This is a genomic window from Serratia symbiotica, assembly GCF_000821185.2.
GTDB lineage: Bacteria > Pseudomonadota > Gammaproteobacteria > Enterobacterales > Enterobacteriaceae > Serratia > Serratia symbiotica.
In genome coordinates this window covers 1089680-1147350 of sequence record NZ_CP050855.1, presented here as the reverse complement: position 1 = coordinate 1147350, position 57671 = coordinate 1089680, and the positions used below count along the sequence as shown (strand labels likewise).

Below are 57671 nucleotides of genomic sequence, written 5' to 3'. Positions count from 1 at the left end.
TGGCGCTATGCACACTGCGATAGTCGGACGGCACACTGTTGACTGGCAGCCCTAGCTCTTTCACTACCTGGCGCAACTGGGTGTATATATCTTGCCACTCGCGCACCCGTAGGTAATTGAGGAAATCATCACGGCACAGCCGGCGGAATTGGCTGGAGGAGTGCACTTTTTGCTGTTCCTTCAGGTAATCCCACAGGTTGACGAACGCCAGAAAATCCGAATCCTTGTCGGCAAAGCGGCGGTGTTTTTCGTCTGATGCCTGCTGTTTATCCATCGGCCGTTCGCGCGGATCTTGGATCGACAATGCAGCTGCAATGATCATTACCTCTCGCAAGCTACCGCTCTTTGGGGCTTCCAGCACCATGCGCGCCAGGCGTGGGTCGATCGGTAACTGCGCCAACTGGTGACCCTGCGGCGTCAACTGATAATGGCCGTTGTCGGCGGTTTTGATGGCACCCAGCTCTTCCAGCAACCGCACACCGTCTTGAATATTGCGTTTATCTGGCGCTTCTACAAACGGGAAAGCGGCGATATCACCCAGCCCTAGCGATGTCATCTGTAAGATAACCGACGCCAGGTTGGTACGCAGGATCTCTGGATCGGTAAATGCTGGCCGCGACAGGAAGTCCTGCTCCGAATACAGACGGATACACACGCCTTCTGAGACACGACCACAGCGTCCTTTACGTTGGTTGGCTGAAGCCTGTGATACCGGTTCAAGCGGCAGGCGTTGCACCTTGGTGCGCGAGCTGTAACGGCTGATGCGCGCTGTGCCTGGGTCGATAACATATTTGATGCCCGGCACCGTCAACGAGGTTTCCGCCACGTTGGTCGCCAGTACAATGCGGCGGCCATGATGCGACTGGAATACCCGATTTTGTTCGCTGTTAGACAGGCGTGCATACAACGGCACCACCTCGGTATGCGGCAGGTTAAGCCGATTTAGCGCCTCAGCGGTGTCGCGGATTTCCCGTTCGCCACTCATAAAAATCAAGATATCGCCCGGCCCCTCACGCCCCAGTTCGTCCACCGCATCGAAAATTGCCTGCAACTGATCACGATCGGCATCGTCCGCATCGCTAACCACTGGCCGGTAACGCACTGCCACCGGGTAGGTGCGACCAGAAACTTCGATGATTGGCGCATAGTTGAAGTGGCGTGAAAAACGTTGCGGATCGAGGGTAGCCGAGGTGATGATCACCTTCAAATCTGGGCGTTTCGGCAGTAACTCACGCAAATAGCCGAGGATAAAGTCAATATTCAGGCTGCGCTCATGCGCTTCATCGATAATTAGCGTGTCGTATTGCATCAGCAGCCGATCTTGCTGGATCTCTGCTAACAAAATGCCGTCGGTCATCAACTTGACCAGGGTGTGGTCACTGACTTGATCGTTAAAACGCACCTTATAGCCAATGCTGCCACCAAGTGGCGTTTCCAACTCGTCGGCGATGCGTTGAGCCACTGAACGTGCCGCCAGACGCCGGGGTTGGCTATGACCAATCAGCCCCTTCACTCCACGCCCTAGCTCCAGACAGATTTTTGGCAACTGGGTGGTTTTCCCCGATCCGGTTTCACCGGCGACGATCACTACCTGGTTTTCGCTGATGGCATGCAGAATGTCCTGTTTTTTTTGGCTGACCGGCAGGTTCTCCGGGTAGGTGATGTCTGGGCAAGCCGCAGCACGCGCCTGCGCTTTTTGCCGGGCCGCCGCAATGTCACTTTCCAGCTCAGCGGCTACCGCCAACTGCGCACTGGAATTTTTGATTTTTCTTGCTCCCTGCAAACGGCGCAGTAGGCGTTGTTGATCGCGCAGCATCAGTTCGCCCAGTTGGGCCGACAATGCGTCGAGCGGAAATTTTACGTGTGCTATATCTTGTTTCATTGCTGCTGTAGTCACCTACATAATTCATTTTTAGTCAAAATCCCATTCTCATATTTCACGAATGGCATATTAGCCCCTGATATTCATTGAAATGAATATCGTTCTCATATAAGTTTTCACCTCTAAACATTCCTTAATTTACACGCCTGTGACGGTAAGAGCGACATGTCATCTCCTAGTTTTGGTTCAACTGAAAACATGGTGCTAATCTTCTCAGAGCATCACAACTGGTTGCAAAAGTTGCTCCGACGACGCCTGGGGAATGCCACCGATGCCGCCGATCTGGCGCAGGATGTGTTCCTACGATTGCTGATAAAACCCCGCTATTTTGACAGCCTGGCTGGTGCGCGTGCCTATCTTGGCGCGATGGCACAAGGAATGTGTATTGATCTGTATCGCAGAAAAGAAATCGAACGCGTCTGGCTGGAAACGTTAACCGCTCAGCCCATGCCCGTGGCGGTCTCGGCAGAACATTGCGCGATCGTACTCGAAACCTTATTTCAGGTGGATGCCATGCTGCGGGCGCTGCCGGAGAAAGTCCGCGCAGCGTTTGTAATGTCTCAGATCCGCAGGCTGACTTACGCGGAAATCGCCACCGAACTCGCCGTCTCCGAGCGCATGGTGAAGAAATATATGGCGCGAGCCATGCTCCACTGCCTGATCCTTAAAGTTGAGCATCTCGATGCCTTTAATTCCGCCTCTGCCTGACACTATGACGAGTAAACCCGGCTTTGCCGCGCTGCAACAGGCCGCAAACTGGTACGCTAAAATTCAAGGCGTCGCGTCCCTGCAAACGTATCCCGCAGCTTTGCAACACTGGCTCGAAGAAAGTCAGGAGAACCAGCAGGCGTGGCAATACGTGCTGAACATCAGCCAGCATTTTACGCCGCTGCGGGAAAATGATGCGCGACAAACTGCGGCGCTGACGGTGTTGACCCGAACACCACACAACGCCGGACGCCGTCAGGTGCTAAAAATGGCCACGTGGATCTCCGTCGGCTCCCTACTCGGCTGGGGCTACTGGCGTCATACCCCGCTGCGCAATCAGGTGCTTGCGTGGTGCGCAGATTATCACAGCCCCCACGGCAAGATCACGCAATTCACACTGAGTGACGGTTCGCGCATTTGGCTCGACACCGACAGTGCGATGAATGTCGATGACTCCCAGACGCAACGTGCGCTGCTGCTTCTGAACGGCCGCATGATGATCGAAACCACCGCCGATCCGCAACGCTCGCTGACCGTCTCCACTTCGCAGGGCAAAATGCGTGCACTCGGCACGCGTTTCAGCGTGCAGACGCCAAATGGTGCCACGGTGTTACAGGTATATCAGGGTGCCGTGGAAGTCTCACCAACAGCCATCAGCGACAAGATGATCATCAAAGCGGGTCAGGCCATTACCTTCCGTCAGGATGCGTTTGGCACTGTCGCGCCACTGCGCCACACCGAACCGGCCTGGCCGAGCGGATTATTGCAGGCTGACAATCTTCCGCTCAGTGAATTCATCGAAAAGCTGTCCGCGTATCATAGTGGCTATCTGGGATGCGATCCTGCCGTGGCGTCGCTGACCGTCACCGGGACTTTCCCACTACATGACACCGATATGGCGCTAGAGATGCTGACCAACGTGTTGCCGGTGCAACTTAACCACCAGTTGTTATGGGGGCTGATGGTCGCGCCGCGCGATGGATAACGTGATCGCCAAAAATAAATTCGCTTCACCGTTTCCCCTTTTCGTCCCTCATCCGATTAACCCTGTGCAGCACTTCTACTTTTGGTAATTATCAGGGGAATCAATGTCACCATCACCACAAAATGGCCAACCGCACAGGTTCCAATACAAAGTGGCTACCACACTCATGCGCATGATGTTTTACGTACCGGCACTCTCCTGCACCATGGCCATCGTACCTTCTGTTCAGGCCACTGAAACGGCGGCGGGCAGGAACACTTATGCGATCCCGGTCGCGCCGCTGGCTTCTCAGCTTAATCAGTTTTCCGCGCAGTCTGGCATTTATCTAGCGAGCGATGCACAACTAACCGAAGGAAAATCCGGTCCGGCGCTCAATGGCATTTACACCCTTGCCGAAGGGTTTTCCCGCCTTCTGACCGCGCAGGGTTTACAGGCAGAACGTCAACCTAATGGCAGCTACACCCTAAAAAAGATCCCCGAAGGGGATGAACTGGTGGTGGTCGGCGACATTAATCATGGCTCGATGACCGAAGATACCGACTCTTACACTACCCACAGCATGTCGGCGGCGAGCCGTCTGAATCTCTCTGCTCGCGAAACGCCACAGTCGGTCAGTGTGGTAACCCGCCAGCGCATCAACGATCAGAGTATGACTTCGCTGGACGACGCAATGCGTCAGGTCACCGGTGTGAACGTGATCAACGAGAATTCGTATCAAACCCGTTACCTGTCGCGTGGCTTCACCATGGACAATCTTCAGGAAGACGGGATAAGCTCCTCGTTTCAGAACAGCGTTGCCGGAATGGGGTCTGCCGAAGCCTCCACCGAGTCGCCGGATCTGGCGATTTACGATCATCTGGAAGTGCTGCGCGGCGCATCTGGCCTGACACAGGGTAGCGGCGAGCCGGGAGGTACGGTCAATATGGTGCGCAAGCGCTCTACTTACGATTTTCGATCTTCAATTAGCGCCAGCGCCGGGAGTTGGGATAACTATCGTAGCGAAGTGGATGTCTCCGGGCCACTGAATGACGAGCCTCCCCTGCGTGGCCGCATCATCGGCGTGCTGCAAAAGAAAGATAGTTTTACCGATTACATCAACTGCGATCGTCAGGTGCTGTTCGGAACGCTGGCCTACGATTTCACGCCGCAGACCACACTGACTAGCGGCGTTATGTGGCAAAAAACCGACACGGTAGCCAATCTTTACGGCGTGCCAATGTCAACCAACTACGCCAGCCTGGAACTGCCACGTTCGACTTTTCTGGGTGCCAGTTGGAATAACATTACCTTCGATAAAACCAACGCCTTCGCCGAGTTCGAGCATTATTTCGATAACGAATGGGTCGCCAAAAGCTCGATAAACTACACCTCCGCCAGCGCGCGGGGAAAATTCATCGGTGTTTACGGCAACGGCACACAGGGCGTGGATGATTCGGGCGATGCGAGACTCAACAACTACTTGCAACGGCACAACCGCAGCAGCCAATACGGCGTCAATCTTAACCTGAGCGGGCCATTTGCGTTTTTGAACCGTGATCACGAATTAGTGCTCGGCGGCGATTATCAAAAAGAGAATTTCAGCAATTTATTCGGCGTACTGAGCAACACCAGCAAGGTCAATATCTACAGTTGGGATCGAGAAAGCCTGCCCGAACCCGACGGGGATTACACCCGCCGTTATCAGTACGCTGTGTATCAGCGCGGCCTGTACACCACAACTCGCCTGAGTTTGGCAAACGACTGGAAGCTGATCCTCGGCAGCCGTTACAGCAGCTTTACCTACGATTCTTATTTCACCAACCTGACCACCGGCGCGATGACGAGACACAGAAATTACAAGGTGAGAGGCAAAACTATCCCATACAGCGGGCTGCTGTGGGATTTCGCGAAAGATTACACCTGGTATCTGAGCTACGCCGAAATCTATAAACCGCAAAGCACGAAGGACGCCAGCGGCAACTTCCTGCCATCGGTCACCGGCAGCAATTACGAGACCGGCGTAAAAGGGGAATTCTTTGACGGTGCGCTGAACATCTCCGTCGCCCTGTTCCGCATCATTCAGGAAAATAACGCCATGAGCAGCGTCGGTTGCGATGACTGCTACGTCGCCGACGGCAAAGTGCAAAGTCAAGGTGTCGAGATGGAAGTTTCCGGCCAGCTGGCGGAAGGCTGGCAGGTTTACGCCGGGTATACGCTCAATAACAGCAAATACCTCGAAGCGGCCAATACGCAAAAAGGCACCAACTACAGCAAACACACTCCGCAGCACCTTTTTCGCTTGTACAACAGCTACCGCTTGCCAGGGCAATGGGATAAATGGTCGGTCGGGGCAGGTCTGACAGCGCAAACAGATACCACCACCAACTACAACGTTTCGCAGGGTGGATACGCGTTGTTCAATGCCAATATCGGTTATCGGTACAACAAACAGATAAGCCTCAGTCTAAACGGTAACAACCTGACGGATAAGGAATATTATCTCGGCGTTTCCAACCGTCATCGTGGCGGCAATAACTTCTACGGCGATCCGCGTAACTTCATGCTTAACGTGAAATGGAATTATTAAGCTGATCAGGCTTTTAATCTGATCGATAGCCATCCGTGAGGGTGGCTATCACACTTTTCTTCAACATGCCCTGTACAATACTCTTTATGCGACATTCTCTATGCAAAGTCTAAAACAGTTTTACCAGTTGATTGCGCCCTATTGGTTGCGTCCCCGTGAATGGTTTTCGTGGCTTTTACTGCTGACGCTAACTGGCCTCACTTTAGGCGTGGTATGGATAAGCGTTCAGTACAACAACTGGAGCCGCGAATTTTATGACGCCCTGACCGACTACTTTCAGCATACGTCTGTCACCAGGCTGGCGTTCTCTTACGCCGGATACACCGCGCTGTTTGTGTTATTCGTCATCAGCACAAACTGGCTGAAAAAATTACTGATCATCCGTTGGCGGCAGAAGATGGCCCTGAGATTTCACGCCTCGTGGCTCCGGCGGCACAATCACTACCGTCTGAGTTTCAACGCTGAGCCGGATAACCCCGATCAACGTATCGCCGAAGATATCCAATTGCTGATTGAACAAAGCCTCAAACTGTTTTTATCGCTGTTAAAAAATACTACCGGGCTTTTCTCATTCATTTTCATTCTGTGGCAGTTATCGGGTACGCTTAGTCTTACCATCGCCGGGCATGCCTTTCCAGTGCATGGCTATTTAGTTTGGGTGGCGCTGGGGTATGCCACTGTCAATAGCGTGCTCGCCCACCGGATCGGCCGCCCTTTGCACCAGCTCAATATGGATAAGCAGAAAGCCGAAGCCGACTACCGAGCCGGTATGCTACGCATACGTGATAATACCGAGCAGATCGCGTTTTATGGTGGCGAGCGCACCGAGTTGCGCCGCATGCATCATCATTTTTCGGCGATTGCACGCAACTGGCAGCAGTTGATGTCCCGCGAGTTCCGCTTGGATACCTTCACTACATCATACTTCCGTCTTAGTCTGATGATCCCGATTTTTGCTGTGTTGCCACTTTATATCGCGAAAAAAATATCGCTCGGCGGTGTGATGCAGGCGCGCGCAGCTTTCGGTTACGTACTTGATGCCTTCGGCTGGTTCATCGATTCCTATCGGCAGATAGTCGCATGGTCTGCAACAGTAGAGAGGCTATGGAAATTTGAGCAAAGTTTGATAGAACTACCTGTGAAAGTGAAATATTCTCGCCTTCCTAATAAATTGCAATGCCATAATCTAGTTGCCCACCATTCTCATGGCACCCCCCTTTTTAAACCTATCAATCTCCGTTTGCATGACGGTGATTCTATCGCAATAACCGGCGCTAGCGGCTGTGGTAAAACAACTTTGTTAAGAACTCTGTCCGGGCTGTGGCCCTATAGCAGTGGAACCTGGAACTTACCCGACGGAAAAAGCCTATTTGTGCCACAAAAACCTTATTTACCCTATGATTTCCTCACCCAAGTTTTGATATATCCAGGGTTAAGCGATGTAAGAGATGAGCAGATCAAAACGTGTATGGCGCAGGTTGGACTGCATCATTTGTGCCCACAACTGGGTGAAAGAAAGCTCTGGAGTAAAGTGCTTTCCGGTGGAGAGCAGCAGCGTCTTTCGTTTGCAAGAATACTACTGAACCAACCGAAACTTATATGTCTTGATGAATCAACGAGTCACTTAGAGGATACAACTGCTTTAAAGCTAATTGGACTTGTTAGAAGTGCACTGCCTAAGAGCATAATCATCGTGGTAAGCCATCAAACGTCCATTATAGAATCATTCACCATGCAGTATAATATTGAATTACATCGGTTGGATTGTTCACAAAACGGGGTAGAGAGACCACAATGAAATTGGCGATACATAGCACTAAACACTATGACCGCAAATACCTGGCTATGTCGATTTGAAAACGCTGTACGCCCAGTCTGACGTGATCACCCTGCACTGCCCGATGGTGCCAGAAAACCACCACCTGTTGGATACCGCTGGCTTCGCGATGATGAAAAACGGCGTGATGGTGATCAACACCAGCCGTAGCGTACTGATCGACCCTGTTGCCGCCATCGATGCACTCAAACAGCAGAAAATTGGCGCGCTGGGCATGGACGTCTATGAGAATGAACGCGACTTGTTCTTCGAAGATAAGTCTAACGACGTTATTTAAGATGGTATATTCCGCCGCCTATCAGCCTGCCATAACGTGCTGTTTACCGGCCACCAGGCTTTCTTGACCGAAGAAACGCTCACCAGCATCTCGCAGACCACATTGCAAAACGTCAACCAATTGGATCGTGGCGAACGCTGCCTTAACCAGTTGAACACCTGATAGCGCCAAGGGCGTATTGACTACGCCCTGCCCGCCAGGCCGCAACACAGCTCATCCTGCGCTGGCACAAGTTCCCTGGCTGAGCATCCACGTTCCACATCGTTTGCCACCTAACATTTGCATGCTTACAATTTCAATTTGTTTGGTGTACTAGAAGGATTTGTTACAAATCGTGGCTATAGCTGCGCATTATGTCGTACATTATTTATAACGGCGTGACATCAGGTCTCGCCGATCTTTTCACCCTTAGTGTACCGATGCCTTCGACAATAAATTAATCACCAGTACCCCGGCGATAATTAATCCCATACCGATCATCGCTGGCCAGTCCAATTTTTGCTGATAAACAAACACAGCGGCGATCGAAACTAGCACAATGCCCATACCTGACCAGATTGCATAAACAATGCCCAGCGGCATACTCTTGACCACCATCGACAACCCCCAAAAAGACACGCCGTAACCAACGACCACCAGCAGCGACGGCCACAGGCGAGTAAAGCCTTCAGAGGCTTTCAACATGGTAGTGGCGATCACTTCTGCGACTATTGCCATCATCAAATACATCAATGTGTTCATGGTTTCTCTTTGGTCAGTTCATCTTTTTATCAGTATGACGTGTGGGAAATTAATTGTCGCTAAATAATGGTGACCATGCCCTATTTTAGCACCACCTTGTAGGCGGCTCCCTTCGCTGTACAAGCTCGGCTGATCCAGCAGCGTTGGTAGGCAATCATGCGAGCATCGGCTGTGCAACCCACTCTCGCTTATGCTGCATGGAAGTACGATGATGAATAATGATCAAATCAGCCTGTTGAATGTTAAACTCGCTATCTAAAGCACTAAGCCCCATCCCGATTAAAGGACGAGCAAGATTTAAATGTCAGAAAAGCCAACTATTAACCCAAAAGAACACTACAACCTGAACAAACTGCAAAAACGCCTACGCCGCAACGTGGGCGAAGCAATTGCTGATTTCAACATGATTGAGGAAGGCGATCGCATTATGGTTTGCCTGTCTGGCGGCAAAGACAGCTACACCCTGCTGGAGATCCTGCGTAACCTACAGCGGAACGCACCGGTGAACTTCTCCTTGGTGGCGGTAAACCTCGACCAGAAACAACCGGGCTTCCCAGCGCATATTCTGCCCGCTTACCTGAAACACCTAGGAGTTGAGTACCAGATCGTTGAGGAAAACACCTACAGTATCGTCAAGGACAAGATCCCAGCGGGTAAAACCACTTGTTCCCTGTGCTCACGTCTGCGCCGTGGCATCCTCTACCGTACTGCCACTGAACTGGGTGCCAGCAAGATTGCCTTAGGCCACCACCGCGACGATATTCTGCAAACGTTATTGCTTAATATGTTCTACGGCGGAAAGCTGAAAGGCATGCCGCCCAAATTGATGAGCGACGATGGCAAGCATGTCGTGATCCGCCCGCTGGCTTACTGCCGCGAGAAAGATATTGAGCGCTTCGCGATCGCTAAAGCCTTCCCCATCATTCCATGCAACCTCTGTGGATCGCAGCCTAACTTGCAACGCCAGGTGATTGGCGACATGCTACGCGACTGGGATAAGCGTCATCCTGGACGACTGGAAACCATGTTCAGCGCGGTGCAAAATGTAGTTCCTTCGCACCTTAGCGACATAAATTTATTTGATTTTAAAGGGATCCATCATGGCAGTGGCGTGGTGGATGGCGGTGATTTGGCGTTTGATCGCCCAGATATCCCGATGCAGCCGGTTGGTTGGCAACCAAAAGATACGGACGATATCGTGGCACCTGGAGTAGAACGTTTAAACGTGCTTGAAATCAAGTAAGGGTTGCCATAACGCATTCCAGAGCGCAGTTTGAGAAATGACTGACAAAAAAATGCCGATGATTAATCACCAGCGGCTACGTTTCAGATACCAGACTGCACTAAGCGCCACGTTACCCTACTGTTGGGCTGTGCGCTGGGAAGAGCCTTGCAGGTGAAACTCCCGTCCCAGAAGGTGCCGAACACCAGGCCTGAAAGTGACCTTCTGGAAGTCGAAGTCAGTCATAGTAGCGATGAAACGAGTAATGCCCTTAGCGGGAGAATATCAGCGGTACAAAACTCGACCGACCGGATCTGAGACGTTTACTGATGGACAGTCACCACAATGATATTTTGCTGGTCGAGCAGATAGACCGCCTGACCCGACTAAGTAACAGCGACTGGATGACACTAAAGAAACAGATCGAACAACATGAACTGCGAGTTATCAGTCTGGATGTCCCCACCTCGTGGCTGGCTCTGTCAGAGAAAGTCCCTTCGCCAACTGACCCTATAACCTGCGCAGTGATAACCGCCATCAATAGCATGCTTATCGACTTGATGGCCGCGATGTCTCATAAGGACTGGCTGAGCCGCCGACAGCGGCAAAAACAGGGAATTGAACGGGCGCCCTCGCTGGGTAAATACCGGGATAAACAGGCCGATCATGAACGGCATCAGAAAGTCCTGTACTAACGGCAGGTTATGAAACTGAGTATCCGGGAAACGGCTGAGGCCACCGGGTACAGCTGTTCTCAGATACGCCGCATACAGACCTTGTACAAACAAAAAGTCATCGACAAAACACATAGCTTATTTTTCCACAATGCTCTCAGATCAGACGTTTTAGTTTTTGGGGGCATGCGGGATAAATTTGTGAATACTTGCCTTCGTAAGTTTTAGATCCTCAGGTTGGTCTTTCTCTACATCACCTATGACTGATTTGATGATGCTGGTTTCCTTATTGAAATGATTCTTTAAGTTACCACTAGTTGAAATGGCATTTCCATCGCCATATCCTATAACTTCTCTTCTCAATTCATCTGAAAATGCCTGATATACACCATTACTAACACCAAAACAAGACATGACGTGTAATGGACCTTTGTTCTTTTCACTTATATCAACATTATGTACCTTTTTGATATGACTTATAAAATCTTTAACTGTAAATTCTTTCCTGTTGTTAACAAAATGAGAATATAATGCGACTCGTCCATTTTTAGTTCCGTGTATTAAAATTGCCTCTTCGCCAGAATTTCTAAAATTACTTATATATCCCATGATTGCGTTAACGCTACCAATGGTTTCTTTACTGAATGCCTGATATTTTTCATATCCTTTCCCAAGGCCTTTTGGATGTAGATTGATTGACGAATTACAAACAATTTTTATTTTTCGGTGAAAAAAAACGTTCGAGATTGTTTTCTTTTTAGGGGTGATTGCAACTTCTATGTTTTTTGTTACGTTTTCATTTATTTTATTTATCATATTCGGTTACCATAAGGCTTTCTCTTATTGTATATTGAATTTTACTTTTGTCTTTTATAAAGCGATTCTATCGTCCACATGGGATACAAAATATATCAACCATTATGGTGAGCGGGATCGTAAAGGCATCATAATCTATGGTTTTCGAAACGAGATTCTCAGTATGTGGCAATACACGTTTTTCAACCTAAAATGGTCAAATATTAGCCTTAACGAATGGAAGGGACTTCCCCTGGATATGCGCCTGATTAACTCTTGTGCAATCATGGGGTAAACATAGCCCCAGAGGGATTCGTTATGACCATTACCACTGTCGGTATCGATCTTGCTAAAAATGTGTTCGCTGTCCACTGCGTTGACCAGAATGGAAAAACTGTTCTGGTAAAACCCAGGGTATCGCGTGCAGCACTTCCTGAACTGATTGCTGGTTTGCCACCCTATGTTATCGGGATGGAAGCATGCTCCGGGGCGCATTACTGGGCAAGACTGTTTCGGCAGTATGGCCATTAACCCCGTCTGATGGCTGCAAAGCAACATATAACCGATTAAGAGGCTTGATATCTGAATTCGGCGTCATTGCCCCACAAAGTACAGATGCCCTACGCCACATGGTTGCTGAACAGAAGAATTCTTTGCCACTTCAGGTTCAGCAATGTGTTGATGATTTGCTGGAACACATTGATCGCATTGATGATAGCATTACTGAATATGACCGAATTCTGTCCCGTATGGCAAAATCCGATCACCGCAGCCAGCCACTGATGGAACTGAAAGGGATTGGTCCCACAACGGCCTGTGCGCTGGTCGCCAGTATCGGTATGCGCATGATTTTAAAAATGGGCGTCAACTGGCCGCCTGGCTGGGGCTTACACCATCGCAGTACAGTAGTGGCCGAAAATCAAAGCTTGGCGGGATAACGAAAGCGGGCGATTCATATCTGCGAACGCTTCTGGTTCAGTGGCCATTGCCGCCAAAAATGCGAGGCTTAGACCCCGTGAGGTATATCTGAATATTGTACAGGATATACGTATCCGTTTAACGAACAAAAGCCTCACGCGCGTCTTTCATCAGGGCCAGAATCGATAACGATTCATCATGGCCGTTTATAGTACCGCAGTCTCTCCCCTTTATTTTTACTGAAGTGCAGACAAGAAACCGTAAACACCGGCGTTGACATGCCGGGAAAGCCCTTATAGTACAATAATTTTCGATATCCAAACTGACCCCATCAATAACATGCTTATCGACCTGATGGCCGCGATGTCGCATAAAGACTGGCTGAGCCGCCGCCAGCGGCAAAAATAGGGAATTGAACGGGCGCATACGCTGGGAAATACCGGGGTAAACTGGCCGATCATGAACGGCATCAGAAAGTCCTGTACTACCGGCAGGTTAAGAAACTGAGTATCCGGGAAACGGCTGATGCCACGGGATACAGTCCTTCGCAGATTTGCCGCATCCAGGAACTTTACAGAGAAAAGATGTTTTCCTGATAGAAAAAGATAGAAAAACTATTCTGGTTTGATAAAAGAAGGTAATAATCGGCCATATTTAGGTAAAAATTATGTTACATGCTAATTCAATCGCTGGCTTCCCATCGGCCAGCAGAACGTTGGTATCCCAGGGTAGTTCAAATCAGGAAGACCAGGATATCTGGTTTGACGCCATCGACCACGTTGAAATGGAAGAGACCTGGTTTGACGCCATTGAAAACCATGAGGCCTCTCCAACTGATGCCGGAGAAGCGGCAGAATTCCGTGTCCCGTTGACGGAAGACTGCCGTCGTGGTGTTCAACAGCTGGTCCGTACCCTGGGGGGATACGGGGAGAGCAGAATACTTTCTGCCTGCCTTTCTAAAATACTTCCCGGCACCCCGACCAGTCTCGTAATCGCGGCAAACAGCCTTTATACCGCAGTTACTGATCGACGGAATATTGATGCCGCAACACTGCATGTTCTCGGACTGGCATCATGGTGCCTTCCTGAGAATATTAATGTTGTTTCCCGGCTGGCAGCCTTTATCCGGGATACCGTTACCGGCTGGACGGATGATACTTTCCTACAGCAGTTTCTGGGCGAAGATGAAAATCACACTTCCATCCACCTGTTTACAGCCCTGGCGGTTACGGCCATTGTGGCCGGGCGCTGGATGAAAGACGAAGGCTCACCGCAGCGTGGGCCGCTGAAGGTTCCGGCCTTTATGGCTTATATTTTTATCCGCGCCAGTCATTACTGGATTGCGCTGGGAAATATGGCGAGCAGTCTCCCGTCCAGCGCGGAAATGCTGGAAAATAACGAGCCATCCCGACGCGTTCCCGCTTTTGAGGTCGATACCCAGGTGGAAATGACCGGAGATGTATGCGATGCCGCAGTTCCTTGCTCTTCCTCAGCACCACGGCTCACCGCGTTTTCGTCAAATTCAACGGCCACCCCCGGGTCTTACATCCGGGCGATGGTGCAGAACAGGCCCGCATCAGCGCCGGGGAAAAACGCCCCTCTCTCTGTCCCTGAGCAGGCGCATTTGCTGGCGGTGGAACGACTCAGGGAAAAAAGCGGACTTTCAGCGCTGCCGTACTGTACCACCCTCAAAACTGAGACCCGCCAGCAAACAAACGAAAAGGTCGTTACTGCCACGCATTTCAATACGAAATGTGACGCCATTACTTATCCTGAGCCACTCAGGAAAGCTACTGAGAGCACTCCTGTACACACCGACATACCAGAAACACGGGTATCCTCCTCAGCAACAAGCAGGAGTGGCGGAGATGTTTTACTCCCCCTAGTGATGACGGCAGCAGCAGCACCCGTGGCCACGTCATATATGCAGGCCCTGAAAAGTAAACCTGTCATTGCAGCTGGAGCCGCTACGGCCCTGACCGGACTTATCGTGGGAAGAAAATTGCTGCGGGATAGCTTAAGGACGACTCAGACGAAGCTCACTGAGGCAGGTGGAGGTTATGACAAAATTACAGATTCTGAAACGATCCGCATCAGGGAAAAACAAAATGAGTTGATAGACAAATTATTAACCGAGTATTATAAAAATGATCTGCCAGATAAGAATTCCAGAATAAATAATATAGTTGAATATGTTACATCAGATAACCGTGATGAGAAAGTTGCAGAAGTTGCCAGGGCGTTGCTCACACCGGCAGGATTGTATGGTTCAGGAAATGAAGACGACTTCACATATAATAAAAATGCGATAGTAATTGCAGAATACCTAGCTGATTTAATATTAGGGACATCAGTAGATAAATGGATTATAGAAGATTCTATGCGCTTACTTAAGAATGGAAATAACGTCATTCACGGTAATTTAGTAAGAAATTACTTTAATAAAATTAACGATAACAGTATAAATATATCAAAAAAAGCAAGAATTTTCATTCAGGAAAATTTACTTAAAAGAAAATTCCCTATTTTTTTATCAAATATTCAAGGAGATGAGCTGAATACGCTTAATAAAATAAGTGCTTTTTCTCCCCGGTGGGGAATGATACATGCAGGGGCTATGTTTCTGAGTGAGATTGATGCTACTCTTGATGACCATAGCCTGGAAGCAATTCAGGATGTTGGTGTTGTTTTATTCAATCTCATGCAGGAGGGGGGATTACCTTTAGAGTTCTTTTCATATTTCAGGCTGCCTGCATTAATTTATTATTTTCATAGCATGAATAATATTTCGTTTGATGACATGGGGGATGGCAGTGATGTTTTTATAAATTACACCAACATGGTAAAAGAATGGTACGAAAGTAACGACCCCTTTTTCCTTTTATCAAAGTCTGTTAAGGACTGGAAAACAAGAACACAACTAGCACAGAATTTATTAAACTCGAAAAATATAACGAAATACAGTGTGACTGATTATTTAAACAGTCATGGTGAAGTAGATATTGAGGGATCTGATGGAAATGTATATACATTTCCCGACATAGATATTAAGTTTGAACAGCAAAATAAAAAAATCGGAAAGCTATTCTCTGTGGTGCAAAAAATAAACATCATCGGGGTTTATAATAAATTATCTGAGGATGAACAAGATTTTATAGTTAATTCCGAAGCGCGCAGGATTAAGTTTGAGTTTAATGGCCAGTCTATGGTTAGAGGAAAATTACCTTTTGGTAAGTCTGGTATTGCCTATAACAAAGTATTTCGTTATTTTCTACCTGATGATAGAGATTTCATACAATACATAAATGGTGAAGAGGAAAGAATTTACTCACTGGAAGTATTGCAAGGAACCGGGCATTATGCCATGATACGTGTCGATCGCGATAGGGATTTATTATTGTCTTATTTAGATGACGTTCTCCCGGGAGGGAGTGAAAATTACGAACTTAGATTATTAAATAAACAGATTTTGAAAGAAAAAGACGAACCGGTGGAAATGTTAATAAACAACATTGTAAACCTTCACAAAAAAAAATTAACATCATATCTTTATAATAAAGGTTATGATAAAACGTCAAAAGAAAAAATAAGTGATTTTCTTCTTAGCTTAGTTCCCTTTTATACTTGTGTTACAGAAAGTATTAACGGTAATTTTGAGACATCCGTTCCTTCATGTATTATTGATGTTGCCAGTCTGACACCTTTCCTTTATTCAGCAGCGAAGGTAGGAATGAGATTTAATATCTCACTGGGTAATGCTTCTATTCAGGCAATGAAATATGGGCTTCTTAAGTCTACTTTGAAAGCTTCTGCAAATGAAGCAGGAAAAGTTATGGCTAAAGAATTTCCATCTATAGCTCACGCTATTTCTCCTGATGTTATTCGAGCCCTAAGTATAAACTTAGCCCGCTGTATTGATCCTGGATTTGGACTTATTTTTTTTGCAGGAAAAAAAGGGTTGCTGAAAATCAAAAATCGCTTTAAAACTTTAGAAAATAAAAAAATACTTCTGGAAGGCTTAGTCTCCTCTCTTGATAAAAAAATTTCTTCTATTACCACAAAGGCAGTATCAAATACGCCGGAAACTTTTTGGTGTCCCGTTTATAACGAAAAAATTGTAGTTTATCGTGTAGAAATGGTAGGCAACAGGGAAGTGTGGGCACAATTCAATAAGGAAACTCAAGTTTTTTTCGGTGAAAAATTTGTAAGAGAGCCAGGGAAAGAAATAAGACCGCTATCACATCTGGCAAGGGAAAATGTTTCGATAAAAACTGAATTTAACTCTCTTGAGGAAATAAATGAAGAACTATTGTTCAGAAGGACGAGCGAAGGTTATATGTTATCATGCGAACTGGCAGACAGAATAATCAATGATGCAGAATCCGTTTTAGCACCAGTCCCTTCCCTTTCAAATGCAGAACAAGAACAGAATCTGGTTATCAACCTTGAAGGCAGGGCTTTTCATGCCATTCCTGTGGATGAACAAATTTATAAGCTTAGCAACAGATTAAAAGGTGAGGAAAATATACTTATCTATAAATATGATGAGCTAATATTTGAGTTGAAGCCGGGTACGGATACTATTACAGGAAAATGTAGAGCAAAAAGGTCTCCGTCAGATACCCCAGGACCTTCCGTAACGGATGTATGTGATGCTACTGTTACTGATTATGTAAGAGGGCGTTTAAATCCTCTGTATAAAATTTATGTCGATGAAAGAAATATTTTAGTTAACGCTGATTTCCCCAACACATTCATAAATAAAGAAAACAACAAACTATATTTTAAATATAATGGTAATTATTATAAATGTAAGCTTATACCTAAAAGTGTATCCAGATTACAACAAGACATGCTTACCATTTACCATACGGATAAAACATCTTGTTTTCTCAAGAACAAAACGTTAGTTAAAGTCGTTGCGCTTGATGTCGACGGTTCTGCTGTCATAACATCTGACGTTGAATTAATAAGCGGCAGAACGGGTATTGCAATCCGTAGAACAAAGGGCATGACAGCTTTTTCCGTACGCTGGCAAAAATTGAAAGAAATCATGCATATTATAGCTAAGAGTAATGATTTACTGGAAGTTCCCTACCGTAATGTAAATTCTCGTGTTTTGAATTATGAATATATATCGAGTGAAATAACAAAAAAATTTTTCAATGGAAACCCACAGTGGACAACAACAGACATATCTCATGCTCTCGGTAGCGGCCTTTTTCACGTCAGAAGTTCCGCCGTTGTGTTAAGAAATCACCGTGACTTTGCTATTGATAATTTACGGATAGCAATCGATTACCTTTCTGCCAAAGATAAATCAACACAGCTTAATTTATATTTGTCTTCAATTCTTAATACTGATAACAAAGAAATTATTGAAAAATTTGCAGATCAGCTTTCTTCCAGATATAGAGAAATAAAAAAAAACCTGCAGAATGCTCAACTGGTTCTTTGCTATTCAGCTAAGGAATTAATCTCAAATGTAAAGCCAGAGGTAGATTTTGTCCGTGATAATAATCTGTTACCACAAGAACAGGATACCCCATGGGAAAATGTGTACTGGCGTCCTAACCTGAATCAAGCAGAGATTGCTAGAGGTTCTTTTGCTTTTACGTTTCCTTCAGGGGATGTTTATAACAGAATCTGGATTAACCTGGATAGATTGTATTTTTCTGACCCAACACACCCGATAAATTTTCTGCGAAAACCCCCTGTAATAAAACAATTTTTGGTTTTGATTCATGAGGCTTCACATCAGAAAAACCTTGCAAAAGATATTATATATGTTCCAATTGAGAATGAGGTTTACATACCAATCCTTGATGCGTTAGATGTTTTTTCCTCATATATAAAATCAATCAATAAGGACAGGAAGTTTGTATTAAAACAGTTGGCGGTTTCTTATTTCTCCAAAAGAAAAGAATACAAAAAAATGCCACTTAAATACTTATTGTTCCCGTCCACGCTTCAATATATATTTGAACATGACCCTAATTTTAGAGCCTTAATCCTTAAGGGTATCCCAGATTTTTTAGCTCTGATGGTTAAAGATATAAATAACATATACAACTTAAAATTGGCTGATTAAAATCCAGAATCAGGCATAATAATCGCATATTTTGCAAATAGTCGTTGATGGTAAGCAGGATGCTCCCTTTACTGAAAGAGCCGCAGTGACTCCAATAAAAGGGCGATTAGGGGGACTGGGGCCAATGATGTAAAAACCAGGTTAAGGAGATAATTAATTGTTTAAATTGAAATTTATGGAGTGTTAGAAATTCGGCACTGCGGCAAAGATCGCCGCGCTGATAGACTTTGTACCGTAAGTGTCTGTTCAAATGCTCCCGCTGGTTCGGTATACCGTACTATTTCCCTCAATAGAAATCACGCTCTGTAAATTTCGAATGAAAGGGACATCCTCATTCAGGAATCACCTTCTGACAGGTGTTCGAGGATAGTTAAAATGGCAGGATAAGATAAGCAAAAGCTGGCGTACGCACTGGGAAAATCTCAATACGTTCTTCGGCTATCCACCCGATATACGCAAGGCAATCTACACGACCAACGCTATCGAGTCGCTGAACAGCGTGATCCGTGCAGCCATCAAGAAGCGCAAAGTTGTTCCCGACAGACGACTCGGTGCGAAAAGTGATTTATCTGGCGATCAAGGATGCATCAAAAAAATGGAGTATGCCGATCAAGAACTGGCGGCTGGCAATGAGTCGTTTTATTATCGAGTTCGGTGACCGCCTGAGCGATCACCTTTAATACGGTGGCAGTTACACAGAATTACTGACAGGGTCAAAACTGATACCTCAAGCCCAAGGTACCTTCAGTATCATTGTAGCCTTTACCACTCAGTTGTTGGGTCACACTTGCCCATACACTCAAGTTGCGGTTTAGTTTTCCTTCTACACCCGCTTTCATCTCAAGCGTATTGTGTCCGCCATCCACACCAACCTGCTCATCGTTCATCCGCACCCCGTCATTTTTACTGTTATAAACCCAGTTTGCTTCAATGAAAGGCCGGAAATTCGCCTTATCGTTGTCTTTTAGGCTTCTGTTATCCAGATACGCCCGCAGGCCCAGCCTCGTTAGCACGTTGTCTGAGCCGGTACCCTGGACATCTGTACCGTTCTGCTCGGTGTGGTCATTCGCTTTGACGCCCGCCCAGATAACCTGCGCATGCGGCTGCAACCAGATGCTGTTTTCTCTTTCCTTTTGGGTCAAAAAGGTAGCCAGATGCTGGCTGTAGCCGATCTCAAGTGAGGCGCTCAGACCGCGACTTTTGTAAGTCTCCGGTGATAAATCCTCCCCTTTCACCTCATTGTTGAACCAGCCATGCTGTAGCCAACTGTCTATGAACAAACCGGATTTGTCAGACCAGTTCTGATACCAGGTCCCGTAAAGCCCAGTACTGTAACCACTCACACTGTTCTTTGCGCCATGATCGGTAAGGTGGTTGTGCGTGCTACCATGTTGGACGGCATAGCCACCCATGACGCCCAGCACGGCCTTACCGCCCTTCCCTGACTCCCACGTCAAAACGTCGCCACCGATCTGCATGACATAGCGTTTGGCTGTTGTCGTATTCTGTCCATCAGACAGTTCGGTCTTATTTCGTCCACCTTCGTTACGTATCCACATTGAGGTTGTGTGGATCCCCGCAGATCTGTCGTGCAGTGAGACATTAAAGAGTGAGCGGGATGCCTTCAAGTTATCCGTATAGGCACCTGTTTCCGGACGTACCATTAGCGCTGGTTCCGCATCCTCCGGTAAATCTGGCGTTAACGGCACGACAACAGTGGGTTCGTTCGGAACAGTGGGATTGGGCTGTGGGATGGCGCTAGTCAGATACCAGCCCTTGTCGTCAGCCGGGTCGGCCAGGCTGCCTTTATGCAAACTATAGTCATAGGCGCCGGCCACTACGCGGTTGCCCAGGATGAAAATACCATCGGATTTGCCCCCTACGGATACCACTTGAATACCTCTCAGCGTCTGTGCCCCTGAACCATTCTCATTGAAAATGTTTAGGATACTGCTGCCCGTAGTGTCACCGGTGATGACCAGTTTGTCGGTCAGGGAGTCATCATCGGCCAGCACGCTGCCTAACGAGATGACGCTACCTTCAGTCCCAGTATAGTTTCCATTGATGGTGAGAGTATTACCGGCACTATAGCTGGTAGGGTTAAGTACAATTTTCCCGCTATTCACCATATCCCCGGAAAGAGTTGCACTCAGGTATTGCTGGTCACCCATTATCAGGGTGCCACTATTGGTTAGATTACCGCTCAGGATACTGTCGCTGTTCATCACCAGGGTGCCCGCGTTACTGAAAGCATCGTCCTGCGTAGCCAGCGCATGCCAATCGGCCTCTTGCGATACGATGAGTTTGCTGCCTGATGCCACAGCAATATTCTCTGCGTATACCGAACCATCCGCTGTGTATGACGCTGATTCAGTGTTATCACCCACGGCCACCTTACTGCCATGACCAACACTGACATCCTTATCACCATTCCAGGAAATAACCCCACCAACTTTTGCACTGTCACCCGCGAAAATCAGCTTGGCACTACCAAGCGCAACATTACCGGTAATGGTGCCATAGTTGATGATACCGCCAGTCATTGTTCCTGTATTGGTCAGGCTATCCAACCGTCCTTGGTTTACCACCGCGTATTGACCACCGGATAGCGTGCCATTATTCGTCAAACTCCTAATATATCCGTCGCTCAGATTGATGATAGCGGCCGTTTTACCTTCTATCATACCGGTAGCAGCGTTTGAGATTATATTGAGTGTTCCAGAGTTCCAAATCTCAGCGACAGCCCCCTCGGCGCTGCCTTCATTTTGCAGGGTGCCACTTATCGTGCCTTCGTTATACAACATAGCGGCATCGCCGGAAAAATGGCCCATCTGGTTATAAAAGTCGGTTAAGCCACCAGTATTGCTAATGTGGTAGAACACCGCGCCATGTGACACCAGATTCTGTGGCGGACCTGCTTGCATCCCACAGGCAGGACAAGAAGTGGTTGTATAACTTTTGTAGCTCGACTCGCGACGAGCGAGTATATTGAAACCTGAAGTACCATTTAGGCTCACAGCGGGTAGGCTCACAGCGGGTTCACCTGTATTGCTAGTTGTTATAAACGGCAAGCCGTACCCACTTCTTACAGTCATAAGGAACTTTATATCCTCCTTATTTATAGTGAGTTTCGGAGTAATGTATGCCACCCCTCCTGCTGTGTAGTAATAAGCACTTGCAGGTAATTCTGGTGGGGGATAATAATTCACGCAGCACCTCTAAATTAAACATAATTTTTTAGGTAAAAGCACCTATGACTGACTCTGTCATGATAATGCATCATAGGTGATGGAACGTAGATGTAACTAACAGTCATACTCGAAGAAATTGATAAAACTGTTCGAGGTAGAAAGACTAAAGCCTAAATTTTATACATGCTGGACAAGATAAGTACTATCAATCAATGCCAGAGAGCAGGGTTTGCATCCGTATGAAATTTTTGAATCCCAGCATTGGGTATATGCCGTTTGAATTGCATGTCATTATCGTCAAAATATTGAAAGCATAAAAAACTGAACATGTTCCTTCATACCCTCTCAAAATCTGGTGAGAATATATAACCCGTCATACTTCAAATTGCCTAAGCGTTAGCTTTACCCGCTCACCCCAGCCACCTACGGGGTAAGCGCCTGGGGTGCCGCCTTGCTGCAACGCGAATTATTTAGGATATAAAGGACCCTGTTAAAAAATCATTAAGATTTAACACATATCCAAGTGCCGTCAACCTCCTGCGCAACTTCATCACCGGCGCAAAAGATAGGTACAGCTTCTTCTTCAGCATATGCAGCAGCAGAAATTGCGCTACCAACAAGCAATGTGACTGCAATTAATTTATTGAATTTATTGAATTTATTCATAATTAACCCGCTTAGTTTATGTTGATGCTATAATGAACACGTGAATATAATTATTCAGCATATCTATTATAGCATAATAATTTAATACGCAAATATATTTTTGCCATTGCCAGATTTTGATGTGTTCAATCCTACATCAAAAGCACGGGAACATATGGACGAAAACAGTTGCAGGCTTTGACCAACAAACTGGCTAAAAATCTTAAAACTCCTGAAGATCTTAAACCAGCTCGATCGCTTACTTTAAGCCTGCACCCCATATATCTCCATCATTATCGTCTTGTTCAGGTAAAAGGCCCACACTGCGCGGCAGTTCAGTATCTGCATAAATCTCGTCACTACACTCATCATCAGAATAGAGTTCATTGAGTACATCAATTATGTGATTGATATTATCACCCTTAAGCTCAAACATGCTTGAATCAATATATGTGACTCTTACCTCTGGCTTCATTTCCCCAAACCACTGTACATATTGAGTAATAGTTAACCCTTTAACCTTAATTGAGTTGTCCACCATGTAGTGAATAATTTCCTTTGGTAATACAGTTCTCCTATTCGTTCTCTTAAGTTGATCCAAATTTTGAAGATGTTGACGATGCTGCTATAAGTCTATTGTCTTAATTTTTTTTCGGTGACTTTTTATTTTAAGACGGTTAATGGTCTTCCGCATCAGGCCAATTCATTGCCTCTTTGAGTTTTTTCTAATGCACCAGCAATTTTTATTTTCGATTACATCCTCGCCCCATATTCTAACCGTTTTTACGTCATCATTATCTCTTAACTTTCTGAACCTGGCGTATTTATTAAGGTTTAATTTATTTACAAAATTATTATGAAGCCTTGAAATAACTTTCCTACTAATTTCGGTGCCACACTCAACAGTTGCTCCAACAGCAATTGCCCCAGATATTATGCTCTCGCTTGTAACGCTCATTTTTTCTCAGGATCTTCCTCTAATATTGCTTCACCTACTGACAACCCAACCTTTACAGGTGATGCCGCCAATTAGTTTATCTGGTGTATAATGCGGACTTTTAAGTATCCCTGTGGCCAGCGTTACTGCTCCCTCACTGCCAGTCTGATGATGTCTGCCGCTATGGGCGCACCCCGTCAGGGCATCAGAGATTTCTCTGCAAATCATGTCGCCGCGCTTTTCAGCTTTCTTTTATCTATGAAGCCTCTAAGCCCGGCACGCAGGGCAACATCGTAATGGTGCCAGTGTCCGTGATACCGCCAAAACGCTGAAAATCGGTATCAACACGGTCATTCGCATTTTAAAAACTCTCGCCGTGTCGGGTAATCCCCTCTCCGGTCGCTTATGCTGATATAGCACTCATCTGCGCACTGGATGAACAATGGAGCTTTGTCCGCAGCAAGGCCCGACAACACAGGATATGGTATGGCGATAACACAAAATTGGCGGCGTTCTGGCTAATACCTGTTCAACTCATTGGAGGCATCACCGGTATGGTTATTTTCCAGGGCAATCCGCATCCGGCGATTTCAGCGCCGTCAGTCGCGCCTCTTTTCAAGTGACGGTGATGATGTTATTTGTGCTGCATCTTTAACCATCGTGTCCAGGATTTTCATCTCCGTCTTTGTGAAAACCAACTTTTGAAATAATTAACCCTTCCATCGCTGGCTTTACCAGTCCAGTTTTTCCGTCGCCTCCGCCAGAACCGTTACCGGCAAAACAGTCAGTATTCCATGCATCAGGGATTTAAAGCAGCTGGCGTGTCGGCGATCACTAAAAGTAGATAAATCAATTTCCTCATCAATCCATGCAAGTAGGGAAGCCGAAATCGGTACTGAATTAATCATATACCCCTGTCCCTGGATAATAACGCCGCCTGATTAGGTTAATGATAACATTAATATAAATGTGGCTAGTTGCAAGGTTACAACCACGCTTACCATTAACCTACACATGGTGTGCAGGCCCTGCGCGTGGCAGCAAGAGGAAAGAGCGCAGAACTCAGTTGGCGGGTGGCCGACAAGGCGAAATCATAAACTTTGCGTATCCAATCCAACCTGGTTGACATAAACTGACGCCAGGGGATGAACCTAATGTTATACACGGCCAACCGGCCATTTGGGTTCATGGCCTTGGTATACACACCTGTAAAAGGAAGCTAACGATGACTCAAACCGTACATTTTCAAGGCAATCCGCTCAGCGTGGCAGGCAAACTGCCGCAGCCGGGCGAACAAGCCAAAGCCTTCTCGCTGGTTGCCAAAGACCTGTCAGACGTAGCGCTGAGCAGCTTTGTAGGTAAACGCAAAGTCCTTAACATTTTCCCTAGCGTTGACACCGGCGTTTGCGCGAGTTCAGTACGTAAATTTAACCAGTTGGCCAGCGACATGGACAATACCGTGGTGTTGTGCATTTCTTCTGATCTGCCATTCGCCCAATCCCGTTTTTGCGGCGCAGAGGGCCTGAACAACGTGATGACGCTGTCCACCCTGCGGGGCGCAGCGTTCAAACAGAGCTATGGTGTTGACATCACTGATGGGCCGTTGGCGGGCCTGGCCGCCCGTGCCGTGGTGGTGCTAGATAGCCAAGATAACGTTTTGTACAGCGAGCTTGTGGATGAAATCACCAGCGAACCGAATTACGATGCAGCGTTGGCGGCGTTGAAATAAAAACAACCCGCCCCCGGTAAACCCAAAGGCATTGCCAGGCTCTTTTTACTCTTTGCCTACTTTGCGGCTGCTTAACCCGTACTCACGCAACTTATTGGCGATGGCAGTATGGGATACGCCCAACCGCCTCGCCAGCTTGCGGGTGCTGGGATAAGTGCGGTACAACCGTGTCAGCACCGAGCGTTCAAAACGCTTGCTGATATTGTCCAATGATCCCTCCAACACGTCATCCCCCAGTGGCAGATCTCCGTTGAACTCTGGCAGCACAATATCCTGCGGACGCAGCTCGTAACCCTCGGCCTGAGTCAGAGCACGATAGATGGCGTTTTTCAATTGCCTCACGTTGCCCGGCCAGGCGTACTGACGGAGGAAACTACCCAAATCGTTGGCCAACCTAGGCCGCGCCACGCCTTGCTCATCGGCGAAACGTGCTACAAACAATTCGGTCAACGGCATGATGTCTTGCGGACGCGCGCGCAGCGGCGGAATGGTAATGTTGAGTACGTTGAGGCGATAATAGAGATCTTCACGGAACTCGTTGCGCTGCACCAGTTCAGTCAGGTTCTTCTGAGTCGCACAGATTACCCGTACATCGACATGTACTTCATGCTCCTCACCCACGCGGCGGAAAGTGCCGTCATTGAGAAAGCGCAGTAACTTGGTTTGCATGCGCGGCGACATCTCACCGATTTCGTCCAGTAGCACCGACCCCCCGTTGGCTTGCTCGAAAAAGCCCTTCTTACCTTCCAATGCGTTAGGATAAGCGCCCGGCGCATGGCCGAACAGTTCACTTTCCATCACATCATCCGGCAATGCAGCGCAGTTCAACGCCAGAAATGGCTGTTTACCGCGCGGGCTGCGTAGGTGGCAGGCGTGCGCCAGAATATCTTTGCCGGTGCCAGTGTCGCCGACGATCAGTAGCGGCGCATCGAACATCGCCAGCTTGCGCGCCTGTTCCAGCACATGACACATCGGTGCGCTGACGGCAACGATATGATCGAATTCGGTATCGTCATTGACCGAAAGATCCTGCAACTGACGCCCCATCCGCGCGGTTGATCTCAGCATTACTACCGCCCCCACGGCGTTGTTGTGCTGATCCTCGTCTTCCAGATAAATCGGCGTGATATCCATCAGGAAGTCCTGGCTGCGGATCACCACCCGCGCGGAATGTGGCGCGGTGTGTTCGCTCTCTAGCCAGCAGTTGAAGTTGTAGCCGCCGATCAGCGCGCTGGCCGTCTGGTGGCGGATTTTGTCCTCGCTTAAGCTAAACAGCACCTGAGCTGCCGGGTTGGCCAGTTCGACCTTGCCTTTCATGTCGATCGACAACACCGGTTCCGGCATTGATTCCAGTAACGCACGCAACGCACGATGTTCACGTTCGGACGGCATGAAATTGACGGTGCGCACATCAGTCACGCCGTCAATATGGCGGATCTCCGCCATCAACACGCGGAAAGTGTCAAATTCAAGCTGGGAGAAGTTGAGGTAAATACGGCCAATGGGAGCGATTTCGATGCCACGTAAATCAATGCAGCGCGATACCAAAAGATCGAGTAATTCTCGAGTGAGACCGAGCCGGTCTTCACAAAATACTTCCAAACGCATCAGTATTGGCCTTATCTCTACAACGGCGGAAATGACTGGTGATAATGATACTCCCTCACCCCAAGCAGTAGAAGCAATCTGTCAGCAAAAGTTGATATACCCGACATACTCCAAGTTGCCTGTGCGTTAGCCTTCCTCGCTACCCCCCGTCACTGAATGGGGGTAGTGCCTGGGGTGCCGCCTTATCGCTACTTGAATTATTAAGAACCTATCCCATTAAGTTCTTAGGGTATAGAACGTTGATTTATTGGCGTCGTCGCTGATTTTAAACGCCAGTAAATACCCTTCTGGCGTCATGTTAACGCGTGATCATAACCAGCCTACATTTACTGGCGATAGCCGGGAGGATCGACTTTCGTCAAGTAGCGGTAGTTGCCAGCGAATTATTTTGCTTTGCCATCGCGCTTTTTCAGCCTGTCTTTCAACTGACCAATCAGTTGGCTGCGGAAGTCTCCAAGCTTTGGCTTTTCTCCTTCTAGCCAGGGCAGCGGTCGGCACAGCTCCATCGCATTGATACCCAGCCGTGCGGTCAATAAGCCTGCACCAATGCCCTGCGCTGCACGTGCTGACAGCCTTGCAGCCAGATCTTGCGACATCCAGTCCATTCCCACCTCACGTACCAGTTCGGATGCCCCCGCAAAGGCAATGTTCAGCAGCACCAATCGAAATAGCCGAATGCGGCTAAAATAGCCCAGTTCAATACCATATAACGCGGCGATGCGATTAATCAGGCGAATGTTGCGCCAAGCGATAAACGCCATGTCAACCAGCGCTAACGGGCTGATGGCGATCATCAACGTTGACTCGGCAGCCGAATGGCTGATTTCCCGACGCGCCTGGTTATCCAGCACTGGCTGCACCAGCTTGGCGTACAGTTCCACCACCTCGCGATCGTTCTGGGTTTCATGTAATGAAGCCTGCCAGCGCTGCAGCGCTGGATGCCCCTGCTCCAACCCAGCCTGACGTGCCAGCGTCTCACAGAATGCACGGCCTTTGCCCAGGCCGTGGCTGTGCAGCAGTTCGCGCGCCAGGTCGCGCTCTTGCGCCCGTTGACGCAAACGATACAGGCGGTACCATTCGGTGATCAGCGAGCCAATGCCAGCAAAGAGGATCAGGCCACCGGCCACACTGCTGCCGATGGCAATCCAATCCTGCTGCCCCCAAGCGGTATGCAGCCATTGCACGCTCTGCGCCACTAGGCTGGCAGCGAACAGTACCAACCCGACGGTGACCATGGTGCGCCATAGGCTACGTCTCGGCCTCAGTACTGCCATAATGATGCCTTCGGCATGTTCTTCTTCCTGTTGCAGCTCAGGTGCCGTCGGATAAAAGCGCTCGGCCTGGTCAGGATCAAAGGTGATGCCAGCGCGCAACTCCAGGGCCTGGGATGGCGATAGCGGTTGTTCAAAATCGATACGGGGTTTGATCGACTCATTCATCGCAATGTCTCTCCCAGTAAAAACTCCATCGCCGCATCCAGGCGGATGTGCGGCAAAGGGCTGTCCACGTTCATGGTACGCGGACGGAATGGGTCAAAATGGAACCCTTGATGTTGCCAGAACGCTGGCCCTGGCAGACGCGCAGGCACTTCGCCAGGAAACACCGTCAGTGGTGCGCCATCATCCAGCCGATTGCCCTTCAGCGCCGGTATAGACTGCCCCTGGTGTTCAACAATGCCGCTTTCAGTGGCCTGCACCGCTGCCAGAGCGACACAATCCATGCTGATGCCCTCAAATGCGGCGTTTTGCCAGGCTTCCTGTACTAACTGCTGCAACAGCGAGACCAGATTGGCGTGCTGATCGGCAGTGATATGATCCCCCTTAGTCGCGGCAAACATCAGTTTGTCGATGGTGGGCGAAAACAGCCGACGCAACAACGTGCGTTTGCCATAATGGAAACTCTGCATCAATTGGCTAAGCGCCAAGCGCATCTCGTTGAATGCTTGTGGCCCACTGTTAAGCGCTTGTAGGCAATCGACCAGCACGATCTGCCGATCGATGCGGGCAAAATGTTGCTGATAGAAGTTTTTGACAATCGATTGACAATAGTAATTAAAACGTGCGCGCAGCATGCCGATGTAGGTGTGCTTGTCAGCCTGTGCCAACCTTGGTTCGCCGAGGGTGTCAACATTCGGCCACGGAAAGAATTGCAGTGCGGGCGTGCCTGCCAGATCACCCGGCAGCACGAAGCGCCCCGGCTGAATAAAGTGCAGCCCTTCATGTTTGCAGCGCAGCAGGTAGTCGGTGTAACTCTGGGCGATCGCCGCCAGCCTGTTCTCATCGGCGGGTGCCAGTGGGTCACAGCTTTTGCACAGATCCAACCACGGTTTGGCCCACTGAGCGCGATTACCTTGCAGTAGCCCCACCATCTGGCGCGACCAGACCAGGTAATCCTGTTCGAGCATCGGCAAATCCAGCAGCCATTCACCGGGATAATCGATAATTTCCAGATATAACGTGGAGGTCTCTTTGAAATGACGTAGCAGCGAACTGTTGGAACGGTAACGCAACGTCAGGCAGATCTCGCTGACGCCGCGTGTCGGGGTCGGCCAGCTTGGCGGTGTACCGTATAACTGCGCCAACCCTTGATCATAGGTAAAGCGCTGGATGCCCAGGTTACGCTGCGCAATGCGTTTGACACCCAGCAGACGCCCCTCGCGCACTGGCGAAAATAACGGCAGGCGCGCCCCACTCTGTACGTGCAGTAATTGGTTGACAAAAGCAGTGATAAAAGCCGTTTTACCGCTACGGCTCAGGCCCGTTACTGCCAGACACAAATGGCGATCCATTCCACGGTTGACCAGTGAAGTTAACTCATTTTGCAATCGTTTCATTAGTTGCCCTTTGCATCACGCCCCAACACCTTGCTTAGCCCCTTGTGGAACAACAGTTCCAGCACCAACGCCAATACAACGCGGATCGGTTTGCGGCCCACAGCCTTCAACAGCCAGTGAGCCGCACCCGCCGGACCGTAATTCAGTAACGCTATGAGCATAACTTTAGACAAGGTCTTCAACATAGCTCCCGATCCCGGTTTAAATCCACCCGCTTTGTCGATATTCACGGTAGAGTTTTTATTCATTGGCGATACCCTCCGGTATGTTGCGTAGCAACAGGTTTAAAGCTTGCCGAAGCGGCTTTGCACGCTGAAGGTATCGGAGGTCACGTAGCGTTCAACCTGTCGCAGTTGCTGTTCGCCGCTGCCTAGCTGATACGCCAGTTGATCGAGCAACTGACGTGGCGATTTTTGCTGTTCTTCGTCAAAATGACTGGCTGGGGCTTCATCCAATACCCATACCAACGTGATATAGGCCGCCAGAGTGAATAAAAATAGGCCGAAAAAAAGCGACAATACAGCCATGACGCGGATCAACCGCACCGGCACATCAAAATAGTGCGCCAGACCGGCACACACGCCTTTCACTCTGCCTTCTTCTGGCACACGATACAGTTTTTTACTACCCAGAATGTTGCTCATCATGATCCTCTCCAGTTCGGGTGTTCGGCATCAAGGATCTTTTCCAGCACCTGAATACGTTCACGCATGCGTTTGGCATCTTCAGTCAACTGCGATAAACGCTGCATCTCCTGATGGCTCAGTTGAATGCCAGATTGCCGATGGCTGTAATGCAACCAAAGCCAAATCGGCAAGACAAACAACACAAAGAGTGTCAACGGAATGGCAAGTAATAATGCACTCATTTCTATTCCTTTTTAGGGTCTTTGGATGGCGGCCGCTTGCGCCATGGCCGCTGCCGCCTTACTCGGAGCGGTTCATTTTGGCTTTCAGCGCTGCCAGTTGCTCGCTGATAGCGTCATCGGCTTTCAGTTCGGCAAACGCGTGATCCAAAGCGTTCTTTTTACCGATGCTGATGCTTTCCGCTTCCGCTTCCATGTGGTCGATCCGGCGTTCGAACTGCTCGAAACGCGCCAGGGTTTCATCCAGCTTGCCACTGTCGAGTTGGCGGCGCACTTCGCGAGAAGAGGAAGCCGCCTGGTGGCGCAGCGTCAATGTGTGTTGGCGCGCCCGGGTTTCGGTCAGCTTGTTTTCCAACTCGCCGATTTCGCTCTTCATACGTGCCAGCGTTTCCTCCACGATGGATAGCTCATACGTCAGCGTGGCGATCAGATCAGCGCCCCTTTGCTTTTCAATCAGTGCTGCGCGAGCCAAATCTTCTTTATCTTTGCGCAGCGCCAACTCGGCTTTGTGCTGCCAGTCGTTCAGTTGGTTTTCACCCTGTTCGATACGACGTAGTAGCTGCTTCTTCTGCGCCAGCGCACGGGCCGAGGCGGAGCGTACTTCAACCAGTGTGTCTTCCATTTCCTGAATCATCAAGCGTACCAATTTCTGCGGATCCTCTGCTTTGTCCAGCAGGGTGTTGATATTGGCGTTCACGATGTCGGCAAAACGAGAAAAAATACCCATAATTCACATCCTCTTGGTTTTTAATGGCGTCTGAAACGCCGTGTAAAGTTCTATCAGAGACCATCAAAATCCATGCCAACATTTAATTTATTGAATTATAAATACTATTTATTTTTGACTCTCAATAAGGCTAGTGTAAAGTAGTTTTTATCACTAAATATTGGCGAATTTCATCATGATCGGGCAGTTAGACAACCTACTGGGCGAGGCAAACGTCTTTATCGAAGTATTGGAGCAAGTCTCTCAACTGGCGAAACTGAACAAACCGGTGCTGGTGATCGGCGAACGTGGCACCGGCAAAGAGCTGATCGCCCACCGCCTGCACTATCTGTCAAACCGTTGGCAGGGTCCCTTTATCTCGATCAACTGCGCCGCGCTGAACGACAATCTGCTGGACTCTGAGCTGTTCGGCCACGAAGCTGGTGCCTTTACCGGTGCGCAGAAACGTCATCTGGGGCGCTTTGAACGCGCCGATGGCGGCACGCTGTTTCTTGATGAGCTAGCTACCGCGCCGATGTTGGTGCAGGAAAAGCTGCTGCGGGTGATCGAATATGGTCAGTTGGAACGCGTCGGCGGTAGCCAGCCACTACAGGTGGATGTCCGCTTGGTGTGCGCCACCAATGCCGATCTGCCCGCATTGGCGGCTGCGGGCAAATTCCGCGCTGACCTGCTGGATCGGTTGGCATTTGACGTGGTGCAGTTACCGCCGCTGCGTCAGCGTCAGCAAGACATCATGCTACTGGCCGAACACTTCGCCATCCACATGTGCCGCGAGCTGTCGTTGCCGCTGTTCCCCGGTTTCACCAAAGGTGCCAGAGATACCCTGCTGGGTTATCACTGGCCAGGCAACGTGCGTGAGTTGAAAAACGTGGTGGAACGTTCGATATACCGTCACGGCACCAGTAGCAGCAAGTTGGATGAGATCGTCATCAATCCGTTTGCCTATCGCGAACTGCCACAAGTAGGCTACTGCGATGCGCAGCCCTCTCTGCCGCTGGATTTAAAGGCTTGGCAAGAGGGGCAGGAGAAATCGCTGATCGAAGCGGCGCTGCACCAAGCAAAATTTAACCAGCGTAAGGCGGCGCAACTGCTGGGGCTAACCTATCACCAGTTGCGCGGCATGCTGAAAAAGCATGCGCTATTGCGACTTTGAGGAATTTGTTGCACTGATGGTTACCACGCTATACTTTGCCGAGGTTAACGGCACAGGCTTACCCCTTAATGATTTGATCGCGCCAGCCGCTGCAAAGTGACGGTTTGATTAGGCGTGTGTAAAAAATTTTAATGATAAAAATCATAAAATTAACAATCGTTGATGCGACGATGAACGCAAAGGATGCTTTTCAAGATGCAAAAGATGACTAACTCGGTGCAGAACTATGCCTGGGGCAGCTATGACGCGCTAACTCAACTCTTCGGTATCACCAATACCAACCAAAAACCCATGGCCGAGCTATGGATGGGGGCTCACCCTAAAAGCCCTTCCTATGTGGCGGACGGTAATGGTGGGCTGCGCTCACTGCGCGAACTGATCGATGAAGATCCGTCAAAGCAGTTGGGAGCCGACATCGCCAACCGCTTTGGCGAGTTGCCGTTCCTGTTCAAGGTGCTGTGCGCCGATCAGCCACTGTCGATTCAAGTGCACCCCAGCAAAACCGCCGCCGAAGCCGGCTACGCCAAAGAAAATGCCGCCGGTATTCCGTTGGATGCCGCAGAACGCAGCTTTAAAGATCCGAACCACAAGCCAGAACTGGTGTTCGCACTGACGCCGTTCCTGGCAATGAACGGCTTTCGCACTCTGGACGATATCGTTTCTTTGCTGCAACCGATCGCCGACGCACACCAGGATATCCCTACTTTCTTGGATCAGCCGGATATCGCACATTTGTCCAGCCTATTCGCTAGCCTATTGGCGATCAGTGGTACACAGAAATCGCGGGCGCTTGACGTGTTAAAAGTCGCACTAAATAACCAACAGGGTGAACCCTGGGATACCCTGCGCTTTATCGCTGGTTTTTACCCGCAAGACAGTGGTTTATTCTCCCCCCTACTGCTGAACCTCGTGCAGCTTGAACCAGGTGAGGCGATGTTCCTACATGCCGAAACGCCGCACGCTTACCTGAAAGGCGTAGCACTGGAAGTGATGGCCAACTCGGATAACGTGCTGCGTGCTGGCCTGACGCCAAAGTTCATCGATATTCCTCAGTTGCTGGCCAACCTGCAATTCCGTCCACAGCCTGCGTCTGCTTTACTGGTTCAGCCTGAACAGCGGGGTAACGAACTGTTTTTCCCCATCCCGGTAGAGGATTTCGCCTTCTCGTTGCATGAACTGACTGCTACGCCACAGGCATTGGTGCAAAACAGCGCAGCCATCGTATTTTGCGTTAACGGTGAGGCAGTGCTGGAAAAGCAAGGACAACAATGGGTATTAAAGCCGGGTAGATCCTGCTTTATCGGCGCGTTTGAATCGCCAGTCAACGCTAGCGGTAACGGGCGTATCGCCCGCGTTTACAACCTGCTACCGTGATTTCTTGGCATAATTGTAGGGTTGCCCGCACAATTAAACGTAGAGGGCGTTTTTATGTTGCGCCTATTTTGCCTATTCATCTAGGCGAGACAGACGGGTTTATAAAGGATGATCACAACTTATGAAAAAATCGTTAGTCACAGTTAGCGTCATTGTTGCTGCTGGCGCAGCATGGACTGGAGCTTCCTGGTTCACTGGCAAACTGATCGAGCAACGGATGGACGAAGTGGTTAATAACGCCAATCGTCAGTTGCAGGATTTCCTGCCCAAGACTGGGGCTAAACTGGGCTATGAGCATGTTCAGCGCGGCATTTTTAGCAGCAAAATCCGCTATGTGCTGCGCTCTGATGGTAGCGCGCCCCCCGATGCCATAGCGCTGAAGCCCAGCGATGAAGTGGCCTTCCTTGCAACCATTGAGCACGGCCCATTTCCATTTGCTCAGTTGAAAAGGTTCAACCTGCTGCCAAGCATGGCATCGGCGCATCTCGAGTTGGAGAACACCACAGCGGTAAGAAACCTGTTTGATATCACCAAGGGGAAATCACCGTTCAACGCCATCTCTCGTATCTCCTACAGCGGTGACACGTCTTCCGCCATCAACATCACCCCGTTGGAATACCCAATAGGGAACTCCTCGCTGAAATTCAGTGGCGGTACCCTCAATGCCGACGTATCGCGTGACATGACCGCCATTGTGCTTGATGCCAACAACGCTAGCGCCGTGTTCAGCGGCCCGAATGGGTTCGGCCAGACCGAGCAAATCAGCGTTCATGGTGTTAGCCTCAAGCGTGCCAGTCATGCTAGCCAGTTCGATATAGACCTCAGCGATCAGACCATAACCATGAAGCACTTCAAACTGGCCGTCGATGGCAGGGACACCGTAGCGTTAGACGGCTTTAACCTGGTGAGCAAATTTGGTGAGCAAGGTAACAACATTGGTGGACAGATCGATTACACCCTGGACGCGCTGAAGATCCAGGGCAACGATTTCGGAGCCGGTAAACTGACGTTGAAAATCGACAAGATTGAAGGTAACTCGTTGAAAGAATTTACCAATCACTACAATCAGCAGGCTCTGGCTCTGTTGCAGCATGGTCAGGGCGTGGGGCTTGCCACTTATGAGCGGCAAACCACCGATATTCTGCTACAACACTTGCCGCTGCTGCTGAAGAACAATCCGACCATCAGCGTAGCACCGCTAAGCTGGAAAAACAGCCAAGGCGAGAGCCACTTCACGCTGGATCTGGCATTGACTGCTCCGTCGCAAGCTGAGTCGTTAGATCAACTGATCACCCGTTCGATTAAAAAATTGGACGCCCACCTGACTATTCCGCTCACCATGGCGACCGAAACCACGACGCAGGCCGCGCGGTTACAGGGCTACAACGCAGAAGATGCACGTAAGCTCGCACAGCAGCAAGTGCAGGGGCTAGCGACAATGAGCCAGATGTTTAAACTTGCCACCCAGAAAGACAATGTGATCAGCAGCAACTTACACTACGCAGACAGTCAGTTTGACTTGAACGGTAGCAAGATGTCGCTACAAGAGTTCATGAGCATGTTCGGCCTACCCGTCCCTAAAGACAGTGACCCAACGCAAGGTGCCGTTCCAGCCGCAGCACCCTAGGTTCTCCTCAGGGGCCAGTACTACTGCCCCTGTTTTATCCCACCTATATTTATCCATTACGTTAGCAGGAATAACCATGTCGAAGATTATCTTTTTATGGGGGCCGGCTCGTTCATTGTCCACAGCAATGCTGAAATCATTTCAGATGCGCGACGACACCACTGGCTTATTTGAATCTACTACTTTTCCAAAGACAGAATGACCGATATGTACGGGGATCGCAGAGCTTTGGGAGCAAACTGGCGAAGTGGTTGATCGACAATTGTTGTCCATCGACACCCCGGCGCTGTTCCTGAAAGAGATGGCCTATTTGGGCCTCTCTTATGTTGGCGATAATATTTTCAACCAGGGTATCGCAAGCCCAAGGCATGCTTGCGCTCGCGCAAAACCGAGCGTTCAGAATTCTGTGTCACATTAAAAGTTCTACAACGTAATCACTTTATCGAGGCGGCCTTCAAAATAGATCGCTAACTGGGACAATGTCAAATTCCAGCTCTGGATAGGCATTGTCCGTTTTTTCTGCGCGTTCATTAACCCCAGACAAAGAAACTTCAATAGACTGTTTTTATTAGGATTTTTCGCCAGTTTTTTGAACTGGCGGTGAACGGATCCAATGGCGTTCGTGGTGTAAATGACTTTACGGATCGTCGCCGGATACCGGAAGTAATGCGACAGATTATCCCATCTCCTTCACCACGACTGGAGCACCACCGGGTACTGCTGGCCCCATTTCTCTTCCAACTCATTCGGCGCCGTTTCTGCCGCCTCTTTTGATACCGCTCGATACACTGGCTTCAGGTCGGCCATAAACGCTTTATGATGCTTTGAGGCGACGTATTTTATCGAGTTACGGATCTGATGGATAACACAGAGCTGGACTTCGCTATCCGGGTAAAGGCTGTTTATCGCTTCAGGGGATCCGGTCAGGCCATTCACACAGGCGATCAGAATATCATCCACACCACGGTTTTGCAGATCGGTCAGTACCGACAGCCAGAAGTTAGCGCCTTCTTTTTCAGACAGATACAGGCCCAGGATCTCTTTCATGCCTTCCAGCTCCAGCGCGAGAACCCTGTACACAGCTTTGCTTTGATAACGTCCGTCGCGGATCGCATCCAGACAGACAAAGGGATACACCGCCTCCAGTGGGCGCTGTTGCCACTGTTTTAACTCAGGTATCACCTTATCGCTGACGGCGCTGATCGTGGCGCTGGATATTCTAAACGCGTATAAATCTTCGATTTCTTGACTGATATCTTTGTAACTCATGCCGAGGGCAAACATCCGAATGATTTTACGCTCGATCTCGTCGGAAAGCGTGGTCTGTTTTTTTTCACCCATTGCGGTTCGAAAGAGCCGTTACGAGCGTGGGGCGTGGCCAATTCAAAAACGCCCGTGGGTATTTTGACTGTTTTTTTAGTTGAGCCGGTTTTACATTTTGCTTCAATGACTTGAGCCATACAGGAGTCAAGCTCAGCAGCCAAAGCAGCCTCCGTCAGCGGCTTGATTAACGGAGTTAGCCATCTTTGCCTGTCAAGGCTTGACCATCCTGAAGTGCTTTCAGGGCTTTATCGAAATCGAAGGATTGGGACATGTGTCATTTCTTTTTCTAGAGATATTACTGGAATGACACAGAATTTCTAACACTCCCTATTAAACCACTTTTTCTCATTTTTCTTCCTTAATGCCACCAGTAGTGTATCACCGGTGGCAGGTTTGATTTACAGATTTATGGCATACGATTTGATTTTTTCATAAATCTCTGTGGCTCGGTTTACCATGTTCCATTCTGCTTCATTGAACTGAAAATTATCATCATAGTTCATGTTCTTTTCAGGGATAAAACCGTTAAAGGATTCCAAGATCTTATGGAAACGCGCATGAGCCTCTGCGCTGTGTGTTCAACCTGATTGGTGCCGGTTATACCACTCATTCTGCGTAACAGTGTTCCGGCGCCGGGAAAATACCGTCTTTCACTGCTGCAATATAACTTTTTATCGCACCCTGAATGTCTTCCTGACCTTTCATAAAGTTCCTCACAAATTTAGGTATCCGGCCGGTCATGCTCAGGCCGAGCATATCGTGCAGAACCAGAACCTGACCGTCAGTATCAGGACCCGCACCAATACCAATCACAGGTATTGTTACCGCCTCGCTCAGCGCTTTGCCCAGGGATGGGGGTACGGCTTCAACCAGCAACATGGCGGCACCCGCTCCTTCAAATTTCTTCGCGGTTTCGATCAAAGCCTCCGCCTGTTTCTGCTCCCGTCCCTGTACCTTAAATCCGCCAAAAACGTTCACGGACTGAGGCGTCAACCCAATGTGTGGGCAAACAGGAACACCGTTACGCGTTAACTGACGCACCGTCTCACAGAGCCATTCTCCCCCTTCCAGCTTGACCATCTGAGCACCGGCCTGCATCAGTTGCGCCGAACTGTGCAGAGCCTGTTCGGGTGAAGAAAAGGTCATGAAAGAAAGATCGGCGATAATAAAGCCGCCGTTGTTCCCGCGTCTGACGCAGGCGGTGTGATAAACCATGTCAGCCAGCGTTACCGGCAGGGTGCTGTCATGCCCCTGTAGGATCATTCCCAGAGTATCGCCGATAAGCAGCATTTCCACACCTGCGGAGCTTAGTTCATGCGCAAAGATGGCATCGTAGCAGGTGAGCATCGTAATTTTCTCGCCGCGATGTTTAAGATTTTTGAGGTGAGTGAGTGTAATTGATGGCATGGTGTTCTCATATAAACTGTTCAGTTAATAAATGTATGGCAGGTGCGATAATACCTGCTCTGGATCAGAAAGACAGTTGTCGTCCGTAAAGAATCATTTTTTCTGATCACTGAAGATATTTCTCTATATTCCAGACGCCATCAAGGCACCACAATGTAGATGCGCTGAAGCTCAGTAGCAGCACCGTTTGGACACGGACAGCACGCAACAACTGGCGCGTACCAGGGAGTCCGTGAGGAGGGTGAGCACTGCCCTTGACCAAAATGGCAAATAAAATAACCTTATGGTTATGTTATAAGTTACTGATATAAATAGTAAAAATGGCACACAGGCAACTTGAAGTATGGCGGGTATAAGCACCTTTATTTTTTATTATTATTATAGGCAAATACTCCACCTTAATAATCGGCTCCCCGGCTCACCAAGCTAACCCACCATTTGTTAAGTGTTTGTTGTAGAACAATGTCCGGCAAAACCATTAACAAATAAGCAACACATTGATTGACATAAGAAAAAAGTAAACAATTATAAACAAAATAAGCGGTTGAGTAGCCCCGCCAAAAACCATATATTGTACGCGCTTTTCGCAGGCCAATGGCTTTTTGAACCAATTAATTCAACCAGGATGTATTAATACCCCCGGTTGTGGGAGAGATATGATGACGGATAAAGTCCGTATTGATAATTTAGTTGCGAATCCATTTACTTTCGTTGTGAATTCATTAAATGGAAACAATGACGCCTATCTGGCTAGACAGGCCGAATTTGAGTCGAATGTTAGGAGTTATCCACGAAAACTACCTTTGGCGATTGCCAAAGCCCAAGGTGTTTGGATCACTGACGTGGAAAATAATCATTATCTTGATTGTCTTGCTGGCGCGGGAACGCTGGCGCTTGGACATAACCACCCTGACGTACTGCAAAGCATCAAAAATGTCATTACCAGCGGCTTGCCGTTACATACTTTGGATCTCACTACCCCGTTAAAAGATAAGTTCTCCGCTTACCTGCTTTCCCTGTTACCAGGCCAAGGCAAAGAATATTGCTTGCAGTTCTGTGGCCCTTCCGGCGCAGATGCGGTTGAAGCCGCCCTAAAACTGGCGAAAAAACACACGGGCCGTACCGGTGTGATCAGCTTTTCCGGCGGTTATCACGGCATGACCCATGGTGCCTTGGCGGTTACCGGCAACCTGTCGCCGAAAGAAGCGATCAACGGCATGATGCCGGAAGTGCAGTTTATGCCATACCCACACCTGTATCGTTGCCCGCTGGGCATTGGCGGCAAGGCGGGTGTCAAAGCATTGACCTATTATTTTGAAAACCTGATTAACGATGTCGAAAGCGGCGTGCGCAAACCGGCTGCGGTGATTCTGGAAGCTGTACAAGGTGAAGGCGGCGTAAACCCCGCCCCTGTCGAGTGGTTACAGCGCATTCGCAAAATCACGCAAGAACACGGAATTTTGTTGATTATCGACGAAGTTCAGGCTGGTTTTGCCCGCACGGGTAAGCTGTTTGCCTTCGAACACGCTGGCATAGAACCGGATATCATCGTCATGTCTAAAGCGGTTGGCGGTGGCATGCCACTGGCGGTATTGGGTATCAAGAAACAGTTTGATGCCTGGGAACCTGGTCACCATACGGGTACCTTCCGTGGCAATCAGTTGGCAATGGCCACTGGCCTGGCTACTTTGCAATACCTCAAAGTGCATCAGGTTGCCGACAAAGTAGCCACTCAGGGAGAGTGGCTGAAAGCCAAGCTGGTCGAGCTGCAAAAACGCTATCCAATGATAGGTCACGTACGCGGTCTGGGGCTGATGATCGGCATTGAAATCGTGAAACCTAACGAAGCACAGGATCATATGGGTTGCTACCCTGCGGATAGCCAGCTCAGTGCATTGCTGCAAAAAAAATGCTTTGAAGCCGGGCTGATCCTGGAGCGTGGCGGGCGCAATGGCTGCGTTCTGCGCTTACTGCCTTCTTTGCTGATCACCAACGACGAATTGGCTATATTCTTGGATAAATTCGAGCACGCCCTGATAGCCGCAGGCGCTAAGTCGGCCTGAATGGAGCAGTAATGAGCAAATCAAACCCTATTTTGTCCGCCTCACTGCCAAGCATCGAGGCCTATCGACAGGCAATCGAGCAAAGCAGCCAAGCGGTTGTGCAGTGGCTGCAACAACCCGAAATGTATCAAGGGAAAACTATCGCCGAACTGCGTGAGTGTATTACGCTGGATTTCACTGTGCAGGGATTGGGCAACCAAGCGGCAATCGCCCGTGCGGTCGAGTACTTTTTAAAGGATAGCTTGTCGGTGCATCACCCGCAGTGCGTGGCGCATTTACATTGCCCAAGCCTGGTGGTTAGCCAGGCCGCTGAAGTGATGATCAATGCCACCAACCAGAGTATGGACTCTTGGGATCAAAGCCCTTCGGCCACCCTCATCGAGATAAAGTTGATCGAATGGCTACGCGCCCAGGTAGGTTACCCATCTGGCGATGCGGGGGTATTTACCAGCGGTGGAACCCAGAGCAACCTAATGGGGCTGATGTTGGCACGCGATGCTTTCTTCGCACGGCAGGGGCACGCTGTCCAGCAGGATGGTTTGGTGGGTAACTTGAGCAAGATTAAAGTGTTATGCTCTGAAAATGCCCACTTCTCGGTGCGCAAAAATATGGCCTTGCTGGGGTTAGGTTACCAATCCGTCACCCTGGTAAAAACCGATCAATTCGCGCGTATGGATCTGAATGACTTAACCGAAAAGGTGGCGCAGGCAAAAGCCAAGGACGAGCAGATCCTGGCGATTGTCGCCACAGCGGGCACTACCGATGCTGGGGCAATCGATCCACTGCGTGCCATTGCGGCTCTGGCGGCGCAACATCAGATCTGGGTGCATGTAGATGCCGCCTGGGGCGGCGCGCTGCTGTTGTCTGAGAAGTACCGTGATTACCTGGATGGCATTGAATCGGCGGATTCCATTACGCTGGACTTCCACAAGCAATTCTTCCAGCCCATCAGTTGCGGTGCCTTCTTGCTGAAAGAAGCCAGGCACTATGAACTGATGCGCTATCAGGCAGCCTACCTGAATTCCGAATTCGACGAAGCTCAGGGTGTACCCAATCTGGTTGCCAAATCTTTGCAAACCACCCGCCGTTTTGATGCGTTAAAACTGTGGATGGGGTTGGAAGCCTTGGGTCAAAAGCAATACGCTGAGATCATCGATCATGGTATCACTCTGGCACAGCAGGCCGCACGTTATATTGTCGATCAGTCGTCATTGGCATTGATGATGCAGCCACAATTGGCCAGCGTGTTGTTCCGCTATTGCCCGCCGACGCTGGCAGCGAGCGGAGACACCGCCGTGGCACTGCTTAACCAACGTATTGGCGATGCCTTGTTGGCATCTGGGCATGCTAACGTCGGTGTTACCGAGTTTAACGGTGTTACCTGCCTCAAGATGACGCTATTAAACCCGACCGTTCGTTTGGAAGACATCAAAGCGCTGCTGGCGCTGGTTGTCGATACCGCAGAGCAATTGCTAGCCGCTTAGCCCTACCCTGTAGAAAAAAGCCGATAATGATTATCGGCTTTTCTTGCTTTATGAAATCAGGCATTGCGCTTCCTCAGCCTGATACCACCAGGGATCAAGTCGACGTGGATCATCAAAAGCGTTGGCGATCTTCTTCGCCAGCGATGCGTTGTGTGCGGCACTTTCCAGCAACTGCATCACATGTGTTTGCGGTGGTTGCAGCAGGTTGTTAGTCCAGCGTACTACGTGCTGCATGTAACCCCAGTATTGTTCAAAGGTCTCTTCCATCCAGGACTTATCAAAAGCACCATCGCCATGTGTCAGAATACGCTGTAGATAAATTTCGGCGCATTTGGCGGCACTGTTGCTGCCCTGGCCGGCGATTGGATCGTTTAACACGACTGCATCTGCCATACCCAACACCTGCCGCCCCGAGGGCAGCGTCAGCACCGGCTGACGTACGCAGGGGGTAAGGCAACCCGCCATGATGCCCATGGCGTCAGTCAATTCAACACCAACGCAGCGATCTGCTTCCCAGGGTAGCCAACGGCGGAGGATAGACAAACTTTGTTGCAAATGTTGCCCTGCGCTGTAGACCTCCTGCCAACAATCCATTTCTCCACCGGGTAGCCCTTCAAACCCCATAATATTGCAGGGGCCGCTCAGCGTGAAAGCTGGAAAGGTATAGTATTCTCCTACGCCGGGGATAAAGTTGAAATTGATCTGGCCTCCGTTCTCCATCGGCTGCATACCATGCACGTAGGTCAGCGCCAATACACGCTGCGGTCGGTCAAATTGAGTGCGCACGGAATCGATGGCAAAGTGATTAACAATCTCCCCTTTGCCCCCGGCCAACAGCACCAAGTCATGGTCAGCACTCAAGTGTTCCAATTCCGCAATGCCTACATCGGCGATCACTAATCGGCCACCGCAGTTTTCGAACTCCGCCATCCAGCCCGGCATTTTCAGCCGTTGATCGACGGACTGCGCATCCTGTTCAAGTGCAGCATGCCAACTAAAGGCTACCTCAGGGGTTCCCTGCGGATTAGCCATAGTTAGTCTGATGCCTTTAATTGGCGGTGTGTCTTCTTCCCAAAAGTTGAGCTTAGCGCGCCGTTCGGTTTCTAGCGCCTGATGAAACATACATTGACTGGACATCACGCGGCCACGATGCAGGCTCAGTGCATCGCGGTTGGTCATCAACGTCACCCGATAGCCAGCAGCCAGCAAACTCAATGCCAGTTGTAACCCGGACTGACCTGCACCTACAATGGCAATATTGCTCATGACGACCCCCTTGTCGGTGATAAAACAATTATTAGCCGCTATTTCAATAACCGGGGGATAGACGTTACAGCAGCAACATCGACCCAGTGCACATGTTGCACCGGCATTACCCGGGTAATATTAATTCCATCCTGATTATTAGATGCACCACTTCCTCCTCATTATGATAAATATGTATCAGGCTTATTAAAGAACATTTTTCCGCCAATGGTATTATTTCCACATTAAATCTTAAAATACTATTGGCACCGATCAGCTTTTCTGCCGATAATTGCGAATCTCGTATAAAGAAACGCATTTCAAAACCATATTTTTTTTTAAGTAATTCACCGACAACCTGAACTGCTGTTTGCGAAATAATAGCTACTGGCCAGCATGGGTACCCGTAAAAATGTCCGGCACATTGTTGAGGAGAAAGGGGACCTGCAAAGGCATCCAGCTTTTCCTTGTGAAACGTCAGGCTGTGTAAGGGGATAGGATATTGATAAGGAGAGTCATCAGGTACAGACAGATCGTCGCTAGCATAGTGCCGGAATCTACGTTGAAATAATGCAGGAGATAAAATGGCATATTCGCATAGTAGTTCTGCCACCGGTTCTGTGTTCCATGCCTGAGCGGAGATTTTCAGGGAGCGTTTATCGATGCTCAGAACTTGAGCACCAGCATATAATATATCATTAACCGACGTCTGTTTATGAGGTTTATTGATAAAATCAGCTTTCAATGCGAGATAATAGCCTTCTGATCCATTGCATATTACGACCGCAGCACAACTTCCTAGAATGGCTAGGTGTCTACCCAACTCACCTGCTGTAATAATACCCGTTTCGTAGTCCAGAGACTGTTCAGCAGCAAAGCTCCCAACCAGTGAGTTTCCATCCTGCCAGATCTGTTGAAAAGCAAAATAAGGTTTTTGCACCTTAATACATTGGGATACTTGATTGACATCAAAGAAATGGTCTTGCGCTTTTATGCTCATGCGATCCAACCTATATTCCTATTATTGCATAGTGTGAATAATTAGCTTGATCTAAATTTTGTCATGGCCAATTTTGAGAGAATTAACTTTTTTGCCAAAAATAATTACCAGATCACCATTATCAATGAAAAATTATTTAATAGTGACAGATGCAATGGTTAATAAAATATAAAATTAGCTCGCTATTAATTTAATGATGTCTTTCGCCTTTAAATCCCAGATGATTTTTGATTTATTTAGCCTGTTAGCTGCTCGGCTTAAGCCGTTATTATCCTCAATGATAAATCGATACTATAGAAAATTAAAAAAAACACAAGGTTATTTTTAAATATAATTAATTAATTATATTCATGTATATTACCTTGCTAGTAATGAAAGGTGAAAGTGATGTCTGCTACGTTGTCCATGGTAATAGCGCGAACCACGCTGACCACTAAAATAGGCGTTCCGAATAGCAGATTACCTAAAGTGCTATGCTGATACTGCACCGGGGAGGACCGTCTCAGCGACCTTAGCAGAACACTCTGCTGTGCCCATTCCTCGCTGGGACAGTGGATAAGTTGATTCATGCTGGAGTACGAAGCTACTGACGATAGAATTAAGGGGGGTTAGGCTATCATAAAGATAGGATCACAGCGGATGGCATCGATCATATCCTCTCTAGCGTTAGCGGGAAATGCCTTGCAACACTTCCCACTAATTTTTGCATTTTTACTTCATCCTTTCCGAAATACGGTAGCATGTTTATGCGTAGAACAACTTTTCATTTATTTTTCTGAGCGGCCAACGATTTTCAACCGCCCTTTCATGTGGGTGAAACCCCCATCCTTGCTGGCAATGTTGGTGTAGACTTCACCACGCAGGTAGTCCTCGATATGGACAACGTTATCCCCCGATTTAGGTTCGTGCCAATAAACCATGTAGACCTGTGGTCGAATTTTAATAGCAGTATACTCTACGGTATCAGTATCATCCTGAGAGTCTGCGCCGATACCGGTAAAGGTCATAGTTTTGTTATCAGAAAAATCGAGTTTGTACTCAATGTCGCCAACATTAACCTGAACGACTTTGCCTAGCGCAATAAACTGCGAATTATCTGCCTGTATTGTATTTTCCGGGATATTTTCTGCCGCCATGGTAGCAGGCAACATCGGGGTAGCTATCAGAGCTACAGCCAGCCCTATTCCCATTCGCTTTGATTTTCTCATGGTTCATTTTCCCTTCTGTGTTTGAAAATATTAGGATTATTATCCTTTTGCTGTCCGGCAAAAAAACAATCTATTCAAAAATCCAGCAGGAAGTAAAGAAATAACACATGTAATACATGGGTATTTACGTAATAACAGGAATGACTATCACTAAATCAGGAAATAATCACAGAAGGCTTTAAGCTAATACTAATTTAGTATAAGGCCAATTTCTGCCATGCAGAAGTTGAACATCGCCTTTAGCACATAGCCCTATGAGATATGCCGCCTTCTTAAATCCTTATGGGATAGGTTATTAGTGAGTTGTGGCGACTTGATACACCACCCTACCATCAACATAGGTGCGATAAATGTTGCGGTCATCTCCCAATATCATCAGCATAAACAGTTGGTCTGCCAATGAGTTGCTGTTATCACAGCGCAGCTTCTGTAGCGGCGATACCGCCTGATTCAGCACCACAAAATCCGCTTCTTTGCCGACATTAAAGTTACCAATCTTGTCATCCAGAGACAACGCATGCGCGCCACCTAGAGTAGCGTGATAAAATGCCTCACCAGCGGAGAGCCGGTAGCGCTGCAACTGGCTGACCTTATAGGCCGCTCCTAGCGTTTGCAGCATATTGAAGGTGGTGCCAGCGCCCACATCGGTACCAATACCTAACTTCACCTGTTTCTGCCAAGCTTTTTGCAGGTTGAATAACCCGCTGCCGAGGAACAGGTTGGAGGTTGGGCAAAACGCGATTGCCGACTGCGTCTGGCTCAGGCAATCCCACTCCTGTTCCTCCAGATGTAGGCAATGGGCAAATACGCTTTTGCTGCCGGTCAATCCGTAGCTATGGTAAACATCCAGATAGTCGCGGCTATCCGGGAACAATGCCTTCACCCAGTTCACCTCTTCCAGATCCTCGCTTAGATGAGTTTGCAGATAGACATCAGGAAACTCCTTGAGCAGCCGTTGTACCTGCGCCAATAATTCCGGTGTGCTAGTGGGCGCAAAGCGTGGTGTAATGGCGTAGCTCAGACGCTGTTTGCCGTGCCAGCGTTCAATGAGCGTGCGCGTTTGACGATAACTTTGCTCGGGTGTCTCCAGCAGTTCAGGCGGCGCATGGCGATCCATCATCACTTTGCCAGCGATCAGGCGCATATTCAGCGCCGCCGCTTGCGTAAACAGCACATCCACCGATTGCGGGTGCACGGTACCGAATACCAGCGCCGTGGTAGTTCCGTTGCTCAATAACTGTTGTAGGAAGAATGCCGATATCTTGCTGGCATGTTGTTGGCAGCTAAATCGGCTTTCAGTGGGGAAAGTATAGTTGTCCAGCCACTCCAGCAGTTGTTCACCATAGGCAGCGATCATTTCAGTTTGTGGATAATGGATATGCATATCGATAAAGCCGGGCACGATCAACTTGCCGCGATAGTCGGTCACAGCAAACCCCGGTGGTAGTAGTGTTTTACCTTGCCGCCAACTACCGTGCCAGACAATGCGTCCCTCGTTCAATAGCATCAGGCCATCGGGTATATGCCGCAGTTGTTCAGCAATCTGTTGTGGATGATCCACGCAGGCAGCGATATCGAAAAAGTCGCCACGAATAGCTGTGGTGAATTGTCTACTCATTTGCCGTTCCTTTTCTTTTACCTATCGTTTAAGAATAGCAGGCGCAGTGTCGATGAAGACTTTATTCGTTCATTTTTATTTAAAAAATAAGATATTAATCAAACATAAAGTATTATTCTGCGGAATATTTCGCTGTTAGCCACTATACCCTCTGCCTATCAATTATTGAACCCAATCTGGTGGGCGGCACCGAGTTCTCTAAATTAAACAAAACAGCGCTTAGCGGGGTCAGCCTAAAACTTCAATGGTCTATTTGCGCTACGCCTGTGGGCTGGTAACATTGGTTTTGCCACCCTACGGCCACACTCACTCATAAGGATGAAACAATGAAAACACTCACCACCCAACGGCGCTTGCACGGAATACTGGCAGTCGCCATGCTGGTTCTGATGGGAACTTGGCAAACAACCGCGCTGGCCGCCAGTTGCACACAGAGCAGCACCTGTATCACTATTGATGGCAAAGGCAGCGGCGCGATGAGCGCGGAGGAGGCACGCCAGAGCAAAGAACAGTGGAATGAGACTCAAACCCTTCGTCACAAGGTGAACACCCGCGCTGAGAAAGAGTTCGACAAGGCCGATCGCGCAGTAGATGATGAAGATCGCTGCAACGGCAGTACCAACGTTAACACATACTGGGAACCGGAAACCCGCAAATGTCTGGATCGCCAGACCGGGCATCGGATTAATCCTTAAGCGGGCGGCTTGCTGGAAAGTGACAAAGGTTAAATTCCGTTGCTGCTGATGCTATTGTGCTCAAGGTAGTTCATATCAAATAAGGACTAAATGATGAAGAAAACGCTTGTATTAGCTGCACTACTGCTAGCTAGCACGCCGCTGGTAGCTATGGCTTCCTGCGAAAGCTTAAAAGCGAAGATTTCGCAGAAAATCGTTAATAACGGCGTACCTGAGTCCGGCTTCAAACTGGACATCGTGCCTAACGACCAAGTCAGTCAAGCCAGCGGGCAAGTGGTTGGTCACTGCGAAAATGACACGCAAAAAATTGTTTATATCCGCCTGAATAATGGCGATGACAGTAGTGAAGTGCCGCAGGCGGGTGCCAGCCAAAATACCAAGCACACACAGTAATCAGTATGCCAGAACGCAATGGTTTCCTCTGCTTTCTTAAACCGCACAGTATTGGTGAACTGTTTCATATCATCATTGTGCCTAGCGATTGAGAAGCAGTGCGATGTCGAGGTAGTGTGCCAGTTCGCGCTGTTCGGCACTTCACCTAGCAATGGTGCAGGGATACGTTGCTAAAACGCGCAGATGGTCGCAACGTAGTGTGCCAGCCCTGAATTGATACGGTTAGCTACCCAGCCAAGCAGTGTTAACCCATCGTTGATAATCGACTGGGCGGTGAGCAACGCATGGCTGACGAAACCCTGCTTAATGCCGACGATTAACACTACTGGTAGTTGTTCTTGCACCACCCATTCGGAATAAGGGTGCAGATCGTTTATCAGCACTCGCCAGCCGTCGCTGCCCTCCACCACTACCATGTCCACCTTTGCGGACAGTTCGCTTAGCCCAGCACTCATCAGGTCATAGTTGACGTCAGTGGCGGTATGTGCATCAAACACTTCATCCAAACAGGTGATGGGATTGATTTGGTGCTAGAGCAGTGGCAAGGTTGAAGATGCCTGTAAAATCAATGCATCTCTCTTGCGGAAACCTTCATAGGTTTCCTGGCAACGCGCTGCGATTGGCTTTAACCCGCCACCGAGCGCCCGTCCGCCGCCAACGCCTGCAACAACGCGCGAGAAACGATGGTTTCACCGACATCGATATCCGTTCCTGTAACAAATAAACGCTTTAATATAGATGAAATGCTTCGGAACGATCCGTTATCCCAGATTTCGCCAATACACGTGGCGATGAAATCGCACCAAAAATTCTAGGTAAGAAGCAAGGTCGATGCTTGAGGCAGCTCAATATTTTTATGAATAATAAGAAATTTTGATGTTATCCCTGCAATAGCTGCACCAGCAATGAACCGTTGTACAATGCTTCCTTCACCAGGGCCGCACCGGGCATGGTGCCTTGGTTGGAGAACTGTGTGGCCCCCACCTGCACCTGCTCGCTGTAGGCTGGCAACGACCGCTGGCGAATGCAAGAAGCAATGGCCGGATGCAAAATTTCCGCTGCGCGATTCAGCGGTGATCCCAGCAGGATCTTCTCTGGATTAAACAGATTAACCATCATCGCCAGAATACCTCCCAGACTATAGCCGACGCCAAAGATAATATCTTGGGCCAGATGATCGCCCGCCAGAGCAGCATCGCACAGCGACTCAATGGTCAACGGCAAGCGGTGCAGGCTAGAGTTCATTGACGCGCCAAGGCGCTGCTGAGCGATCTCCAGCAGGTTTTCAATGCTGGCAACAGTTTCCAAGCAGCCGTAATTGCCGCAGTAACAGCGCTTACCATAGGGATCGACCTGAATATGCCCGATCTCAACTAGGCTGTGACGGCCAGTGTGCAGCACGTGGCCTCCAGTGATAATCCCGGCCCCCACATGATGATCAATGACGATCTGAATGACGTTTTGACTGCCACGTGCTGCGCCGAATAGCGCTTCCGCCATCGTCCAAGCACTGATGTCGTGCTGCAAATAGACCGGCAGACCAATGTGAGCCTCTAGCGACGGCCCAAGCGGCATATCCCGTACCGGGTAAAACGGCATGTGGTGTACTACACCAGATGCCACGTCGATAGTGCCCAGCAAGGTTATGGCGATCGCTGTGAGCCGCTCAAGCTTACTTTGGTGGCGGATGAAGAATTGATCGACTGCGCAGAGAATGCGTTTCAACAGTGGGTCGCAGTGTCCGGCAGCCAAGGGGAGATGTTCTTCTACCACCAATTTGCTGCTGAGATCGCGCAGCGACAAAGTAAGGGTGCCACGGCTGATACGGGCAGAAAGATAATGCCAAGCTTCGGGAGCCAGCGCCAAACCAATCGCCGGGCGGCCACGGTTGCTGATGTCCTGACACTCGACTTCCTTGACCAGATGCACTTCCAGCAGTTCGCGCACGATCTTGGTGATGCTAGCCGGGGCCAAATGCGCACGTTTTGACAGTTCGATGCGTGAGATTGGAGCCAACTGATCGATTAGCCGATAAACGCCCCCCGCATTGGCCTGCTTGATTTGGTCGATATACCCAGGCTGCCCAACAGCATTCACAAATCAGCTCCTACTTATTTTCTTTCGCGCTGGTAAATAGAGACTAAAGGCTATGGTGATTTTTTTATCATCCAGCGTCAACTATTTGATTAGTTATGTGATTTACTGCACAAATCCACCGTATTTTCCGCTAAACTTCATCGCTAAAACGTCTATTAATCTATTAGACAAAAAAGGTTCCTCTCCCTATTATTCCATTAATCCATCAGTGTCTGTTTATCTCTCTCCCGATGTTCGGTTAAGGAAATGCTGTGATAACCCCTGTGCGTTCTGCGGCTGTAATGCCGCCAACGCTGGTCGCTAAAAATGATGCGGCGGCTGCACCAAAAGTTAAACGTTCCACCCTCAACAAGCTTCCTTACATTGAACGTGGTACACCTCAATTTATGCGCGTCACTCTGGCGTTGTTCTCCGCCGGGCTGGCGACCTTTGCGCTGCTATACTGCGTGCAGCCGATATTGCCAGTGTTATCGCACGACTTCGGCATTTCCCCGGCACAAAGCAGTCTTTCGCTTTCAGTGTCGACCGGGCTGTTGGCGATCGGCCTGATGTTCACCGGCCCATTGTCCGATGCCATTGGTCGCAAGTCAGTGATGGTGGTGGCATTACTGCTGGCGGCGATCTGTACGTTGATCTGCGCTTTTATGACCAGTTGGAACGGCATTTTGCTGATGCGTGCGTTGATAGGTTTGTCACTGAGCGGCGTAGCGGCAGTCGGCATGACCTATTTGAACGAAGAGATCCACCCCAGCTTTGTCGCCTTCTCAATGGGGTTGTATATCAGCGGCAACTCGATTGGCGGCATGAGCGGCCGTCTGATTACCGGGGTGCTGACCGACTTCTCCTCCTGGCGCATCGCGCTGGCGGTGATCGGCCTGTGCGCTTTGGCCGCCGCCGGTCTGTTTTGGCGCATTTTACCTGCTTCCAGACATTTCCGCGCCAGTTCGCTGCGCCCGCGTACCCTGCTGATCAATTTCAAGCTGCATTGGCATGATAAGGGGATGCCACTGCTGTTTGCTGAGGGTTTCCTGCTGATGGGCAGTTTTGTCACTATGTTCAACTACATTGGTTATCGCCTGCTGACCGAACCTTATCACTTCAGCCAAGCCATCGTTGGCCTACTATCGGTGGTATACCTCACCGGCACCTACAGCTCACCCAAGGCGGGGATGCTGACCTCGCGCTTTGGCCGTGGCCCGGTGCTATGGGTCTCCATCACCATTATGGTGATCGGGATTCTGATCAGCGCTTTGTCACCCGTGACGGTGATATTTATCGGCTTGATGCTGTTCAGTGCCGGTTTCTTTGCTGCTCATTCGGTAGCCAGCAGTTGGGTCGGCATCCGTGCGCGCCGCGCCAAAGGCCAGGCTTCTTCGCTCTATCTGTTTTGTTATTATGCCGGATCGAGCGTCGCTGGCACGCTTGGCGGTATGTTCTGGCACCGCTTCGGCTGGTATGGCGTGGTGGCGTTTATCAGTGCCATGCTGTTGCTTGCCCTATTAGTGGTGCATCATCTGAAACGCCTGCCAGAAGCAGCGCGCGTTTAAGCCTCTTCCGCGTATCATTTCTGTGCGCCAAAATGGCTCCATTTAAAACGCGAAAACGCATTGTGTCATGCCTGAAGAAGAAAACTCAGCCATTTTGCTCAATGGATTGGGCAGATTGTCAGAGTGCGGTACACTAACGCTATTGCTGATTAACCCATGAAGCCTTTTATGCGTGGTTTACCCTGTTGGATATTGTCGTTGAGCTGCCTGGCTACACCACCGACACCCGCCGCCATAACACCGCTACCGGACATACGCCAGAGCGGCTTTGTCTACTGTGTCAGTGGCATACTGCACACGTTTAATCCGCAGAGAGCCAGGAGGGGCCTGACGGTCGATACCCTGGCCGCTCAACTGTATGACCGCCTGCTGGATGTCGATCCCTATACCTATCGGCTGCTCCCTGGGCTAGCACAGAGCTGGGAAGTGCTGGATAACGGGGCGACCTACCGTTTTCATCTGCGCAAAAACGTGCCTTTCCAAACCACCGCCTGGTTCAAGCCGACCCGCAATCTGAATACCGATGATGTGGTGTTCAGCTTCGCCCGCGTTTTTGATCAGAAACACCCCTACCATAACGTCAACGGTGGCGAATACCCTTATTTCGATAGCCTGCAATTCGATGGTTCCGTACAAAGCATAAAAAAGCTGGATGACTCTACCGTCGAAATCCGCCTACAGGCACCCAATGCCTCGTTCCTGTGGCACCTTGCGACCCATTATGCGCCAGTGCTATCGGCAGAGTATGCCGATAAACTGATGCATGAAGGGCGGCAAGAGATGATCGATCGCGAGCCAGTTGGCAGTGGGCCTTTCCTGCTCAATGAATATCGTTTAGGGCAATATATCCGCCTGGTACGTAACGATGTCTACTGGAAGGGGCAGCCGCGCATGCGGCAGGTGGTCATCGATATAGGGGCTGGCGGCAATGGCCGGTTGTCCAAACTGCTGACAGGCGAATGCGACGTACTGGCCTACCCGGCCGCCAGCCAGTTTTCTATTCTGCGCGATGACCCGCGTCTGCGCCTGACATTGCGACCTGGGATGAACATCGCTTATCTGGCATTTAACACCCGCAAACCGCCGCTGAACAATCTGAAAGTGCGCCAGGCAATTGCGCTGGCGATCAACAATCCGCGTCTGATGCAGTCGATTTACTACGGCACGGCGGAAACCGCCGCTTCGATCCTGCCGCGCGCGTCCTGGGCCTATGACAACGACGCACACATCAGCGGATATGATCCAGCCAAAGCACGCGCAATGTTGACACAAGCTGGCATCGAACAACTGAACCTAAAGCTGTGGGTACCAATAGCCTCTCAGCCCTATAACCCTAGCCCACTGAAAACGGCGGAGCTGATCCAGGCCGATCTGGCTCAGATCGGCGTCAACATCACCATAGTGCCGGTTGAAGGACGGTTCCAAGAAGTGCGATTGATGGCAATGAACCACGATTTAACCCTCACCGGCTGGTCCACCGATAGCAACGATCCGGACAGCTTCTTCCGGCCATTATTGAGCTGCGCAGCAATCCGTTCGCAAACCAACTATGCTCACTGGTGTAATCTTAGCTTTGACGATGTGCTTGAAAACGCGCTGTTGTCGCAGCATCTTTCACATCGCATCGACAGCTACCGCCAGGCGCAGAAAATTCTCGCACAACAACTGCCCGTGTTGCCCCTGGCATCATCACTACGCCAACAAGCCTACCGTTACGATATCAAAGGGCTGGTACTCAGTCCGTTCGGTAACTCATCATTTGCTGGGGTGTACCGAGAATCTGCGCAGGAGTCCAAACCGTGATCATCTTTACCTTGCGCCGTATTTTGCTGTTGCTGATCACGCTGTTTTTCCTGACGCTGGTCAGTTTTAGCTTGAGCTACTTTACGCCGCACGCCCCACTAAAAGGTGCAGCAATGCTGGATGCCTATCAGTTTTATTTCGTCAGCCTGCTGCACTGGGATTTTGGCGTCTCCAGCATCAACGGTCAGGCGATAAGCGAGCAACTGCGTGAAGTGTTTCCCGCAACCATGTCGCTGTGCCTGCTGGCCTTTACTCTGTCACTGTTCATCGGTATTCCGCTGGGCATTATCGCCGGGGTGATGCGCGGCAAATGGCAGGACACCGTCATCAGTACCTTCGCACTAGTGGGGTTCTCGATACCGGTGTTCTGGTTGGCACTGCTGCTGATACTCTTCTTCTCATTACATCTCAACTGGCTACCGATTTCTGGCCGCTTTAATCTGCTGTATCAGGTGCAACCGATCACCGGTTTTGCACTGCTCGACGCCTGGTTGTCGGATTCGCCGTACCGGTCTGAGATGGTCGCCAGCGCGTTGCGTCACATGATATTACCGATCGCCGCGTTGGCAGTAGCTCCCACTACCGAGGTGGTACGACTGATGCGCATCAGCACCGATGACGTTCTGAACAAAAACTACATCAAAGCTGCGGCTACCCGTGGGCTGTCGCGCTTAACCATCATCCGCCGCCATGTGCTGCACAATGCGCTACCGCCGATCATACCCAAGCTAGGGTTACAGTTCTCCAACATGCTGACGCTAGCTATGATCACCGAAATGGTATTCAGTTGGCCGGGCTTAGGCCGCTGGTTGATCATCGCCATGCGTCAGCAGGACTATGCGGCTATCTCCGCTGGCGTGATGGTGGTCAGCACCCTGGTGATCACCATCAACCTGTTGGCAGAAATTCTGAGCGCCGCTACCAAACCGTTGAAAAATAAGGCATGGTATGCTCCTCGATAACGTATACCGCGAAAAGAAAATACCCAGCCCGCTGCGTTATACCTGGCGAATATTTTACGGCGATGCACTGGCGATGGTTGGTTTTTACGGCGTGATCGCGCTACTGCTGCTGTCGCTGTTCGGTAGCCTGCTGGCACCTTACACACTGAATCAGCAATTCCTCGGCTACCAATTGCTGCCACCTTCATGGTCGCATCATGGTAATGTCTCGTTTTTTCTGGGAACCGATGACCTTGGACGTGATATTCTCAGCCGTCTGCTGGACGGCACCGCCGCCACTTTCGGTTCGGCGCTGATCGCGACACTCGCTGCCGCCTTTTTCGGGATGATCATCGGTGTGTTCGCTGGTGTCACTCACGGGCTGCGTTCAGCGGTGCTCAACCATATCCTTGATACCCTACTGTCGATCCCTTCGCTGCTACTCGCGATAGTGGTGGTCGCTTTTATCGGCCCCAAGCTCGAACATGCCATACTGGCGGTATGGCTGACACAGTTGCCACGTATGGGGCGCACCATCTATAGCGCCGTGCACGACGAGTTGGAGAAAGAATATGTGGTGGCGGTGCGCTTGGACGGCGCGTCCACACGGCAGATCCTGTGGTACGCAGTGATGCCGAATATCGCCGCCGTATTGGTAACGGAGTTTACCCGCGCGTTGTCGATGGCGATCCTGGACATCGCCGCGTTGGGCTTCCTCGATCTCGGCGCACAACTTCCCTCAGCGGAATGGGGGGTCATGCTCGGCGACGCGTTGGAGCTGGTGTATGTGGCACCCTGGACCGTTATGCTGCCCGGTGCAGCGATCCTGATCAGCGTGCTGCTGGTTAACCTATTGGGCGACGGTATGCGTCGCGCAATCAATGCCGGAGTGGAATAATGCCGTTGCTCGATATCCGCAATCTGACGATTGAGTTTATGACGCCCGATGGGCCGATCAAGGCGGTTGACCGCGTCAGTATAATGCTGAATGAAGGCGAAGTACGCGGCCTGGTAGGGGAATCCGGTTCGGGCAAAAGCCTGATCGCTAAGGCTATCTGCGGCGTCACCAAGGATAACTGGCGCATTACCGCCGATCGCCTGCGCTTCAACGATATCGATCTGCTACAGCTAACGCCGCGTGAACGGCGCAAGCTGGTTGGGCACAATGTGTCGATGATTTTCCAAGAACCACAGTCATGCCTTGATCCTTCCGAGAGCATCGGCCGCCAGATAACACAGGCAATCCCCGGCTGGACTTATAAAGGCCGCTGGTGGCAGCGCTTCAACTGGCGTAAACAGCGTGTCATCGAGCTGCTGCACCGCGTCGGCATCAGAGATCACCACGATATTATGGGCTGTTTTCCCTACGAGCTGACCGAGGGGGAATGCCAGAAGGTCATGATCGCCATCGCCTTGGCCAATCAGCCGCGTCTGTTGATCGCCGACGAACCCACCAACGCCATGGAGCCGACCACCCAGGCGCAAATTTTCCGCCTGCTGGCGAGCCTTAATCAGAACAACAGCACCACCATTTTACTGATCAGCCATGATTTGCAGATGATGAGCAAGTGGGCCGACCGGGTGAACGTATTGTACTGCGGCCAGACAGTGGAGAGCGCACAGTGTGAAGATCTGCTGGCCGCCCCACACCACCCTTACACCCAGGCACTGATCCGCGCCATGCCAGATTTTGGCCGCTCATTGCCGCATAAAAGTCGGCTGAATACTTTGCCAGGTGCTATCCCTCCGTTGGAACATCTGCCGATTGGCTGCCGTCTAGGGCCGCGTTGCCCCTATGCACAGAAGAAATGTATTGAAACGCCGCGCCTACGTTCGGTTAAAAACCACTTCTTCGCCTGCCATTTCCCACTCAACATGGAGGGGCAATAACGTGGAAACGTTGTTGCAAGTGCGCAACCTGAGCAAAACCTATCGCTATCGTAGCGGGCTGTTTCGCCGCCAACACGTTGAGGCAGTGAAATCGGTCAGTTTTACCCTGCGCGAACGTCAAACACTGGCGATCATCGGAGAGAACGGTTCGGGTAAATCGACGTTGGCCAAAATGTTGTCCGGTATGGTGGAACCCTCTGCTGGCGAACTCCTGATTGGCAACCACCCACTGAAATATGGCGATTACCGTTATCGCAGCCAGCGTATCCGCATGATTTTTCAAGACTCAAGTACCTCGCTCAATCCACGGCAGCGTGTCGGTCAGTTACTGGACGCCCCGCTACGCCTGAATACTGACCTAGAGACAACGGATCGCCAGCAACGCATCAACCAGACGTTGCGTCAGGTTGGCATGCTGCCAGACCATGCTTATTACTACCCGCATATGCTGGCTTCTGGTCAGAAGCAGCGCGTCGCGCTGGCGCGCGCGTTGATCCTGCAACCCAAAGTGATCATCGCCGACGAAGCACTGGCGTCGTTGGATATGTCGATGCGCTCGCAGATCATCAACTTGATGCTAGAGCTGCAAGAAAATTATGGTATTTCATATATTTATGTAACCCAACACCTGGGTATGATGAAGCATATTAGCGATCAAGTCATGGTGATGCACGCAGGGGAGATCGTTGAACGCGGTAGCACAGCGGAAGTACTAGCAGCACCACTGCATGAGTTAACCAAGCGGCTGATCACCAGCCACTTTGGCGAAGCATTGACCGCTGATGGCCGGAGGCGTGAGGGAGTCCAGTACTGACGGTGGCCTTCAGCATGCGCCACTTAGAAAACCGGCGGCGGTTTTTGTCGCTATAGATTGGCTAACAAGCTCAAATACAAATTATTTTTTCTTAGATGTCATTATATTTTATTCTCTCCAGTTATTTATTAGTACGTAACATTATTTTATCTCGCTAATATGATCGGTGAGGATATCTACTACGTTGAGTTTCTATAACAACAGGTACCACGCTGATGAATTGCCACTACAATCACCGCTCTGCGTTGTTTCTGCCCGTTTTAGCCGCTTATGGCCACATCCTGACCCGCAATGGATCTCATTGACTCTGTTTTTGCCTTTCTACCTGGTTACCGTTACTGTTTGCAACGGTGGCTGTTGCCGATGATTAAGGATTGCCCCTATGGAACTACGCCGTCAACAACATAACCTCCAGTGGTATCACGAAACCCAGAGTAGCATGAGCGGTGCAACCCCGCTGGAGCCGCAAGCGGCCACCCTCCGCGATCGATTCCTCTTGGGGCTGGGTGCCTTTGCTGACGAAGCGTTGAACACTGCGCTTAGATTACGCAACGGGGTCTTTAGCGCATCGCTCGCCAGTTATCACGTATTATTCCCAGATAAGGTGATCCTTTCACATTCGGTGACATTGTCACTCTATGATCGTCTCAGCACCGCGCTGACTGTCGCACAGGTGACAGGTGTGCAATATCTCTGTAGCCACTACGCCGCCCGCCTCGCCCCGTTGCACAGCTCAGATGCCTCAAGAGAAAGCAATA

42 protein-coding genes and 8 pseudogenes (2 of these 50 running past the window's edge) are annotated in these 57671 nt (G+C 49.5%); 27 read left to right on the top strand and 23 right to left on the bottom strand.

From position 1 onward, the window contains the following. On the bottom strand, positions 1–1816 hold the 5' end (the start) of the coding sequence (gene hrpA, locus SYMBAF_RS05915; RefSeq protein WP_040266279.1) for an ATP-dependent RNA helicase HrpA. The gene continues 2024 nt to the left of window position 1, outside the view; the window shows 1816 of its 3840 coding nt (coding positions 1–1816); the start codon lies at positions 1814–1816; the stop codon falls past the left edge of the window. A 231-nt stretch (positions 1817–2047) separates the two neighbouring features. Between hrpA and SYMBAF_RS05910 the strand changes: the two genes are divergently transcribed. The 5 genes and pseudogenes from SYMBAF_RS05910 to SYMBAF_RS05890 all read left to right on the top strand — a co-directional run. Next, positions 2048–2590, top strand: coding sequence for a sigma-70 family RNA polymerase sigma factor (locus tag SYMBAF_RS05910; protein WP_040266010.1), 543 nt, complete (start codon positions 2048–2050; stop codon positions 2588–2590). Positions 2591–2594: 4 nt separating this feature from the next. Further along, on the top strand, positions 2595–3575 hold the full coding sequence (locus SYMBAF_RS05905) for a FecR domain-containing protein (RefSeq protein ID WP_040266012.1): 981 nt from the start codon (positions 2595–2597) through the stop codon (positions 3573–3575). 103 nt (positions 3576–3678) lie between these two features. Next, positions 3679–6141 (top strand): TonB-dependent siderophore receptor, encoded by a 2463-nt coding sequence (locus SYMBAF_RS05900; protein WP_052447827.1) that lies wholly within the window; start codon positions 3679–3681, stop codon positions 6139–6141. A 100-nt stretch (positions 6142–6241) separates the two neighbouring features. After that, positions 6242–7939: an ABC transporter ATP-binding protein/permease gene (locus SYMBAF_RS05895; protein WP_082027000.1), complete on the top strand. Its 1698-nt coding sequence runs from the start codon at positions 6242–6244 to the stop codon at positions 7937–7939. A gap of 46 nt (positions 7940–7985) precedes the next feature. Beyond that, positions 7986–8417, top strand: a pseudogene (locus SYMBAF_RS05890) (NAD(P)-dependent oxidoreductase); the annotation flags it as partial. Positions 8418–8663: 246 nt separating this feature from the next. Here the strand turns inward: SYMBAF_RS05890 and SYMBAF_RS05885 are convergent. After that, entirely contained in the window at positions 8664–8996 is a 333-nt protein-coding gene (locus SYMBAF_RS05885) for a DMT family transporter (protein ID WP_040266014.1), read from the bottom strand. A 301-nt stretch (positions 8997–9297) separates the two neighbouring features. Here SYMBAF_RS05885 and ttcA point away from each other — a divergent pair, with 301 nt between their 5' ends. Both ttcA and SYMBAF_RS05875 read left to right on the top strand, forming a co-directional pair. Beyond that, complete coding sequence (ttcA, locus tag SYMBAF_RS05880; RefSeq protein ID WP_040266016.1) at positions 9298–10239, top strand: tRNA 2-thiocytidine(32) synthetase TtcA; 942 nt, start codon at positions 9298–9300, stop codon at positions 10237–10239. Positions 10240–10493: 254 nt separating this feature from the next. After that, a pseudogene (locus tag SYMBAF_RS05875) lies at positions 10494–11018 on the top strand (recombinase family protein); the annotation flags it as partial. Between the two features lie 45 nt (positions 11019–11063). Here the strand turns inward: SYMBAF_RS05875 and SYMBAF_RS05870 are convergent. Further along, positions 11064–11708, bottom strand: coding sequence for a hypothetical protein (locus SYMBAF_RS05870; protein ID WP_152609150.1), 645 nt, complete (start codon positions 11706–11708; stop codon positions 11064–11066). Between the two features lie 297 nt (positions 11709–12005). On the opposite strand from SYMBAF_RS05870, the pseudogene SYMBAF_RS05865 reads away from it, so the two are divergent. The 4 genes and pseudogenes from SYMBAF_RS05865 to SYMBAF_RS05850 form a co-directional block, all read left to right on the top strand. After that, positions 12006–12666 (top strand): annotated as a pseudogene (locus SYMBAF_RS05865) (IS110 family transposase); the annotation flags it as partial. Between the two features lie 266 nt (positions 12667–12932). Next, a pseudogene (locus SYMBAF_RS05860) lies at positions 12933–13201 on the top strand (recombinase family protein); the annotation flags it as partial. 71 nt (positions 13202–13272) lie between these two features. After that, positions 13273–18696 (top strand): hypothetical protein, encoded by a 5424-nt coding sequence (locus SYMBAF_RS05855; RefSeq protein ID WP_040266020.1) that lies wholly within the window; start codon positions 13273–13275, stop codon positions 18694–18696. Positions 18697–19081: 385 nt separating this feature from the next. Further along, positions 19082–19376 (top strand): annotated as a pseudogene (locus tag SYMBAF_RS05850) (transposase); the annotation flags it as partial. 33 nt (positions 19377–19409) lie between these two features. Here the strand turns inward: SYMBAF_RS05850 and SYMBAF_RS05845 are convergent. From SYMBAF_RS05845 to SYMBAF_RS05830, 4 genes are all read right to left on the bottom strand, one after another. Continuing rightward, positions 19410–21620, bottom strand: a complete 2211-nt coding sequence (locus SYMBAF_RS05845) for an autotransporter outer membrane beta-barrel domain-containing protein (RefSeq protein ID WP_052447828.1) — start codon at positions 21618–21620, stop codon at positions 19410–19412. A gap of 768 nt (positions 21621–22388) precedes the next feature. After that, a complete protein-coding gene (locus SYMBAF_RS05840; RefSeq protein WP_160289812.1) occupies positions 22389–22553 on the bottom strand; it encodes a hypothetical protein in 165 nt (54 codons plus the stop codon). 238 nt (positions 22554–22791) lie between these two features. Beyond that, positions 22792–23073 (bottom strand): hypothetical protein, encoded by a 282-nt coding sequence (locus tag SYMBAF_RS05835; RefSeq protein WP_040266024.1) that lies wholly within the window; start codon positions 23071–23073, stop codon positions 22792–22794. Between the two features lie 162 nt (positions 23074–23235). After that, a complete protein-coding gene (locus SYMBAF_RS05830; protein WP_152609152.1) occupies positions 23236–23490 on the bottom strand; it encodes a hypothetical protein in 255 nt (84 codons plus the stop codon). 110 nt (positions 23491–23600) lie between these two features. On the opposite strand from SYMBAF_RS05830, the pseudogene SYMBAF_RS17575 reads away from it, so the two are divergent. Then, positions 23601–23995, top strand: a pseudogene (locus SYMBAF_RS17575) (IS1 family transposase); the annotation flags it as partial. A 205-nt stretch (positions 23996–24200) separates the two neighbouring features. Here the strand turns inward: SYMBAF_RS17575 and SYMBAF_RS05810 are convergent. Further along, a complete protein-coding gene (locus SYMBAF_RS05810) occupies positions 24201–24377 on the bottom strand; it encodes a hypothetical protein (RefSeq protein ID WP_160289813.1) in 177 nt (58 codons plus the stop codon). 317 nt (positions 24378–24694) lie between these two features. Here SYMBAF_RS05810 and tpx point away from each other — a divergent pair, with 317 nt between their 5' ends. Next, a complete protein-coding gene (gene tpx / locus SYMBAF_RS05805) occupies positions 24695–25198 on the top strand; it encodes a thiol peroxidase (RefSeq protein WP_040266026.1) in 504 nt (167 codons plus the stop codon). 45 nt (positions 25199–25243) lie between these two features. On the opposite strand, the gene tyrR is transcribed toward tpx, so the two are convergent. The 7 genes from tyrR to pspA all read right to left on the bottom strand — a co-directional run bounded on the left by tyrR (position 25244) and on the right by pspA (position 31231). After that, complete coding sequence (tyrR, locus tag SYMBAF_RS05800) at positions 25244–26806, bottom strand: transcriptional regulator TyrR (RefSeq protein ID WP_040266028.1); 1563 nt, start codon at positions 26804–26806, stop codon at positions 25244–25246. 383 nt (positions 26807–27189) lie between these two features. Continuing rightward, entirely contained in the window at positions 27190–28245 is a 1056-nt protein-coding gene (locus SYMBAF_RS05795; protein ID WP_040266030.1) for a YcjF family protein, read from the bottom strand. Further along, complete coding sequence (locus tag SYMBAF_RS05790; protein ID WP_040266032.1) at positions 28242–29639, bottom strand: YcjX family GTP-binding protein; 1398 nt, start codon at positions 29637–29639, stop codon at positions 28242–28244. The genes SYMBAF_RS05795 and SYMBAF_RS05790 overlap by 4 nt, the downstream gene beginning before the upstream one ends. Further along, entirely contained in the window at positions 29639–29887 is a 249-nt protein-coding gene (locus SYMBAF_RS05785) for a phage shock protein PspD (RefSeq protein ID WP_173424344.1), read from the bottom strand. The genes SYMBAF_RS05790 and SYMBAF_RS05785 overlap by 1 nt, the downstream gene beginning before the upstream one ends. A gap of 36 nt (positions 29888–29923) precedes the next feature. Then, positions 29924–30283: an envelope stress response membrane protein PspC gene (pspC, locus tag SYMBAF_RS05780; protein ID WP_040266292.1), complete on the bottom strand. Its 360-nt coding sequence runs from the start codon at positions 30281–30283 to the stop codon at positions 29924–29926. After that, complete coding sequence (gene pspB, locus SYMBAF_RS05775; protein ID WP_040266034.1) at positions 30283–30507, bottom strand: envelope stress response membrane protein PspB; 225 nt, start codon at positions 30505–30507, stop codon at positions 30283–30285. The genes pspC and pspB overlap by 1 nt, the downstream gene beginning before the upstream one ends. A gap of 58 nt (positions 30508–30565) precedes the next feature. Next, positions 30566–31231, bottom strand: coding sequence for a phage shock protein PspA (gene pspA / locus SYMBAF_RS05770; protein ID WP_040266037.1), 666 nt, complete (start codon positions 31229–31231; stop codon positions 30566–30568). A gap of 175 nt (positions 31232–31406) precedes the next feature. Here pspA and pspF point away from each other — a divergent pair, with 175 nt between their 5' ends. From pspF to SYMBAF_RS05755, 3 genes are all read left to right on the top strand, one after another. Next, positions 31407–32384, top strand: coding sequence for a phage shock protein operon transcriptional activator (gene pspF, locus SYMBAF_RS05765; RefSeq protein WP_040266039.1), 978 nt, complete (start codon positions 31407–31409; stop codon positions 32382–32384). Positions 32385–32579: 195 nt separating this feature from the next. Then, the gene (gene manA, locus SYMBAF_RS05760; protein ID WP_040266041.1) at positions 32580–33758 is read left to right on the top strand and encodes a mannose-6-phosphate isomerase; all 1179 of its coding nucleotides are present in this window, start codon (positions 32580–32582) and stop codon (positions 33756–33758) included. Between the two features lie 121 nt (positions 33759–33879). After that, complete coding sequence (locus tag SYMBAF_RS05755; protein ID WP_040266043.1) at positions 33880–35385, top strand: YdgA family protein; 1506 nt, start codon at positions 33880–33882, stop codon at positions 35383–35385. 423 nt (positions 35386–35808) lie between these two features. Here the strand turns inward: SYMBAF_RS05755 and SYMBAF_RS05750 are convergent. Both SYMBAF_RS05750 and panB read right to left on the bottom strand, forming a co-directional pair. Further along, positions 35809–36979 (bottom strand): annotated as a pseudogene (locus SYMBAF_RS05750) (IS256 family transposase). A 335-nt stretch (positions 36980–37314) separates the two neighbouring features. Continuing rightward, positions 37315–38115 (bottom strand): 3-methyl-2-oxobutanoate hydroxymethyltransferase, encoded by an 801-nt coding sequence (gene panB, locus SYMBAF_RS05745; RefSeq protein ID WP_040266045.1) that lies wholly within the window; start codon positions 38113–38115, stop codon positions 37315–37317. 659 nt (positions 38116–38774) lie between these two features. On the opposite strand from panB, the gene SYMBAF_RS05740 reads away from it, so the two are divergent. Next, positions 38775–40178: a diaminobutyrate--2-oxoglutarate transaminase gene (locus SYMBAF_RS05740; RefSeq protein WP_040266294.1), complete on the top strand. Its 1404-nt coding sequence runs from the start codon at positions 38775–38777 to the stop codon at positions 40176–40178. A gap of 11 nt (positions 40179–40189) precedes the next feature. Continuing rightward, positions 40190–41662: a pyridoxal phosphate-dependent decarboxylase family protein gene (locus tag SYMBAF_RS05735; protein ID WP_040266047.1), complete on the top strand. Its 1473-nt coding sequence runs from the start codon at positions 40190–40192 to the stop codon at positions 41660–41662. Positions 41663–41710: 48 nt separating this feature from the next. On the opposite strand, the gene SYMBAF_RS05730 is transcribed toward SYMBAF_RS05735, so the two are convergent. The 4 genes from SYMBAF_RS05730 to guaD form a co-directional block, all read right to left on the bottom strand. Beyond that, positions 41711–42928: a styrene monooxygenase/indole monooxygenase family protein gene (locus SYMBAF_RS05730; protein WP_040266049.1), complete on the bottom strand. Its 1218-nt coding sequence runs from the start codon at positions 42926–42928 to the stop codon at positions 41711–41713. 106 nt (positions 42929–43034) lie between these two features. Next, the gene (locus SYMBAF_RS05725) at positions 43035–43907 is read right to left on the bottom strand and encodes a hypothetical protein (RefSeq protein WP_040266051.1); all 873 of its coding nucleotides are present in this window, start codon (positions 43905–43907) and stop codon (positions 43035–43037) included. A gap of 767 nt (positions 43908–44674) precedes the next feature. After that, the gene (locus SYMBAF_RS05720; protein WP_040266053.1) at positions 44675–45115 is read right to left on the bottom strand and encodes a MoaF-related domain-containing protein; all 441 of its coding nucleotides are present in this window, start codon (positions 45113–45115) and stop codon (positions 44675–44677) included. Positions 45116–45410: 295 nt separating this feature from the next. Then, on the bottom strand, positions 45411–46733 hold the full coding sequence (gene guaD / locus SYMBAF_RS05715; protein ID WP_040266054.1) for a guanine deaminase: 1323 nt from the start codon (positions 46731–46733) through the stop codon (positions 45411–45413). A 326-nt stretch (positions 46734–47059) separates the two neighbouring features. Between guaD and SYMBAF_RS05710 the strand changes: the two genes are divergently transcribed. Next, a complete protein-coding gene (locus SYMBAF_RS05710; protein ID WP_040266055.1) occupies positions 47060–47428 on the top strand; it encodes a DUF1283 family protein in 369 nt (122 codons plus the stop codon). 93 nt (positions 47429–47521) lie between these two features. Further along, complete coding sequence (locus tag SYMBAF_RS05705) at positions 47522–47821, top strand: DUF1161 domain-containing protein (RefSeq protein WP_040266056.1); 300 nt, start codon at positions 47522–47524, stop codon at positions 47819–47821. Positions 47822–47902: 81 nt separating this feature from the next. Here SYMBAF_RS05705 and bioD read toward each other — a convergent pair. Together bioD and mlc are read right to left on the bottom strand one after the other, a co-directional pair. After that, positions 47903–48557, bottom strand: a pseudogene (bioD, locus tag SYMBAF_RS05700) (dethiobiotin synthase). A 143-nt stretch (positions 48558–48700) separates the two neighbouring features. Further along, positions 48701–49918, bottom strand: a complete 1218-nt coding sequence (mlc, locus tag SYMBAF_RS05695; protein WP_040266057.1) for a sugar metabolism global transcriptional regulator Mlc — start codon at positions 49916–49918, stop codon at positions 48701–48703. A gap of 281 nt (positions 49919–50199) precedes the next feature. Between mlc and SYMBAF_RS05690 the strand changes: the two genes are divergently transcribed. The 7 genes from SYMBAF_RS05690 to SYMBAF_RS05660 all read left to right on the top strand — a co-directional run. Next, complete coding sequence (locus tag SYMBAF_RS05690; protein WP_173424351.1) at positions 50200–51465, top strand: MFS transporter; 1266 nt, start codon at positions 50200–50202, stop codon at positions 51463–51465. 168 nt (positions 51466–51633) lie between these two features. Beyond that, entirely contained in the window at positions 51634–53268 is a 1635-nt protein-coding gene (gene sapA / locus SYMBAF_RS05685) for an ABC transporter substrate-binding protein SapA (protein ID WP_040266059.1), read from the top strand. After that, entirely contained in the window at positions 53265–54230 is a 966-nt protein-coding gene (sapB, locus tag SYMBAF_RS05680; RefSeq protein WP_040266060.1) for a putrescine export ABC transporter permease SapB, read from the top strand. The genes sapA and sapB overlap by 4 nt, the downstream gene beginning before the upstream one ends. Beyond that, positions 54217–55107, top strand: coding sequence for a putrescine export ABC transporter permease SapC (sapC, locus tag SYMBAF_RS05675; protein ID WP_040266061.1), 891 nt, complete (start codon positions 54217–54219; stop codon positions 55105–55107). Before sapB ends, sapC begins: the two co-directional genes overlap by 14 nt. Next, on the top strand, positions 55107–56099 hold the full coding sequence (sapD, locus tag SYMBAF_RS05670; RefSeq protein WP_040266062.1) for a putrescine export ABC transporter ATP-binding protein SapD: 993 nt from the start codon (positions 55107–55109) through the stop codon (positions 56097–56099). The genes sapC and sapD overlap by 1 nt, the downstream gene beginning before the upstream one ends. A 1-nt stretch (position 56100) precedes the next feature. Beyond that, positions 56101–56913, top strand: a complete 813-nt coding sequence (sapF, locus tag SYMBAF_RS05665; RefSeq protein ID WP_040266063.1) for a putrescine export ABC transporter ATP-binding protein SapF — start codon at positions 56101–56103, stop codon at positions 56911–56913. Between the two features lie 382 nt (positions 56914–57295). Continuing rightward, positions 57296–57671 carry the beginning of a CMD domain-containing protein gene (locus SYMBAF_RS05660; RefSeq protein WP_040266064.1) on the top strand. The gene runs 812 nt beyond the window's last position, so only the first 376 of its 1188 coding nucleotides appear in the window; it begins with the start codon at positions 57296–57298; its stop codon lies beyond the right edge, outside the window.

Excerpts from the sequence above, each read along its gene's own strand:
- SYMBAF_RS05910 (WP_040266010.1), top strand. The coding sequence starts at position 2,048 with ATGTCATCTCCTAGTTTTGGTTCAACTGAAAACATGGTGCTAATCTTC.
- SYMBAF_RS05905 (WP_040266012.1), top strand. The coding sequence starts at position 2,595 with ATGACGAGTAAACCCGGCTTTGCCGCGCTGCAACAGGCCGCAAACTGG.
- SYMBAF_RS05900 (WP_052447827.1), top strand. The coding sequence starts at position 3,679 with ATGTCACCATCACCACAAAATGGCCAACCGCACAGGTTCCAATACAAA.
- SYMBAF_RS05895 (WP_082027000.1), top strand. The coding sequence starts at position 6,242 with ATGCAAAGTCTAAAACAGTTTTACCAGTTGATTGCGCCCTATTGGTTG.
- SYMBAF_RS05885 (WP_040266014.1), bottom strand. The coding sequence starts at position 8,996 with ATGAACACATTGATGTATTTGATGATGGCAATAGTCGCAGAAGTGATC.
- ttcA (WP_040266016.1), top strand. The coding sequence starts at position 9,298 with ATGTCAGAAAAGCCAACTATTAACCCAAAAGAACACTACAACCTGAAC.
- SYMBAF_RS05870 (WP_152609150.1), bottom strand. The coding sequence starts at position 11,708 with ATGATAAATAAAATAAATGAAAACGTAACAAAAAACATAGAAGTTGCA.
- SYMBAF_RS05855 (WP_040266020.1), top strand. The coding sequence starts at position 13,273 with ATGTTACATGCTAATTCAATCGCTGGCTTCCCATCGGCCAGCAGAACG.
- SYMBAF_RS05845 (WP_052447828.1), bottom strand. The coding sequence starts at position 21,620 with ATGCAAGCAGGTCCGCCACAGAATCTGGTGTCACATGGCGCGGTGTTC.
- SYMBAF_RS05840 (WP_160289812.1), bottom strand. The coding sequence starts at position 22,553 with ATGAATAAATTCAATAAATTCAATAAATTAATTGCAGTCACATTGCTT.
- SYMBAF_RS05835 (WP_040266024.1), bottom strand. The coding sequence starts at position 23,073 with ATGGTGGACAACTCAATTAAGGTTAAAGGGTTAACTATTACTCAATAT.
- SYMBAF_RS05830 (WP_152609152.1), bottom strand. The coding sequence starts at position 23,490 with ATGAGCGTTACAAGCGAGAGCATAATATCTGGGGCAATTGCTGTTGGA.
- SYMBAF_RS05810 (WP_160289813.1), bottom strand. The coding sequence starts at position 24,377 with ATGATTAATTCAGTACCGATTTCGGCTTCCCTACTTGCATGGATTGAT.
- tpx (WP_040266026.1), top strand. The coding sequence starts at position 24,695 with ATGACTCAAACCGTACATTTTCAAGGCAATCCGCTCAGCGTGGCAGGC.
- tyrR (WP_040266028.1), bottom strand. The coding sequence starts at position 26,806 with ATGCGTTTGGAAGTATTTTGTGAAGACCGGCTCGGTCTCACTCGAGAA.
- SYMBAF_RS05795 (WP_040266030.1), bottom strand. The coding sequence starts at position 28,245 with ATGAATGAGTCGATCAAACCCCGTATCGATTTTGAACAACCGCTATCG.
- SYMBAF_RS05790 (WP_040266032.1), bottom strand. The coding sequence starts at position 29,639 with ATGAAACGATTGCAAAATGAGTTAACTTCACTGGTCAACCGTGGAATG.
- SYMBAF_RS05785 (WP_173424344.1), bottom strand. The coding sequence starts at position 29,887 with ATGAATAAAAACTCTACCGTGAATATCGACAAAGCGGGTGGATTTAAA.
- pspC (WP_040266292.1), bottom strand. The coding sequence starts at position 30,283 with ATGAGCAACATTCTGGGTAGTAAAAAACTGTATCGTGTGCCAGAAGAA.
- pspB (WP_040266034.1), bottom strand. The coding sequence starts at position 30,507 with ATGAGTGCATTATTACTTGCCATTCCGTTGACACTCTTTGTGTTGTTT.
- pspA (WP_040266037.1), bottom strand. The coding sequence starts at position 31,231 with ATGGGTATTTTTTCTCGTTTTGCCGACATCGTGAACGCCAATATCAAC.
- pspF (WP_040266039.1), top strand. The coding sequence starts at position 31,407 with ATGATCGGGCAGTTAGACAACCTACTGGGCGAGGCAAACGTCTTTATC.
- manA (WP_040266041.1), top strand. The coding sequence starts at position 32,580 with ATGCAAAAGATGACTAACTCGGTGCAGAACTATGCCTGGGGCAGCTAT.
- SYMBAF_RS05755 (WP_040266043.1), top strand. The coding sequence starts at position 33,880 with ATGAAAAAATCGTTAGTCACAGTTAGCGTCATTGTTGCTGCTGGCGCA.
- panB (WP_040266045.1), bottom strand. The coding sequence starts at position 38,115 with ATGCCATCAATTACACTCACTCACCTCAAAAATCTTAAACATCGCGGC.
- SYMBAF_RS05740 (WP_040266294.1), top strand. The coding sequence starts at position 38,775 with ATGACGGATAAAGTCCGTATTGATAATTTAGTTGCGAATCCATTTACT.
- SYMBAF_RS05735 (WP_040266047.1), top strand. The coding sequence starts at position 40,190 with ATGAGCAAATCAAACCCTATTTTGTCCGCCTCACTGCCAAGCATCGAG.
- SYMBAF_RS05730 (WP_040266049.1), bottom strand. The coding sequence starts at position 42,928 with ATGAGCAATATTGCCATTGTAGGTGCAGGTCAGTCCGGGTTACAACTG.
- SYMBAF_RS05725 (WP_040266051.1), bottom strand. The coding sequence starts at position 43,907 with ATGAGCATAAAAGCGCAAGACCATTTCTTTGATGTCAATCAAGTATCC.
- SYMBAF_RS05720 (WP_040266053.1), bottom strand. The coding sequence starts at position 45,115 with ATGAGAAAATCAAAGCGAATGGGAATAGGGCTGGCTGTAGCTCTGATA.
- guaD (WP_040266054.1), bottom strand. The coding sequence starts at position 46,733 with ATGAGTAGACAATTCACCACAGCTATTCGTGGCGACTTTTTCGATATC.
- SYMBAF_RS05710 (WP_040266055.1), top strand. The coding sequence starts at position 47,060 with ATGAAAACACTCACCACCCAACGGCGCTTGCACGGAATACTGGCAGTC.
- SYMBAF_RS05705 (WP_040266056.1), top strand. The coding sequence starts at position 47,522 with ATGAAGAAAACGCTTGTATTAGCTGCACTACTGCTAGCTAGCACGCCG.
- SYMBAF_RS05690 (WP_173424351.1), top strand. The coding sequence starts at position 50,200 with ATGCCGCCAACGCTGGTCGCTAAAAATGATGCGGCGGCTGCACCAAAA.
- sapA (WP_040266059.1), top strand. The coding sequence starts at position 51,634 with ATGCGTGGTTTACCCTGTTGGATATTGTCGTTGAGCTGCCTGGCTACA.
- sapC (WP_040266061.1), top strand. The coding sequence starts at position 54,217 with ATGCTCCTCGATAACGTATACCGCGAAAAGAAAATACCCAGCCCGCTG.
- sapD (WP_040266062.1), top strand. The coding sequence starts at position 55,107 with ATGCCGTTGCTCGATATCCGCAATCTGACGATTGAGTTTATGACGCCC.